This window comes from Pedobacter psychrodurus, from assembly GCF_032678585.1.
GTDB lineage: Bacteria > Bacteroidota > Bacteroidia > Sphingobacteriales > Sphingobacteriaceae > Pedobacter > Pedobacter psychrodurus_A.
In genome coordinates this window covers 1-53,474 of the sequence record NZ_JAVTSN010000049.1, presented here as the reverse complement: position 1 = coordinate 53,474, position 53,474 = coordinate 1, and the positions used below count along the sequence as shown (strand labels likewise).

The window sequence follows — 53,474 nt, the reverse complement described above, 5'->3', positions numbered from 1 at the left end:
TGGATTTTGGGTGAGGTTGGTATTCAGCAAAAGATCTGAAGCTGGGATGGGAAAGATTTTGTATTTCGCATCGGTTGAAGTTCCGTTCATCACATTCCCCTTCCAGTCCCACAGCAAAGCACCACCGGTAAACTTGCCAAAACGGATCAGATCGGTTCTGCGGTGTGCTTCCCAATACAGCTCCCGGCCACGCTCATCCAATAAAAAATTAAGGTTTAGCTGTCCCGCTGTAATGTTGCCAGAGGTATTTCCGTAGGCACGGGTACGCAGATCGTTAATCAGTTTTAATGCTTTTACGGCATCGCCCCCACTTCCACCACGTACGGTAGCCTCGGCATAATTGAGGTAAATTTCCCCCAAACGGATTAATGGAAAATCGGTATCCACAAAGGTACTGTTCGAACCTACTGCACCCGTTGAAGTGATATTTTTAAATTTTGCAGAAAGGTAACCTTCTGTAAAAATAGTCGGATGTGTAATGGTTAAAGTTTGTCCTTTGGTATAAAATATGGCCCTCTTATCGGTCCCGCCTGATGGGTCTGCAAATTTCGAGGTTACAAAAGCGGTGGTCATCCTGTTTCCGGCCCAACCGCCCGATGCAATTCCAAATTCGTTTGCAGCATCCATCGCCCCACCAACTCCGGCATGGATTATAAATGTCATGTCGCCATAACTTCTCGAGCTGTTCCCGTCTGTGGCAATGGGCATAATAATTTCTTGTCTGTATTTATTGTTATCGGCTAGAAAAAGCTGTGGATAACTGCTATGCAAAGCAAATTTGCCCGAGTTCAATATCTCGTTGGTATAAGTTAGGCACTCGGTATATTTTGCCTGGCCAATGTACACTTCGGCATTTAAATATAGGCGGCTTAACAATGCCCATGCTGCCGCACGGTCTGCCCTTGCATACTCATTGGCTCCCGGGTCGGCCAGGGCAGGAAGGATCGCTTTTAATTCTCCTTCTATGTAAGTGAACAGTTCTGCTCTTTTAATCTGGCGTGGAAGATAGGCACCAGGTTTATCGGCCTCAGTTACGAAGGGAACATTTGCATACAGATCCATCGCACACAAATAATAATATGCCCTTAAAAAACGGGCTTCAGCCTGATAGCGGGTTACATCTGTTTTTAAATTACCATCTAAACCTGGCAATTTATCATTTACCGATCTGATGTATTCGTTACAATAGCTGATATTGATAAAAAGCCTTTGGTACATTAATTTAACGTAAGAGTTCTGATCAGACCAAATATGGCCGTGGTATTCTACCAAACCTCCATCGCCCCAGGCATTAATACACTCATCGGTAGTGGCCTCCTGTGCTGCCCAGTATTCTCTTAAAAATGCCGTTGTACCCTCATCAGGTGCTGATATTTCTGGCAATCCCGATTCTCCCCGCTGCCCGGTCAAAGAAAGCGTGGAATAAAGTTTCGCCAAAAACTGTTTATACGATTCGGGACTATCAAAAACAGTTGCCGACGAAATGATCTTTGGATCTTTAGGCGTAGCATCCAGATCTTTTTTACAAGAACTGATCAGCAGCATTACTGAGACTGTGGCCAGTGATAATATTTTATATGATTTCATGATTTTGCTTGCTAGTGGTTAAAAATTACAGTTTAGGCCCAGTTGAAAGATCCTGGCCCTTGGGAAAAAGTTGTTATCAAGTCCGCCACTGATCTCCGGATCCAAACCTTTGTACTGTGTAATCACAAAAGCATTCTGAACCCCGGCATTTAGACGGATTTTTAACTTATTTTTAAGGTAAGCCGGCAGTGTATAACCTAAAGCGATGTTATCCATACGGAAATAAGATGCCTTTTGAATGTAATAGTCTGATAAAACCGTCTGTTGAGCGGTAGTAAACTGTGTATCTTCTGCAGCCTTGGTTTGATTCGATAAATAACCCAGCGAAGAATATAAACCACGGTAGGTACTGCCTGCAGCAACGTTATTGTAATTGTAGTTCCCTAAACTTAAACGTCCGGAGAAACTGAAATCCCATTTCTTGTAGCTTAACCTCGAATTAATACCCATCTGAACCGTTGGATCTGGTTTTTTGTAGATATACTGATCGGCACTGTTAATGATATTATCACCATTACGGTCTACATAGGTATCTTCAACAGGCTTGCCGTTGGCATCATAAACCTGCTGGTAAACAAAGAAAGAATTGATCGGCGAACCTACTTTTTGCGCCTGGATGGTTCCGGAAGTCGTACCTGCAATACCGCCAAGCTGAATAATGTAGTTCGGATCGTCGTTCAAAGCCAAACGGGTAATTTTATTTTTATTGTAGCTGATGTTATAGCCAAGCTGCCAGTTAAGGTCTTTTTGATCGACCACCACCGCATTCAGGCTAAACTCTGCACCGCGGTTTTCCATACTGCCAATATTGGTTAAAACCGTTGCAGAGAAATTGGTACCTACCGGAACATTTACAATACTTAAAAGATCTTTGGTTTTACGGTAATACACATCTAGTGATCCTGTTAAGCGGTTATTGAACAAACCATAATCAAGGCCGATATTCGTGGTAGTGGTCGACTCCCATTTGATATTTGCATCGTAACCATCCGGACGTAAGGTATAAAAAAAGTTATCGCCGAACTGGTATCTCGAGGTTTGATCACTGATGGTGTATTTCGCGAGGTAAGGATAGTTGTTGCCATTGTTCAGATCTTGCTGTCCGGTAACGCCATAACCTATTCTCAGCTTCAGATCAGAAAGTGTATTGTTATCTTTAAGAAATGCCTCTTCTTTTATTTTCCAGGTTAAGGCCCCGGCAGGGAACAATCCCCAACGCTGCTCTGGTGAGAAACGCGAGGTGGCATCATCACGTAAGGTAAAAGTTAACAGGTATTTGTTTTTGAAAGTATAGTTCAACCTTCCGAAGAACGATAGCAGATAATACTCGGTGATGTAATCGTTTGGTGGCTGGATGGATGTCATGGCCTGATCGGAAGATAAACTCGTTCCCTCCCTGTAAAAATGCGACCATGAATAGCCACCTGTAACGTTGATTACGCTCTCAATAGATTTAATGTCCTTATTGTAATTTAGATAGAAGTCTACCAATTGATTTTTTCTGTTTTCAGTATAATTGTTCAATCGTCCACCGGCAACAACTGGCGTGTAAACCCATTGGGTATTATCCAAAAGGTTGTTGTGCCCTACTGATTTTGCATAATCGTAACCAAGGTTCAAATTGGCATGCAGATCAGGAAAGAAATGAAGCTTATAATCGAACTGCGCATTACCAATACTTCTTTTTACGGTAGAAGTATTGTCGGTAAGATCTAGCATCGCCACCGGGTTTGCGGTAGCGAGCGTTACCGGAGGGCCATTTGGTGTATGGTCGCTTGTCCAGGTGGTGTAACCTCTCCATCTTGTATTACCATTAAAAACGGGTTGCGTAGGGTCATAATTAACGGCACTACCAATTGCACCCTGTTCTGCAAAATTATTGGTATTGTACAATCCTTTTAAATTCAGGTGGATATTCAGATGATTCTGGAACAAACTAGGATCCAGGCCCAAAGCAAGCGTTGTACGGCTAAAATTATATGTTTTCAGTACCCCATCGGCATTGTTATAACCCAGCGACAAACGATAAGGCAGGTTCTTCGCCGTACCCGAAACACTCAGGTTATGGTCTTGGGCAAACGCTTTCTGATAAATTTCATTTTGCCAGTCGGTATTTGCAGTGCCCAGCAAAGAAGTAATGGCTGTTGTACCGCCATAAACCTTGTTCACTACATCCCTAAATTCATCACCATTGTAATTATCTACCTGCTTCGGGAGAACTGAAAGTGAAGTAGTTAGTCCATAGTTTACCTGAAACTGCTTGGTACCACGTTTTGTGGTAATCAACATAACGCCATTTGAGGCCCTTGCGCCATAAATGGCAGTGGCAGAAGCATCTTTCAATACGGTAATGTTTTCTACATCGTTTGGATTGATCGTGGCCAGAATATTTGCCGAGCCGCCCATTGCTGTATTATCAACGGGAACATTATCAATCACAATTAAAGGATCGTTACTGGCATTTAACGATGCCCCTCCCCTTACCCTAATGGTGGAGGTATTACCCGGCGCCCCACTAATGGAAGTAATTACCACACCAGGCAGTTTACCCAGCACAGCATCCTGAATGGAATTTACAGCGCCCTTGTTAAAATCTTTAGCCGTAATTACACTTAATGCACCTGTAGCGTCGCTTTTTCTGATGGTCCCATAACCGATAACGGCCACATCATTTAAATTCTGCGAGGAAGGTACCAGTTGTAAATTAACGGTGCTGGTGCCGTTTACTGCTTTTTCGAGACTGTTGTAGCCAATGTAACTCACCACTAATGTTTGTGCCCCAGCCGGAACACCTGTTAATTTAAAATAGCCGTTAGCATCGGTCGCTGTTTTTAGTGTAGTACCTTTTAGCACAACAATTGCCGAAGGCAGTGGGAGGTTTTTTTCATCATTTATTTGCCCTGTGATGACGCTTGTTTGGGCAAAGCCCACGTGATACAGCAGTACAAAAAACAGCAGAAACCTGTTCCTTAAGGAGTAAATCTTTTCCATTAGCTCAATATTTATAATTTGGTTTATTGTGATCAATGCATTTGCTTAAATCACAAGTCAAAGAAAGGTGGCTGGAGTATAGGAAACAATTGATCAGACCCCTGATATAGAAAATATCAAGCTTCAATACCACACAAAAGGCTAATTAACAACAACTTAAAGCGAAAGTCAAACCTCCTAAATATAGAACAATTATGAAGTTGGAAGGGCGTTAAACCGCTTCAATTTCCATAATCCTATCTTCAAATTCATCGTTTTGAAGAATAGATTTGGTTTTAATGCGGTTTTTATACGAATAAATCGTGTTTACGGAATAGCCCAAAATTTTCGAAATTCTGTCGTTATCATGGATCCCCATTCTGATCAGGGCGAAGATGCGCAGTTCGGTGCTGAGCAGTTGCCCTTTGGGGATGAGGATCTGATCCTCCTCCTTAAAGAACGAATTGAATTTTGCTATAAATTCAGGGAAGAGGCGTAAGAATACCGTATCAAAGGTATTGAAGAGTTCTAAGCGCTCATTTTCCAGATTGAGGTTATGAACGGTTTTTAAAGCATCATCATAACGTTTACTGCTCAGTTTTTTATCGATAGATGTTTTAAAGTTTTCCAGTTTATCAATGTAAATGGAATTGATATTGAAATAGTAACTGATGTATTCGTTTTTGATGGTATTGGCAATACTGAGTTTTTTATTTACCTCTTCCAGCGTTTCATTCGTTTTCTGAAGGTTGCTGTTGGCGGCCTTGATGACCTCATCAGCCAGCCTAATTTTTTTCAACTGCCTAAAAATGATGACCGCAAAAATGACAACGAATATCACCAGCAAAGTAATGATAGATGAATAAATGTACAGCAGTTTTTTCTGGTGCTCGATCTGGTTGATCCACTGGGCTTCTATAATGGGCAAAATGCTGCTGATTTTAACCTGACGGTGTAACGCGCCATAAAAGGTCGCCTCGTCCATGGCCTGCTTAATATAAGCGTAGGCATTTTTAATGTCGCCTTTTTTAAAAAGAATATCAGCAAGTTTATAACTGGCTACGGTTTCTTTTGTAGCCGATTGAATATCAGAAATTGCCGCCTGGATTAACAGCTCCACCGATTTTTCCTGAGGACCGCGTATCTCGCAGATATAACTCAAACAACAGGCATTAACAGCATACTGATGTGGCGTTAAGCCCGGCATTTTTAACAGACTGGTATAAACCCTGCGGCCGTCGTCATAATTGCCTGTTCTCAGGTCCTGAAGTCCTTTCAGCTCCAGATAATTTACCGTACCGGGTTTAGCCAAAACCAAAGCAGAATCAATAGCACTGATTCCACGTGGATTATAAATTTCCCAGTAATCTATATTTCGGTTATAATCTGATAAGTCGAAATAACTTCTGGCTTTTAAAAAATAGTATCCTATCTTTTCATCCGGCGATAAAACCGCCACTTTGATGCTGTTGAGTACCTCAAGGGTTTCCTTAAATAAACCTGAAGAAAGCAACGTAAAACCCATTTTCATCCTCGCAGAGGCAATTAAAGCAGGATCTTTTAAAACAGATGCCGTTTGACTTAACCTTTTCGCATAACTGTAAGACGAATCATAACTAAAGGTTTTGTATTCTTCGTACAGCTCCTGATACACTAAAAAACGTGCCCTTAAATTACCAGCGGATAAGGATTTTGCCCTTAACGCGGCAATTCTCTCCTGCTTTTTCTCTATATAAACATCCTTTTTTTGAAGCACATTATTCAGTTCGTTTAAAAGACTATCGCTTTTAGACCGAGAAAATCCGCTTAAAGAAAAGCAAACAAGAAAGATTAGTAACAGATAGGGTTTGGCTAGTTTCATTAATCCTGAAGGGATAATTAAAAACTAAAGATATTAAATAATGATTAAACGGTTAACGATTTGTTTTCTTTAAGCTAAAAATATTTGAGGTTCAAAGCAAAGCAAGATGACATCCCATCATGAGTATTATTTTTTTTGGAAAGCAGGTGCAGCAGCCTTTAGGATAAAACAGTCCCGCTCGGTTCTCCCGACTTAAGCAAAGTGCGGGGCCGGATGAACCGAAGTTACACGAGTATTGCTTTTCGAAAAAAATGCTTTACCCTCTAACTTCAAGCATTCACCTATCGGCCCGCGTTACACCCATCGGTAGAAAAAAGAGGTATTTAGGCCAACTGCTGGTTGACAATATCGCCTTTGATTCACCCAATTAAGCCCTAAAATAGACCCTGGCCTTACCTATTGCTTACCCTTTAGGTAAGCAATAGGTAAGGAATAGGTAAGCAATAGGTAAGCAAAAGGTTAACATGGGGTTAACTTGGTACCTAGAAAGGATAGAATCTCCTATACGGTGTCTTATACTGGAATAAGTTTACGGTCAAAAGCGTGTTACTGTTAATTGTTTTCAGCTAATTTGATTTTACTGGATGTTGTTTACAAGATTCACTTATCGGTCGGTGTCTCACCGACCGATAGAAAAGTTGTGCTTAAGCGCCTAAGATGGTCCAAGTCCTCAATAGCTCATTTAATTTTTCACCCTGTTCTTTTCTTCGTCAGCACCAGATGATTCGTGTTTGGCCGGCGAAGAAAATGCCTTACCAAAACGGTAGCTGTAACTCAGCACAACCGCACGCGAATCTTGCTTATTTGTCCAGTTGGCCTCTGTTGCCGCCAGGTTATTAATTACACCATTATAAATCCGGTTTCTAAAAATATCATTAGCCGTCAACTTCAATGTACTTTTTGGCGAAAGTTTCTTCTGGAGTGCTGCACCAAATTCATTTACTGCTCCCACTAAAAACTGCACACTAGACAGCTTACTTTGGTAACGCATATTTACCTCGGCATTCCACGACGGACTGATTTTAAATTGCAGATTAGGGCTTGCCCTGAAGTAAGTTCCATTGGTAACCAAAAAACCGGTATAGAAATCAGTTTTAGAAATGATTTTGCCAAATTCGGTATAAGCATTCAGTTTAACCCATTTGGTGAGATCAATCTCTGCATTAACCGAAACATTAGCTACTCTTGTTTTGCCTACGTTGGCTGGTCTGCTGTAGTAGGTGCCATCTACAATCTCGATCGTTTCGTTCACCTCATCTTTAACCCAGCTATAACCAAAGGTGGTGGTAATTTTGTTTTTAAAAGTATGCGACAGTTCTATACTCTGCGTAAATGAAGGTTTTAGAAAGGGATTACCTACATAATAGGTAAACTTATCCAGCGGCGAGAAAAAGGGATTAAGGTCCTGATAATACGGGCGGTCGATTCTTCTTCCATAGTTTAAGCCCAGCTGATTGTTCCCTGCAGTATCCAGCTTATAAGAGAAATAAAGCGTTGGGAACAAGCTGTTGTATGTTCTTTTAAAACTGGAGTCGGGTTTGATCAGATTACCGAGCTGATGACCGTTAGAAACCGTGTTTTCATACCTCAATCCTACCTGGAGCGAAAAACGTTTGCCTTCTCTACTCATATTCAGGTAAACTGCATTAATATTTTCTTCATACAAAAAGTGATTGCTCTTTTCGTAATCGGCATTGGTTTTCCCGTTTGCAGTATTAAAGTAATCGGCAATATTATCCGTTTTGGTGTAGGCGGTTTTAGCACCTGCATCCAGTTTCCATTTGTTTTCAAGTGGATGCGAATAATCCACTTTTGCTGTATAGATATCAATATCCGAAGGCAAGTTGCCTGTTAAAATATCCTGATACTTCAATGTTCCGCTGGGCAGGTAACTGAAATTGTAATAGGTTTGATCGGTATTGTTGCGGTACAGCAAATAATCGGCATCAAAGGTCAATTCCCGTCCGGCCTGGTTAAATTTATGTCTGTAATTTAAGTTTACCCCTGCATTTTGATATTTAATCTGGTCGATATTTTCGGCCCTGATCACCGAATCCAATTGCATTGAGGCATTAGATAAATTACTGGTATTGTTGTTCACCTGTTTAGAAATCCGGTCCATTCCGGTTAACACAACACCCCAGGTGGTTTTCTCCGAAGCATAATAATCAAGCCCCGTTTTTAAATTAAAAGTATTGCCATGCCTGCGGAAATAAGAATTCTGATTGAAGTAGGATTTGGCATTACCATCGTCATTTTTATATTTCCGGTTCAGGTCGAGATCGGTAAAACTATTGTTCAGATTGTAACTTAGGTTTCCGAAAACATTAATTTTATCCTTGCGGTAGTTAAAATTAAAACTATTGTTCGATCTGCTTAACTCCCCCTGGTTCAAGCTCAGATTAATCCCACCGTTAAAACCAGCGGTTTTGGTTTTCTTGGTTTTGATATTGATTACCCCGCCATTTCCCGCAGCGTCATATTTGGCAGGCGGATTGGTCATCAGCTCAATCTGATCAAGCGAAGAAGAAGGTAGCGAACGCAGGTAGTTTTCCAGGTCGGCGCCAGATAAATAAGTTGGTTTATCATCAATGAAAATAGCCACGCCATTCTTGCCTTTAAGCGAGATTGCCCCGTTTTGGTCTACACTTACCCCGGGCGATTTGCTCAGCACATCCAAAGCAGTGGTTCCTGCATTGGAAATCAAGGCATCAACGTTAACCACCGTACGGTCTATCTTTCGTTCCACAAAAGCCTTTTGCCCCGAAATATTTACCTCTTTTAAATTGGTTGTTCCGGTTTTGATCTTCAGCTCAGCTAAATTAATAATAGCACGATTGGCGGTTAAAACCAGGGTATCGGTTTGATAAATAGGCGAACCTAACACCGATACCTTGATGAGGTATTTTCCGTAAACGAGCTTATCGAAACTAAACGATCCGTCTTTTTCGGTGAAGGTTGTTTTTAACAAAACCGAATCTTTAAGCAAGGCTGCCGTAGCATACTCGATATTTTTTCCTTCGGCATCCACTACACGGCCATAAATTCTGGATGGAAGTTGTTGGGCTTGAGCAAAATTAAGGGCAATATTTATCCATACAGCTAAAAAAGCGATGATTTTAAATTTCATGATGTGCGTGGGATTAGCGCTTTTAGAATTTAGTTTTTATTGTTTTCGATCAGGAAGTTATACATCAGAGCATGTTTATCGCTCTTCAAAAACTTTTGTCTGTACTTTTTCTGAACGTCACCATTTTGTTTAACACCATTTACAATCAACTCATCTTTGTTGAGCTTATACGATAATTTATTGGTGCTGCTGATGATACCGTCTTTCATCAATTGATTATTGATTTCGTTAGTATAATCATGGCCATCACCATTGGTAACCGTCTTTGAAGTAACGGTACGCTGAGAGCCAGTTTTAGTACTTGATTTTTCGTTGTATACTGGTGGTGTTGGAGGCGTTGGTGGAGTTACCTGAACTGGTGGTACAGGTGGAACTGCAGGCACTGCCGGTACGGCAACTGATGCCCTTGGCGCTCTCGGCGCTCTTGGTGGGCGTGGCGGACGGGGTGCTCTAGGTGGGCGGCCTCCTTTACCCTCATTATCATCCTTTGCCCATTTATCAGCTTCCTTTGCCCACCTGGCATCTTCCTTGGCCCATTTTTCGTCTTCGGCAGCTAATTTTGCATCCTCTTTGGCAAATTTCTCGTCTGCTTTTCTTAACTGTTCATCAGCAATTCTTGCTTTTGCATCTTCTTTCCTCATCCTGGCGTCTTCTCTTGCCTTAACGATATCACCTTCAATGGCTTTTTTATCAGCAGCCCTGGCATTTACATCTTCATCTGTTTCGTTTTTTTTACGCTTCTCATCTAACTGTTTCAATTGCTTGTCCATTTTCGCATTGATCTCCTTTTCTATTAGATCTGCTGATTTGCCTTCGGCAGTTTTAGTTCTTTTGGTGCTATCCTGTTTGGTCTGTACTAAATTGGACAACTCTTTGTTGGTAACTGTTTTTGCATTGCCCACGCTTTTAAAGGCGGCAGTACAAAGCACTACCGATACCAGGGCGATGGTTAATATTGTTTTTTCCATTTTGTTTAAAGTTGAATTGGTGTTGAATAACATCCTGCTCGCTCTGTGCAGCAGGCTACCTTTCTTACCCGTAATCGCCATGGCATAAGCAGGTGCACGCTGCTTATATTCCTGACACACAATAAGGGCTTGAACATAGTTTTTGCGATCGTTTACACATTCGATGGCCAAATCATCGCAGCAATTCTCGCGTTCTGTTTTTATTAATTGTGATACCCAAAGTACCGCTGGGTTAAAGAAGAAAACGATTTCGATAAAACTCTGTAACAGGTTTACCAGATAATCTTTCCGTTTGATGTGCGCAAGTTCATGCGACAGTATAGCCTCAACTTCGACATTGGAAAGGCCGTTGAGCAAACCTAAGGGAATCAGGATCAACGGTTTTAAATGCCCTACCACCATGGGTGCCTGTGCAATTCCGGATTGCATGATTTTAACAGGCTGATTTAATCCCATCTTGCTTGCAAGTTCAGCTGATTTTTCATCCCATTTTTTACCTGCAGCATAAGTTTTATGATTACGCAAATGATGTATACCATTTAAGCCAACCATTAGCTGGATACTTTTTCCACAGATGATCAGAAACCAGATCAATACAATCTGATAAGCATAGGCATTCCAGATGGCAAGCACTTTATTCAGTCCTGAATACATATCGTTTTGAACGCTTGTAATTGTAGGTTGCTTTGCATCTCCGTTTGGGAGGTTAATAACGATCTGATTTAAAGTAGAATCGACAGATTTTTGCAGTTCTCTATAAAAAGTAAAGCTTATTGCCACAACAAACATCCCCAAACAAATGGTAAGTAGGTTATAGCGCACTTTTGCACTTGTTTTGCGCGTAGTAAACATCACCAAACCGGCAAAGAGAGACAAGATTACCCCCAGCCACAAAGAATGGAACAAGGTGGCACCCAGGGCATGCAGCCAGTTTTCGGGCAAAAGCTTAATTAATTTAAATTCCATTGTTGTGGTTCTGTTAGGAGCTGTTGTTATCAATTATTCCATGCTATCCAATAGCCGCTTAATCTCTTCGATTTCCTGTTTAGATGTTTTCTCATTACCCAATAGTTGCATCATTAACTGCGAGGCCGAGCCTTTATATAAAGTATTCACGAAACGGTCTAACAACTGAACTTTGGTTTTCTCTTCTGCCTCAACCGGAATATAAATGTGTTTCATTTGGCTTTCATCACGTTTCAATATTCCCTTTTCGGTCAAAATTTGCATCTGCTTTAAAGTTGAGGTATAGTTCACCTCCTTTTGGCTGTTCAATTTATCGTTTACAAACCGAACTGTAGATGGACCGAATTCCCAAAGCACCTGAAGAATTTCTAATTCAGCTTTGGTTGGTTCAGGTAGATTATTTCCAGTTTGATTACTTTTCATAATTTAAAGGTACGACATTTATCGTACGTTGCAAGTATTAGGTTGTATATTTTTAATAAAAATTCTTAACTTATTGATATTAAGTAAATTAAAAATTATGAAAATAAACTAAGACTATGTTTTATAACGAGAAGTCAAGTATATTTATTAATCTAGCCGCGTCTGAAAATCAGAACTTTTAATAAAAAGATGTCTATTGACAACAATCATCAATCAACTTAATTTTTATCAATGGAAATAAGATAGCGCATCAGCAAATTTGGGAATAAATCTATCCCATGTCGCCTGTTTCTCTTTTAAGGTTACATTTTATCGCTCATAAGAATTAAGATGACAGATAAAATGAATAACATTTACGGATTGTTTATCAGATACCTGATATTAACAGTCATCTATCTCGTGCTGTTGATCATCTTTGGCGAGTATTATTTTTTATGAGCTTTAATATCGAAATCTTTAACCTTGATGGTTTTGCCAACCTATTATTATCACAGAGGGGGCTTTCCTACTGGGAAGAATCGGTATTTTTAATATTCTTGCCTTTTCTTATTACTATAGGTTTTATTATTCATTTTTGGATTTACGATACTTCATCATTAAGGCGCACTAGAAACTTTGCTTTTATAATTGGCTTGCTCCCTTTTACTTTCTTGCCTTTACTCCTAAACTTTCAAAATTTGAGCTTCTCACTGTTGTTGTCGGGCATTTCCATTATACTTTTACTTTCGTTATGGATTATTCTTTATCATATCAGGATGTTTCAGTTCAGTTACCTTTCACTTCACCTATTCATTGCCTGCTGTGTGATATTAACATTTACCTTTGTTTCACGGATTAATCGGGATGTGCAGAATTGTTTGAACAGTGCAAAAAGTATTGGCGATATTAAGGATTTAAACATTACACCGATAGATAGAGACGCTATTTTTATCGGTAATACAGCATCTTTTGAGCTTTATTACTCCCGAGGCCAACAAAAAAGCATCATTCGGCCTAAAATAAATTAAATAATAATTTCTTGAGCCAGTTATTAACATAGAACCATCCTATACAACCAGTAGTTTTGATATATTGACCACAATCAAAATTGAACTTGACAATTATCAATTTGTTTATTCGTCATAATGACGATTTTTATTGGATATTTGTCTATTAATCTCTATAAAATCACTCAAAAAATGTCTTTTCTAAAAAAACTTATTAAAAAAGCCGATCATTTTGTTTTTAATAAGGTCAGCAATCCTGCCTTCATTCCTGTGAAGACAGTTTTTCTATCCCGATATCTTTCTGCAAACAACTATACCCCTGATCGTGTTCTTATCCGGGAATAAATGAAGATTCATGCTTCACTACACAAACAATGCATCGGCACGCAGAAATTTCATTCAATTTATTGGATAAATGATGAGTCTGATTTAGGCACCGTGCACCCGCAGTTTATTTTTCCCATATAATTTGCATTTGTCTATCACTTATCCAGAGGTCTAAGTTTAGTCTGCTGAGAAGCTTAATTAACGCAACAAAAAGGTCCGGAAATCAGGTTCGATACCTGTTTACCAATCCCAAAGGGAATTACTCCCTTCAGGATTAAATATAAAATTTAAATGGAGGGATCTAAAATCTTGGTTATACTTGAGGATTTTGATTTAAGAATAAAAATCACCGAAATACTTACCATCGGAAAATACAATGTCAAATCTACTCATAGTGGCAAAGAAGCGATCGACATGATCAGGACAAACCCCGTTGACATTGTTATTTCCGGGGTAAATCTAGCCGAGATGGATGGTATCGGCGTTTTGCGTGTGGCTAATAAGTTTATGGAAACTGCAAGCACAAGTTTTATAATGGTATTGAACAATGACGAATACGATCTTGCCAGGAGAGCGATGGAACTGGGCGCTGAGGGCTACCTCATGACTCCCTTCGATGACGGTGAATTGCTTAATCATGTAGAGGTAAGGCTCAGAAAAAAAAGGTTTCAACATGAATTATTCTTAAAGCAACATGTTAAGTTAAGAAATATCCACAACAGTAACGATGAGTTATCTTGGTTGAGATCAAGATTTGAAGGAACGTTACCCAGGGCATTTAAGAAAAACCAGGTGCTTTATTACAGGGGAGAAAAAAGATCGCTCGGACTACATTACATTTTATCAGGAAAAATCAAAACCTACATAGCCGACGCAACGGGCCATGTACTAATTACAGGCATTTATGGCCCGCACGAGTATTTTGGGCTTCAAGGGACACTATTAGGCGCCGAAAACAGTGAGATTGCAGAGGCCATTGATAACACCGAAATACTTACCATCCCTCACGCTGATGTACAGAATTTAATTTCAGATTACCCCGAGCTGTTCGGTATTTTTGCGAAGGGCCTTGCACTTAAACTAAGAGGCCGCGATGAAAAGCTAATGGATATCGCCTATTACTCCGTGCGGAAAAGAATAGCAAAAGCAATAATCGAACTCACCAAACATAATCAAGGGTCTAATGAAAATTATCGCTTTATACTACCCAGGTATGATCTGGCCTGTTTAATCGGCATTGCAACCGAAACATTAAGCAGGGTATTGGGCGATTTTACGAAAGAGGGATTAATCGAAAAAGAGGGCAATAATATTATTGTTCTGGATATGGATGCGCTGAAAATGATGAAAAACTAGCGTTGAATCCCGCCTAGACAATAGGCTATCTATCATGCGATTACCCCTCAACTTATCCATGAGAAAGATCAAGATCAGGCTTGATCAAAATCAGCGGAAAATTAATTTTAAATATACAATTTAGTCACAGTCTATCTTAAGGAATTGGTACAATGCTAAGAAACTGATTTCTGCAGTTAGATTATAAATCGATTTAGTAGCATGAACATATCTTAAAACGCATTCCGTTGAAAACGGGTAGAATTTACCTTGAGAAGATTGAGACTTTGAACGCAACTTGTTTACAAATACTATACTCAACAAAAACCAAATCAATTGTTACCACTTAATAAGATCAACATGGAAGTAAGTTACATCAAATATTTTTTAAGGGTATTTCTTCCGCTTCTAGACCGAAAAAATGATAGGGCAGCGATCCGGTTTATGTTCAGACATACTGCTTTTTTCAGCATCAGTAAAGGGAAAAGACTTTTCGGCCCAAACCATCGGAGCACAGCGGGTAACCTTATCATCGTTGGGGATGGTTTGGTGAATGGTTATTTAAGAAATAATGAAGAAGAACATGCCAATATATGGCTTGGCACGAAAGGCAGTGTATACATCTATAATCATTCTAAAATGGATGATAACTTTAACCTCTTCGCAATAGAAGACGCCATTGTTTTCCTGATAGATCAATCTGAATTAAAAGAGGGTTGCGCCTGGTATCCTGTTCTTGATACTTTATTCAATGCCCACCTGCTTAGAAAAGCATTTTCTGATGTAAATAACAGAAATATATTGTTCAGACTTCAGCACACTGAAAACAGAATATCCTTATTCAGAAGAATGTATCCAGGGCTGTTTGACAGGATGCCTACTGATCTGCTGCTCTCCTATCTTGATATCAATTTAAATTTAACTTGTGGCCATGAACTCGAAATTGATGGTGTATTCAATAATAGCACATTTAACGATGTGTGAAAATAAATGGGCAGTATTCTTTTAACTATCTCGTTTACCGTACACTGCTACTTATTGATCAGCGCAATATCGTCTACAATAATATCTCCCGATGATGTTTTATCAAAAATAAAACGGATTTCTTTGAGATCGTTCAGCTCAAAATCGCTGTGGTTCCCTAAAGCTTTCGCCAGATCAAAATAGAAAAAATCGGGTACCGCCTCCGAGTTCGGGTAATCGCTGAGAAAATCAAACTTACTCAGATGTTTTGCTATTTGTGGCTGGAGAAGACTACAATTGCTCAGAGGAAAAGAAAAACGGTGGTTTTTACGGTCTGTAACCTCAATGGTGAAATCGATAGGTTTGACACTACCTGAAGTATTTTCCTTGCCTGCAGCCAGTGAAAAACTCAGCATCTTACCTGACAAAGCAAGCGGTGATGATAAAGTAAGGGAAAAGAAACTGGCCTGATGTTTAGGTTTTAAAGAATCCCAGCCAAGGTAAACAGCCTTAGAGACCTGCATGCCCCATAAAAATTTATTCTGTTGTTCCTTCCACTCGCGAAGGCCACTCGTGGTTATTTTACCACCTGGAACAGACATTGTGCCAACATCTATATCCTCATCAAAATCTGCCAATAAAGTTTTTTGTGCAGGTTCGAACTGGTTCATGTATATCTTTTTAGGTAACCAGTTTCTACCAAACCTTGTATCCATAAAAAGCGGTTTATAACCTGCCTTATTGTTTAGCGTTGTTTCCAGAAAACCGTTAATGTATACACTTAATATTTTCTGCTGTTCCCGCTCATCCATCAGTTGTTTTAGGTTAAACCGATTAATGCCCGGTCCTGAACCATCTTTTCGGCCCCAAACCGAATTAAACTGGCCATGATTGGCTGCACTTAAATAAAGTCCGGCTTTAAAACCATTAAAACTGGGCGAAAGCTGAATTCTTTTCATAGTAGCAAGTCCACCGTAGGTTTGCATATCCATATCAAGTGCCCCCTGGATCACAAAATAATTGATATCCTTTGCAACGGTTAAAGTTCCTCCAGGTTTATACTGGCCATCAACAGGCGCGATGGCAATAACGGCTCCAATATTGAAATTAAATTTGAATATCTCCCTTGCATCATCCGGATAATGGCTAAGCTTGTTAAATACTGCAGCATGCGTTACCGCCTCTCCGCCTCTCGAATGACCGACGATGGCAATCTTATCCATATCCAGCCTTTTATAAAAACTATTGCCCGGTGTATTGTTCCATTTGCGCAAAAGTTCGAGGTGTTTTAACAGTAGCCATGCCCTGGCCGCGTTCTCATTTTTTAATCCGCCACCAAATACATCCAGATCGGTAAGCGAAAGGTTAAGAAAATTCTCGTCTACCGAAACCACCATATATCCACGACTGGCCAATAACTCACCCAAAAAGGTATAACCCGGATCGGAAGCATGCTGAGCCAGGTGATTCCCATGAACGATTACCACAAGCGGCAAGGGTCCTTTTTTCTCTTTTGGATACCAAACCAGTCCATTCAGTGGAAGCGACTTCTGATCGAACCCAAAATACATCGTTCTGAGTTTTCCAGAAACGCCACTCCAGGAAGTGAGCAAACGAGAACCATCTATGCTAGTGGTTTTAATCTTTACCCCATCACCAAATTCTTTCCGCCATTTATCCTTACCATTTCCATAACTTAGAAAAATAGGTTTATACAGTCCTTTAAGTGATGGATCTGGCAGTTTAATGGCCTCAGGGAGCTTACCTTTTAGTTTATAGTTTACAACAGCGATTGGTTTGGTTCCCTGCCCCAAAAAAAGACACAGACCTAAAATTAACGCAAAAGAAGAAAGTACCAGTACCAGAAACCAAAAAATCCTTTTCAAATTTTTCAATGGAAACAGACTGCCTTTTTTCCATTGATAAAGACCGGTGAATATCAATATGGGCAATACAATTATTCCTGCAATCAGTACCCAGCCATAAGTGCCAGGAAGATGAAAAAAATAAAAAACAGCCAGATAACAAAAAATAATGGCAACCTGGTAAGCGGCAGGAATACGTGGCAGTAATTTTAACAACCACATGATCAAAACTGAAATCACAATACCACAGCCGATATAAAACAACAGATACCCTATAAGATATAAAATAGGTATATGCTGATAAAAATAAAGCACATGTATTACCGATAAAAACAGCACCACAAAGGCAACAATAAACTTACCTGCCCTGCTGGGCAATTTTTCTGCCGGGGAAAGAAATTCGACGATGCGTTTAAAAAAGGATTTGATTTTAGCAATTATAATCATAAGTCTTAATCGAATTTATTAATACAACAGGGATAAGATCCCAATACCAGCTGATTTTCAACAGGCACGGGATAATGTGCCTATTCAGCAAATTAATAAAAATTGATAATTAATTAAAAATTGTTGCCGCCTTAGGTATTTACAAAATGATATTGGCGAGACATTAAACATCTGATGTTTAAATAAAACATCGTATGTTTGTATCGTTAATCCAAAAACAATGAAACAGGAAAGCAAACTTTTCGAGCAGATATCAACCAAAATCAGGAATGATATTAAAGAGGGGAAATTTAAAGTGGGTGAGAAAATCCCTTCCGAGCCTGCATTAATGGAATTATACCGAGTTGGCCGTTCCACGATTAGAGAAGCAATAAAGTCGCTTACCTTATCTGGAATCCTTACCGTGCAACAAGGTTTTGGCACAAAGGTGAATGCCTTGCCTACTGAACCGATTGAGCAGCGTTTGCGTAATTCTGATTTTGATGAGATCAATCAGGTAAGGGCATTGCTCGAACAGGAAATTGTTAGACTGGCTACACAAAACCGAACTGAATCAGATCTGGAAAGCATTAATGATGCACTTGAAAACAGGAAACGGGCCATCGAGCAGGAATTAAGAACTGAATGTACAAATGCCGATATCGAATTTCACCTAGCCATTGCCCATGCCTCTGGGAACCGTGTACTGGCCGATCTATATGAAAGCTTTACGGTGATCATCCGCGATTTCTTTGCCAAAAGAGCACCATCAGGCATTACACACTTTGCCATGAGCCATCATTTGCACCAGGCATTGTTTGATGCTATAAGGGAGGGCAACACCGAAAGCGCCAAAGCAATAACCACAACCATATTGAACAATAATCACTAATATCATGTCAATTTTAACTTTTACTCTGATCCTAATCCTCGGTGCCTATCTTGCAGGGCTGGTTGGATCATTAACCGGCCTTGGTGGCGGAGTAGTCGTAATTCCATTGCTTACCCTTGTGTTCCATGTCGATATCCGTTATGCCATTGGTGCAGCTTTGCTGGCTTCTATTGCCAATTCATCAGGTGCTGCAAGTGCCTATATTAAAGAAGGGATTACAAATATCCGCCTGGGTATGTTTTTAGAGATCGCCACAACAGTAGGCGCTGTAATTGGGGCTTTAATTGCTGTTTATACTCCAACCAATACCATTGCCATTTTATTCGGCAGCGTTTTGCTCTTCTCGGCAGCCATGACTTTAAGGAAAAAGAATCAGGAAGCTTTAACTGAGGGCAGTAAACTTTCGGCAATATTGAAGCTGAACAGTAGCTACCCCACGCAAACAGGTAAAGTTGATTATAAACTCAAAAATGTTGGCGCAGGCCTTTCCATCATGACGGTAGCAGGCGTAATGTCGGGTTTACTGGGTATCGGTTCGGGTGCATTAAAAGTACTGGCGATGGATACAGCAATGAAAATCCCTTTTAAAGTAAGCACCACTACGAGTAATTTTATGATCGGTGTTACCGCAGCAGCCAGCGCTGTAGTTTATCTGCAACGTGGTTACATGGATCCGGGCATCGCATTCCCAGTAGTGCTTGGTGTATTGGGCGGGGCCTTTACCGGTGCAAAATTATTAACCCACATCAATCCAGCTACCCTAAGGATCATTTTCTGCATTGCCATCACATTCGTGGCTTTCGAAATGATCTATAACGGCTATCAACACAAATTTTAAATAGAAGACCATGAAAAATATCATCTCCACTCAGCTTATACAAGATCGCGACGTAGAAAAAATAGTTGGAAAATTATTAAGGTTTGGTGTAATTACCGCCAGTTTAGTTGTTTTATCGGGCGGCATACTTTTTTTAATCCAGAATGGTGTGCAAGGCCGTCCCGACTACCACATTTTTAAAGGTGAAGAAAATAACTACATCACTTTTAAAGGTATCTTTATGGGGCTTTTCACTTTCAAGCCTATGGCCATTATCCAGTTTGGGGTGCTGCTACTGATCATAACGCCTATAATGCGGATCGTGTTTTCGCTTTTTGCCTTTATACTGGAAAAGGATAAACTTTATGTGGTGATTACTTTGATTGTACTCGCGATTATATTGGGCAGCACTTTTGGTGGACTTAAAGTTTAGCTATTATCCTTAAAATCGTTTTTTTTTATACGATATACATGAAACTTTTTGTGCTTATATCATAAGTTCTATGTACATCGTATACTTATAGAAAGTTAATTTATCCAGCTTAATTATCCTTTCACCTGCTTAATTACGGCAATAATATCTTCCTCTCCGTATGCTGCAGAAGCAGCCTCAAATGTTTCTAATGCGGTTTTGGCCAAAGGTGAAGCAATCCCCTCAGCTTTAGCCAGGTTCAAATCTTTCACGATATGTTTAAGGGCAAAAGCAGCTTTGTAATTATTGGCAGTAATAGCGTCACCTTTAATTTTGGTAAATATATTCCCTATGGCCGCATTGTTAATCAATGCTAATAAATCCTCAGTTTTAATCCCCTGCTGATTGGCAAACAATACCGTTTCAGCCAAGCCCTGTGCATACAAAGCCAATAAGGAGTTGATAGCCAACTTTGCACTGTTACCAGCACCGTTTTCTCCAACAAGCATGGCAAGCTTACCCATTTTTTCGAGGACTGGTTTTACCTGATCAAAAGCAGTTTCTTCGCCACCAACCATAATCACCAACTGACCTGTTTCTGCCTGCTTCACACTTCCCGAAACTGGCGCATCCAAATATGCGCTTCCTCTTTCTTTACAAAATGTTGCCATTTCCTTTGAAATTGAGGGAGAAACTGTGCTCATATTAATAATAATCTTGCCTGAAATTTCAGCACTGAAAAGGCCATCTTCTCCTTTAAAAATCTGTTCGATGGCAGCATCATCAGAAATCATGACTATTACCACATCGGTAGCCACAATCAGGTCCCTCGGTGTTTCAGCAATTGAAGCCCCCATTTCTTTCAATGCAGCTTCTTTTTCCTTGCTCCTATTATAAACCGTTACCGCATAATCTGCTTTGATCAATTGTTCTGCCATGGGGATACCCATATTACCCAATCCTATCCACCCTATTTTTGTTGTATTCATTTCGTTGTTTTTATGATAAACAAATGTGCCAAAGAAAAAGCTTAAATTATTAAACAAGTGTAAAAATGATACCGTAAAATAATTATTTTAATGAGTCCACTGGATATACTAATATTTTTAGTAAATTAGCAACCTATCATACTCTTGATATCCCATTCAAAAATTACCTAACCATATGGCCAGCCCACTTAAAGACTTATATTCACCTGCATTTTACGATCGGTTAACCAACGCTTTGATGGTTACAGTTCCGGATTTTGACAAAGAAAAATTTATTAAAAGGATTTTCACTCCCGAATTTGAAACCAAAGAACTTAAAGAGCGGATGAAACATACCTCAAAGGTATTGCACGATTTTTTACCCAAAGATTATCATCAAACCGTTGAGCTGATCAAAAAAACGATAGGCCAATTAAGAATTCAGGGGATTGGAGAAGATGGCCTGGCTTATATGTTTCTACCTGATTACCTGGAAACGTACGGCCTCGATGATTTTGAAACCTCCGTAGAAGCGCTGGAATTTGTGACCCAGTTTGTAAGTTGCGAATTTGCCGTGCGTCCTTTCATTTTAAAGTACGAAAAGGAGATGATCTTAAAAATGCAGCAATGGTCGCTGCACGAAAGCCATAAAGTAAGAAGGCTCGCCAGCGAAGGTAGCCGGCCGCGATTGCCATGGGCCATGGGTATTCCTTTTCTAAAAAAAGACCCAACATCCATTCTACCTATACTCGAAAACCTCAAAACTGACCCCTCTGAATATGTAAGGCGGAGTGTGGCCAATAGTTTAAACGATATTGCTAAAGATCATCCCCAAGTGGTTTTAAATGTTGCCAAAAACTGGTCGGGCCTGGGCAGCGAAACAGATGCCATTATTAAACATGGCAGCCGGACTTTGCTTAAACAGGGGCATGCAGATATCTTAAAACATTACGGCTTAGATGATAAAGGTATTTTGTTAACAGATTTCAAAATCTTAACACCGGAAATCAAAATTGGTGAAAGTCTGGAATTCTCATTTTCTATTCTGAATGAAAATCTTACCGAGCAAAAAGTGAGATTGGAATATGCCATATACTATAAAAAGCAAAATGGCCAGAATACCAAAAAGGTGTATAAAATTTCGGAACGGATTTATCCGGCAGGTGCAACAGTAAATATCGTCCGTAAACAAAAATTTGTGTTGATTACCACACGAAAATTCCATTTAGGCGATCACCAGATTTCGATGATCATCAATGGGGCTGAAAAGGAAATCTCACATTTCGAATTAACTGCCTAATTTTGATATCAGTTCGTCGAGCAGGGCAATTTGCTTTTCATTAATATGCTTAATTGCATCACTATAGATAAACCATGCGGCTTTATCCACCTCGGTAAAACTCTGCTTTTTGCCTGATCGTGGTGGCCATTCGATTTCGAAGGTATTACTAACAATTGTTGAGGGATCAAAATCTCCTTCTAGAGCCCAGCACAAAACCTTTTTACCTCCTTTTTGTATAACAGGAGATAATTCAATAAAATCACCTGATAACGCTTTACCTGTCTCTTCTGAAAATTCTCTAATCGCTGCTGTTAAAGGTGCTTCATTTTCATTTAACTCTCCCTTGGGCACAGTCCAAAAACCAAGATCTTTTTTCGCGAAAAAAGGTCCGCCAGGATGTACAAGAAAAAATTCGAGATGCTGATCTTTTTTTCTGAAGAGTAAAATACCTGCGCTTTGTTTCATTGTAGAAAGATAGGGTTTGGTGAATAACGTCCTGCTGAACTTGTTTCAGCATCTTTCCATAGAAGGTCCTGAAACAAGTTCAGGATGACGGTAGTATTAGGAATAACAACAAATTACGTCTTGCTAAATAAAAAAAGCAGCCAATTTTTTAAGTTTGACTGCTCTATATAATCTGGTATGATAAGTTTTTTGAGGCGTTCTACAACAAGCCGTACAAACCATGGGCATAATTCCTTAATGAAGCGGATACCGTCTTCATCTTATCAGGAGATGGGCCTTTTACTTTATAGGCTTCCGGGTGAAGTTCTAAAGGTTGGTCGTTAACTTGTTCTACTGTGTTTCTATTGCTTAATGTAGCATGCTGTTCTTCGCTTAATTTTAAAGGTGCCATGATCTTGAAATTTATACTAGAACAACATGATTCACCAAAATAAGTTTGTCAATTGATGTTAATTTTTTAAAATTATTTTTCCAGGCTCGAAATCCAGTTCTCAGTTTCTGAAATTTTGACCGGAACAGCCGAAGCTACGATCTTAAGTAGCCCTCCTGCATTAATATCCTCTTGTGTGATGTAATTCTTATTAAATGGTTTTCCGTTTAGAAAAACAGCTTTGATATATTTGTTTTTCAAGCTGAAATTCTCCGTTTCGATGGTGAAAATTTTCCCTTTTGGGAGCTTATAGCTGAGTGATGGAAATAAAGGTACATTTAGATAATATACTGGCCAGCCCACGCAGGCAGGAGAAAAACCGCTTGCGGCAAACACATACCAGGCGCTCATCGCCCCGGCATCATCATCCATTGTACGGAGATAAGCATGGGGTTGATTTCTGTAAATCTTTCCGATATAACTGCCAATTCCACGACTGTTATCGTTAAAATAATTTTGAATAACCGTATCAGCAGCCAATTGATGCATCCAATATTGCGATTTATAACCTGATGTAGTTACATTGTACATTAACGGCACCTGAAGATCGGGTTCATTGGCATGGTTATATAAATCGCGTGCAAAAAACTCGTCAAGTTTTGCCAGATAAGATTCTTCACCTCCGTCAAGTTCAACCAAACCTTTAAAATCGTATGGAACAAACCAACGGTACTGCCAAATGGTTCCCTGATACAAACCGCGGGCCTGCATGCGGTCTACATCATTCTTGGTCATATCTTTAAAGTCCTTGTTCCAATATTTTTTATATTCCAGGGCTTTACTGAGATAAAAATCTGATTTTTCTTTATTCTTTAAAACTTTGAAGATTTCGGCCAATGCCCAATTGTCGTAACTCGATTCCAGTGCTTTATCTGGCGATTTATAATCCAGTCCATTAACTTCTTTCACCAATGAATCGGCAATTTTATTAAAATCGACAGGATAGCCCTTTCGGTATGCATCAAGCAATACCACAATAGCATGTTCAGAACGTACGGTATTAGAGGGTTCATTTTGCCCGGCATAATCTTTTTTACCTGAGTTATACAGATCGGCAATAGAACTGACCATTCCGGCATAGCGGTCTTGCTCAATTAAGGAAAGTAAGGGTAACTGCGTTCGGTAATTGTCCCAAATGGCCCAGCCATTATATCGGATTTCTTTATCCTTTTGGATTTCGCCTTTTGTATTGCGGTAGGTCCCATCCGTTTCAGAAATTACATAGGGCGACTGCATGGTGCGGTATAACAGTGAATAAAACAGTTTTGCGCTTTCCAGTTCGCCATTTACCGCAATTTTGGAAAGGTTTACATTCCAATCCGCCTTACTTTGTTCTTTTACCGTGTTAAAAAGATTTTTATTAATAGCGGCTTTTGCAGCTTCTACACTTACTGAAGAAAGAGCGATATTGATGCCCGTTGAAGTTACTTCTCCCTTTAACATAGCGATCATTTTATGATCGTCGATTACTTTCCAGGATACATTCTCGCCAATTTCCATATAATAGAACAGTTTGTATTTACCTGCTCCACAGGTTGTTTTTGAGGTAATCCATCCACTTACCACATTTCCGTTTACTTCATGTTCTTCAGCTACAAAAGCGCCATTGAAAGCGTAGCCTAAATCGAGGTAAAAACCTTTGGCCCCTTTTGGAAATTGATAGGCATGTTTTCCAGCCTTTCCCAACACCGTAAAACTGGCTTTGATTTTATTTTCAAAACCTACTTCATAATAGCCAGGACTGGCTTTTTCTGAAACTTTGATCAATTCTGATTGCGCAGGATCGGAACCTAAAAATGGTTTAATGAGAATATTCCCACCAGACCCCTGGCAGCCTACTCCTTCAAAACGGTTATGCGTGAAACCTTCAAATTTCTTGGCCAGATATTCGTAACCGGTATGGGTTTTAGGGTATGTTTGCGGACCAATGCTTAACATACTAAAAGGCGCGGATGCAGCTGGTGACATCTGCCCATGATCGGCAGAAGAACCTAAAAAAACATTTACCTGATCTACGGGTCTTGCCGTTTTGATAGAGAAAAGCTGTGGTTTTTGTTGTGCTAAAACGTTTAATGAAAGAAGCGGCAATAAGGCCAATAATTTAATGGAAAACTTCATTATGGGGTTTGTTTGTAAATCGGACTAAAATAACATTTTAAGATGAAGTAGATATTATGTGTTAGGTTCTTTACAAAAAAAGCAGTTTTTTACTGGCCGTCACCCTGAATTTATTTCAGGGTCTATTTAGCAGGAAAGATGCTGATCCCGAGGATTCGAGACAACATGACGACCATATCCACTTAACACACTACGACACAACATCTTAACAAAGACACCATTTAACTCAGTTTTTGAGCATAAAGTTTGATTTACATCAAAAAATAATCCAACATGATTCAATAAAAATTTTCAAAAAAAACGCATAAAAAAAGCCGTCCAAATATAAAATCTGGACGGCTATAAATAATTTTATTTTATTACTTGATGGTAACCGGAACTGAAATTTTATCCCAATCTAAAGAGAAACCACTTTTGGTAATTTTATAAACCAAACGCTCTTGTGTAGCTTTTAATGCTTTGGTTTTAACATCAACACGTAAAACATCTTTAGCTTCTTCGTATTTGTAAGCACCCCATTGTTTTGGTTCTTTGTTAAAAATAGCTGTCCAGGTTCCACTTTCTTTAGGGATTAGGAAGAAGCTATATTTTCCAGCTGCTAAAGCTTTACCTTCTACCATGATATCTTTATCCGTTTCGAAAGTGGTTGCCTCATTTGCACCTGCGCGCCATACTTTATCAAAAGCTTCTAAGCCGCCCCAGATTTTACGTCCTTTTACTGCAGGACTGCTGTAATTAATAGTAATGGTTGCACCCTTAACTTTTCCTGTGGCTGTTGCCGCAGGACTTGGCTTAGGCTGTGCGTCTTGTGCCATTGCACTTACAGAAATGGTAATTGCCGTAAATAGCAAAGCGATTGATTTAATCATCGTTTTCATAGTATTATATTTATCTGTTTTTGTTGTTTTTGATTTTACGAATTTATGGCTTTCGGTTGATAAAAACTATAATCCCAGTGTCTAAAAACGCTCGAATGTTTTTATTATTTCATTGGTGATTTTCTATTTTTTCTGTCCGACAAATCTGATCACTGAACCCTGTCCGTTGTGGAACAAGCCTTCGTTCAGTTCAATTTCTTTTTCTTCTAAAGTTATTATTTCGAAATCAGGAAAATCAGATTTGAGTTCATCTGTAGAAAACAGCATATCAATTTCTTTTGGTCCACCCACTTTTTCGTTCTTAGCCAGATAATCAAGGTGTTTCTTGCTGAAAGCTTCAAAAATAACCAATCCGCCTTTTCGTAAATATTTGCTCAATGTTTTATGATAGGACGACTTGATAGACGCTGGAAAATGTGCATAAATTAAAGCAATGGCATCAAACTGCTCAGCGCTATACTCCAAAGTTTCTAATGCACCAACCTGATAGTCGATGCTTACTTTATTATTTGATGCAAGTTGAAGTGCTTTATTTTTTCCTTCCTTGCTAATATCAAAAGCAGAAACCTGCCAGCCAAGTTTGGCTGCAAAAACAGCATTACGCCCTTCACCTTCTGCCGGAAAAAGGATTGATCCGGTATCAAGCTTTATTAACTGTTCTTTTAAATAATGATTTGGTTCTTCTCCGTAGGCAAACTCATCAGTACTATAGCGGTCGTTCCACCGATCAACCCAAACTTCGTTCATATTTAGCGCAATTTATTTTAAAACTAAGGTATAAATTTTAGGCTCCTGCTAAGAAAGCAAATATCTGTTGCAGGTAAAATTAAGATCCGCTCTTATTGCTAGCTTTTGGATTATAAAATAACATCCCGATTACCGAAAATATAATTACAGCAGCGGCACCGATTACATTGAGCCATAAAAAGGAAACAATATCAAACTCATACACGGCAATAACAGCAATTTCGGATAAGATTGCAGCAATAAACACCAAGGGTCCTTTTATCTTTTTAAAATAAAATGCCACGAGAAAAATCCCCAATATCGGACCGTAAAACAGCGAACCCAGTACATTAACGGCTTCTATCAACGAGCCCATTTGTGTAGCAAACATGGCAACAGCTATCGAAAAAATGCCCCATGCCAAAGTATGCAAACGGCTATATTTTAGCTCAGTTTCATCGTCTACTTCTCTCTTCCCAAAAATGAGGTGTACATCTTTTAACGAACAGGCGGCCAACGAATTTAACGCCGCAGAAATAGAACCCCAACTCGCTAAAAATATCACAGCGAAAAGCAACCCGATCATTCCAACCGGAAGGGTGTTTTTTACAAAGTATAAAAAGATATAATTGGTATCTGTTTTTTCAGCGTTATAGTTTGCCTTATTGATTGCCTCTTCTACCCTACCGTGCAGTTCTTTTACCTGCTTTTGAGTAGATTTAAAATTCTCAATCGAAGCGTTTAATAATGGTGAACGATGTTCCTTTTCAACCAGGATAATTTTTGATTGTTGATTAAACTTCTGCGCTAAAGCATTATGCTCTTTTTCAAATTTTGCGGCCTGCTTTGGCTGTGTTTCTTTTAAATATTGATAGGAACGCTCATTGAAATAAATCGGTGAAGGTTTTAGGGAGAAAAAAGCAAACAGTAACGCACCGATTAATAGAATCGCAAATTGCATCGGGATTTTAACCAATCCGTTTAACAACAATCCCATTTTCGCATTGGTATTGTCTTTTGCGGTAATGTATCTTCCAACCTGACTTTGGTCTGTTCCGAAATAAGAAAGTGCTAGAAAAAAGCCGCCTATCAAACCACTCCAGATGTTGTATTTATCCTTCCAATCGAATTCGGTGGTAATTACATTCAACTTTCCTGATTTTCCGGCCAAATATAGGGCATCTTTAAAACCTATACCGTTGGGCATGTTTTGCACCAAAAGATAACCGGCAAAGGCCATGGTACCCAGTATAATCAAAAACTGCAGTTTTTGTGTATGCGCAATGGCTTTTGCCCCGCCTACATAGGTATATATCAACAGGATTCCACCGGTTAGGATATTGGTTAAATAAATATTCCAGTTTAAAACACTCGATAGGATAATACTCGGTGCATAAATGCTGATTCCTGTGGATAATCCACGGGAAAACAAAAACAACAGAGACGTTAAAACCCTTGTTTTTTTATCGAAACGGTTTTCAAGGTATTCGTAGGCGGTATAAACATTCAGTCTTTGAAAAATCGGAATGAAAGTAATACAGATCACAATCATCGCCAATGGCAGACCAAAATAATACTGCACGAAACGCATCCCGTCGGTATAGGCCTGCCCTGGAGCTGATAAAAAAGTAATAGCACTGGCCTGCGTAGCCATAATCCCCAGTAATACAATATACCAGGGCATTTTATTATCAGCCTTTAAATAAGAGGCATTGCTTTTTTGCCCACGACCGATAAAAACACCATAGGTGACCACAGCGAGCAAGGTAAATATCAATACAGCCCAATCGATATTACTCATGCCCAGAATTTAGTAAACAGATAATAAAATACAATCTGAAATACCAGTGCCAAAGCGAGTAGTACATACCAGGTATTCCAGTTTTTGAATTGATTTTTCATCACTTCCCTGCTGATAAAAAATTAAAGAACAGCCTGGCTGCGCCAACATTTCCGGCAGGTAATTGTCTGAAAAAGGCTAAAGGGGTATAAATAAAATTCCCTTTGCCATATTTCGCATAAAGTGTTGATCCTTGAAGCGGTTCTTCACCGGTATCGTGCATTTCGAAAAGCGGCTCGTATTTGGCATCCCATTGATCAGGAAAATAAGCACCGCGTTCTTGTACCCAACCTTTAAAATCTTCGGAAGTAATTTTATTCGGATAGTTCAGCAATTTATGCTCTGGTTTTAAGAATTTAACTTCTGCATTTTCTTCAGTTACCCTCTTGCCTCCGATAGAGAATGGATAAATCCCAAAGTCCTGTAATGCCATATCCTGCGTGGTATTGTACTGCATCACAATGGTGCCCCCATTTTCTACATAACCGCGTAATGCTGTTTGCCAGTTTTTAATTCTTTTTTCGGTATTGATTACCCGTACGCCGGTTACCACGGCATCATAGCTGGCTAATTTTGTTGCGTTTAGAATATCTGCCTCAGTTAATACATCCACCTGTAAACCTGCCTGTCTTAAAAACTCAGGAATCAGATCTCCCGCACCTTCGATGTAGCCAATTTTTTTCGCCAGTACTTTTACATCGCCCTTGATCAACCAGGTGGTGGCCGAAACAAAATATTGCAAAGTTGGCAAATGAGGGTATTGAATCAACACCTGTCCTCTCGAAAACTCATTTGCTTCTGATGAAAAAACGGCTTCCAATTTATTCTGACTTGTTTTAATTTTAGCTAAGTCCTCAACCGGGATCAGAAAATTCATGGTATTGATTGTATTCTCGGCTAAGTTGATACCCTGAAAAGTTTTTACAATCTGGTTGCCAATTTTAAAACTCACTTTACCATAATTGATATTTTTATTTGCCTTTAAGCGAAGGCTAACGTTCAAGGCTTCTTTTTCTTTGGCGAAATAAACCGGTTCGGTAAAACTTAAATCAAGCGCCGGGATAATCCGCAGGCCCTCTACAACATCACCTTTAACCGGGTCTAGCTTTTTATAGGATAAAGGTAATTTGATCTCAAATTTCTCATTTTCTATTTTTAATGACAATAACACATTAAGCGGCGATTGCATTTCCGGCAATCCGATCAAGGTATCGTTGGCTACACTAAAGGTTGCCGCATCTTTGGCCGGTTTGGCCAACCAATAAGGCTCTGTTGGCGCAGCATTGGCAGGAATCTGTATTTTCCGTTCAATGGTAATCAACGAATCGTTATCGAGCTTTCGGTTTAAGTTGTCCGTTTGGTTTAACCAATTTACACTTTCTACTGTTACCGGGGTGGCCGACCTCGAAATTAAGTTTAAACGAAAGTTATAACTGTTACCCGCAATGGCTTCCGGCTGGTTGGTTACTACCTCACCCATAAAACCTGCGCAACTTAAAATAATTTGATCGATAGCAGCAAGTTTGTCTTTTCTCAGATCTACATCCTGTAGTTCGGCAATTTTCTTTCTCAGCATCAACAGTCCGTGAAGGCTTTTATCAGGTTGATTGTAATTGAATGACAACAATACAATATCGATCAGTTCATCAATATCGCCTATGCCCTTATCAGACCAGTTAAGGCTTAAACCGTCGAATAAAGTTCTTTTTGCAGGATCGCCTAAAACTGGTGTAAAATATTCAGACCGTACGCCAGCCACCGACTGTGTTCCTGCGCCCTGACTCTTGTGTAAACTTCTGCTCAATCCGGCCAACTCGCCATACCCCATTCCCAATTGTGCATCGTATTGACCCACAGTTGCTTTTAACTGGTTTTCGGCAGTAGTATTTACTGAACCGAACCTAAAGGTATTCCATAACAATCTTTTTGGCTGCCAAACCGAAACATATTTAAGTTGGTTAGGAAACATATTTTTATCGGCAGCTGCTTTAAAAGCTTTCTCGGCCACCACAGCAGAAGCCGCATGTTGCCCATGACCTGCGGCGGCAGTAGGCGGAAAACGGCAGATGATTACATCAGGTCTGAATTTTCTAATTACCCAAACCACATCAGCGGTAATGCTATCGGCATCCCATTGTTTAAAGGTGTCGTTGGTATTTTTAGAGAAACCAAAATCAATTGCTCTGGTGAAAAACTGTTGCGCACCATCCAATCTGCGGGCCTCTAAAAGTTCGTGTGTTCTGATCAACCCTAAAGCAGCACCTTGTTCGGTGCCCAAAAGGTTCTGTCCACCATCACCTCTGGTTAATGAAAGATAAGCCGTTTCAACATTCTGTTCGTTAATCAACCAGGATAATAAACCTGTATTTTCATCATCGGGATGTGCGGCTAAGTATAAAACCTTTGGCAGGTGTCTTAAGGTTTTGAGTTCTCTATAAATCTCTGAAGATTTTGCAGGACGCACCTGTTGAGCGGCGCAGAAAATCATAGGAAAGCATAATATGAATATTGCAGTTAATCTTTTAAACATAGTATTTGTTTTGCAGGTCAAATATGCTTAAAAAGCTTTTAATTAACGCCTCGGAAACGAAAAAGGTACAATTTAGTTTAGTCTTAAGTCCGGAGTCAATAGTCTTTAGTCTAAAGCTTGAAGACAAAAGATAGCCACGCCATTTCTCAGGCTGAGCGTAGCCGAAGACCTCACACAGTTCTTACGAAAAATCCTACCACTGGTCTGTGTTCCCACAGACCACTCATTTGTATCATACCAGATAATATTTTTTCATTCTATGGGGATACAGAACGAGGAAAGGTTCGACACTCAAACCGGTTAACCGATTAAAAAATTAACCAGTTAACCAAAAAAAAACGTTTTCATTCATATTTTATCTACCTCACCATCTTTCGATATTTTTATACTTAATATTGCAGCATTAAATTTTACCTATGAATGGCATGGTGCTCATCATTGATGATGAAAAGAAAATTTGCAGTTTACTTTCCAGAATTATAGAACTTGAGGGTTTTAAAACCCTACAGGCCAATACCGGAAAAGATGGGATTAAATTGCTTAAGAGTAATGATGTAAGTATTGTAATCAGCGATGTTAAGCTACCCGACGTTAACGGTGTTGCGCTGGTTAAGGATATTAAAGCCATAAAACCTTATATAGAAATCATCAACCTTACTGCTTACGGAACCATTGCAGATGGCGTTTTGGCCATTAAAAACGGTGCATTCGATTATCTGGTAAAAGGTGATGATAACGACAAAATTATCCCGCTTTTATACAAGGCGATGGATAAATCAAATTTGCAGCGCAGGGTTTCTGATCTGGAAAATAAAATCGCTAAGAAACATAGCTTCGAAACCATTATCGGTCAATCAAAAGCATTAAAAGAAGCAATTGATCTGGCCAAAAAAGTAAGCGCAACCGATACGACCGTTTTATTATTGGGTGAAACCGGAACCGGAAAAGAAGTTTTCGCACAGTCTATCCATTACGAAAGTCCGAGAGGAGCAAAACCCTTTGTGGCTTTAAACTGCAGCGGCTTTAGCCCCGACTTGCTGGAAAGCGAACTGTTCGGGTATAAGGCTGGGGCTTTTACCGGAGCGAATAAAGATAAAAAAGGCTTGTTAGAAGAAGCCAACGGAGGCACTTTGCTGTTGGACGAAATTGGTGAGATGAATCTTGATTTACAGGCAAAACTCTTACGCGTATTGGAAAGTCAGACCTTTATAAAGGTGGGTGATACTTTAACCCAACAGGTAAATGTCAGGATTTTAGCAGCTACCAATAAAGATTTAAAAGCTGATGCAGCCTCTGGGAAATTCCGGTCAGATCTTTACTACCGCCTTTCGGTTTTTAACATCATCCTACCGCCACTCCGTGAACGAAAAGCCGACATTCCTGCATTGGCAAAACACTACCTAAAGGAATTTGCAGATAAGGTAAACCGTTCTACACCAAAAATGGATGATAAAATTCTGTCGATATTAGCCGATCATAGCTGGAAAGGAAATATCCGTGAGCTTAAAAATGTAATTGAACGTTTGGTTATTTTATCTGATGGTGACACCTTGAGTGCAACTGCCCTCCCTCCTGAATTTTTCGAATTTGCGCCGATAGAAAATGATTATAACCTGCAACAGATTGAAAAACAGCATATCCAAAAAGTGCTCATTCACACCAAAGGCAATAAAACAGAAACTTCGAGGCTCCTGGGTATCGGCTTAACTACCCTTTATCGTAAAATAGAGGAGTATCAGATTAAGGAGATATAGAAGGGCTACAGTCTGGAAGGTAGAGGGTTAAAAGGTTTTAGGTTTAAATATTGAAAAGTTTTGGACGTATAATCTTTCTCGTGCTGTCAGATGTTACCATCTGACAGAAAAGCTTTTTTGTTGGAAAGTTGGAAGCTTTAAACCTTGCAAACCAACCCAGCAGGTTAAAATTTAGCTGGAACTATTTCTAATGAGAAAGCAGGATTTTCATCTTTGCATCCGTCTCAGGTCTCATATCTAAAATCTCAGGCCTCAAATCTCCTTAAGCGCCAAACCTAATCCACTTATCGCCCTCATGGCCAAAAATGAAAGAACCAGGGTGCAACATTTCGGCAATATCTTCTACAAGTGCAACTGCGTTTTCGGCAGTTTTTTCGCGGTTCACATCATCATTCAATAAAATAATGCGGTTGTTTTGTACGGCCTGCCAATCGGTATCTAGTACCGCAGGAACCTCTCTCATTAAATCAGTCAGGGTTTTGCCCGGTTGGTAATAAATGATAAAAACAGCGCTCAGAATATCAGTTTCTACCATTCCGCCAGCTACCGAAATTTCTTCTGATAAAAGATATACCGGGTTATTCCCTGTATCCAGGCAAGCTACAGGCATTTTATCCATAAATTTAATCTTGTGCTCTACTAGATCTAAACGTTCCTGTAATTCTTCTTGTTTAGCAGCATCAAGGCCAATAAATAAATCGTTTAAAAAAGACATCTGCATTAAATTTATTAATTTGTGCAAAAATAACATTCCTGATCGCATGCGAGGCTCATTTAAGTATATATTTTGGATTTTTTGTGTCACATTATTTTTTTCATGCAAGGAAAATGCTGGTCATCAGGACAAAAAAGTCTTCAATATCAATCTCGATCAGGGCTTAACTTCAATTGACCCTGCTTTTGCACGCAACCAAAATGCCATCTGGATGACCAACCAAATTTTTAATGGTCTGGTACAGATCGATTCTTCGTTACAAACCGTTCCCTGTATTGCCAAAAGCTGGCAGGTTTCTGAGGATGCGCTCATCTACACTTTTAATCTGCGAAATGATGTTTACTTTCACGACGACCCGATTTTTATAAATGGAAAGGGAAGAAAAGTTGTTGCCCGCGATTTTGTATATAGTTTTTATCGTTTGATCGACCCAAAAGTAGCCTCTTCAGGAGGATGGATTTTTAGCGACAAGGTAAAAGATGAACATAATTTTATTGCGCTCAATGATTCTACCTTCCAGATCAAACTGGTGCGTCCTTTCCCTCCTTTCATGAGTTTGCTCACCACCCAATATTGTTCTGTGGTACCTAAGGAAGTAGTAGACCAATATGGAAAGGATTTCAGAAGTCACCCCATAGGTACAGGTCCATTCAAATTTAAATATTGGAAAGAAGGCGAGATCCTGGTTCTGCTAAAAAATGAACATTATTTTGAAAAAGACGCTAAAGGGCTAGCCCTACCCTATCTCGATGCCGTAAAAGCCAGCTTCATTACCGATAAACAAAGTGGGTTTATGAGTTTCCTAAAAAAAGACCTGGACTTCTATTACAATGTAGATGGCAGTTACCGTGACGACATCCTTACCAAAAGCGGAAAGATGACCTCAAAATACAAAGGGAAATTTACGTTAACCAAAAGCCCATATCTATGCACAGAATACGTTGGAATATTGGTCGACACAAACCTTTCGATTGTTAAAAATTCGCCTTTACGGTTAAAAAAAATCCGACAAGCGATAAACTACGCCATCGATCGTGATCGCCTGATCAAATATTTAAGAAACGGGATTGGCGTTGCCGCTACATCTGGTTTCATCCCGAAGGGAATGCCTGGCTTTGATAGCCTGGCTGTTCGTGGATATGCTTATAATCCGAAACTGGCCGCTAAACTTTTGGAGGAAGCTGGTTTCCCTGAAGGCAAGGGCATGGCAGAAGTAACGCTAAACACCACCACTACCTATAAGGATCTGATTGAGTTTATACAGGGGGAGCTTACTGCAATTGGCATTAAAACCAAAATTGATGTAAGTCCGAGTGCCAGTTTAAGGGATTTAATGTCGAAAAACAATGTCAACTTCTTCCGTGGTTCGTGGCTGGCAGATTATGGTGACGGAGAAAATTTCCTATCAATGTTTTACTCCAAAAATAAAGTGCCATACGGACCAAATTATACCGCATTTTACAATAAGGACTTCGATCAGCTTTTTGAGAAAAGCTATTACGAAACCGATAAGGAGAAACGGTTTGAATTGTACCGTAAAATGGATCAGATGGTGATGGATTACGCTCCTGTTGTCCCATTATTCTACGATCAATCAGTTGTGATGCTGCAGAATAATATTTCTGGTTACTCCTTTAATCCATTAAGTTTAATGACTTTAAAACGGATTAAAAAGAAGTAATCCATCTTTGAGTTTATTTTTTATCCATCAGTTTCCTTTTAAGAAAATCAGCCGTTGCTTCGCTCACCTTTAAACCATTTGAAAACTTCATCCAATGGTGGGTATCATCCGGGATCGCCAAAAACTCAAAATCAAACTTCTTATCTTCAAAACGTTTGGCCAGATCAACACTCTGGCTAAAGGCAACATTCCGGTCATCATCAGCATGGATAATCAGCGTTGGAGAAGTCCATGTGCCAACATAATTCACAGGTGACGATTCATCCGCTATCTTTGCCGCGAGTTGGGCATCTGGAGCGGGCTTCTTGCCTTCGGCATCTAAATTAGTGAACCTGTTGTTTACCCCATGAATATCAACCCCTGCAGCAAATAGTTTAGAATCTTTGCCAAGCGCCAGTGCAGTTAAATATCCGCCATAAGAGCCGCCATAAATCCCTATTTTTTCTTTGTTAATATTTTCTTGTTTGGCAAGCCATTCGCCAGCGGCCTTGATATCCTGATATTCAGACGCACCTTGGGCACCTGCATTAACCGGCTTATGAAACTCGTAACCATAACCAATCCCTAAGCGGTAATTTACGGATAAAACAGTAAAACCCAGGTTCACCAGATATTGATTTAAAGCATAATCGATAGAATAATAGTCCATCGGGTTCCAGCCTAAAAACATCTGCCTTTGTGGCCCACCATGCACATAAACAATTGCAGGACGTTTTTTAATGACTTTTCTGGGAGAGAACAATTGGGCATAAACCATTTTTCCATCGGGAGCTTTAAAACTGACATGTTTAGGCACAACCATATCCTTGATTGGAAAATCCTGAGGAATAAGCGATTCGCTAATCAGGTTTACTGTTTTTTTACCACCGATGATCGCTGGCAAGAGCGGTCTTTCGGCAGTAGCACTCAAACAGAAAAAGCTTTGGTTGTCGCCAGCAATTACCGGATAAGCCTCTATTCCTTTTCCAGCGCTTAAAACCTGCATATTTGCCTGATCAACCGAAACTTTATAAATATGCCTTCTGTCCAGATCATCTTCATCATTACCAGTATTGGCTGCAAAAACCAATATTTTTTTATCACTGCTCAGCTTAACGTTTTCTACGGAAAAATTTCCAGGTGTAAGCAACAAACGTTTCGAGCCATCTGCATTTATGGAGTACAGATGTGGCCATCCGTCTTCATAAGAGGTAAAAATAATTTTGCCATCCCCCCATAACAGATTTGCCCCACCATCAACCGAAGGAAAAGAACCCCTCAGTGTTTCGGGAGCTTTCCAGATCTGTTTTCCTGCACCGGTATTGACGTTAACCGCCCAGATGGCCCAGGGCTGATGCTTTTTTGTCAAAATGGAATCTGTTTCACCACCCGTTCCTGGCGTCCTGATAAATGCGATATCATTTCCATCGGGCGACCATACAGGTGTACCATCTTTAGAAAAAGAAGGCAATAACCATTTGATGGGTGTTTGCTGATTGGTATAAATCCCTAAAAAAGCATGATCTGTACGATTGGAAATAAAAGCAATTTTCTTTCCGTCTGGCGACCATTTATAAGCGCCGTTAATCCCTTTGGCATAAAATAAGCTTTTCGCAGCTGATGTACCATCCAGTGAGGCGATCATCACCTGGCCGGCCTTAGCAAAAAGCACCTGGCTGCTATTGGGCGAAATTACCGGATTATCACCTTCACCGATCTGAACCACTTTTCCACCTTCAAAAGGAATGCTGTACACCTCAACTTTTGGCGCAATTGGAGAAGAGTTTGCATTAACCGGACCGCCATCGCGCCCACCATGATCTCCACCTCGCACAAATGCAATCCATTTACCATCGGGAGAAATAGACAGGCTGCTTAGCTCTTGCCCATCATCCTCAATATAATCTGTAATTTTTACGGCTTTATAATCTGGGGCTTGCGCGGTATAAATGTTTCTTTTCCCTTGTTCATTTGCCGCCCAGGCAATTTTAGCACCAACAGGTGAGGCCACCAGTTGGGTTGGAAAGGGATACGACAAAACCGATTTTAAACTAAAAGACTGTGCGAATATATTGGCGGTAGAAAGTAAAATAATGAGGATAAATAGTGGTTTTTTCATTCCTTCGGATTTTGAGATAAATTATAAAAAAAAGCCCTAACCATGAGATGATTAGGGCTTGGAAAACTATTTTTTATAAGATTGTTACTGATCCCACCACAATTTGGTTGTTCTTAACACATCTGCCGGAACATTTGCTCCATTTTTACTTCTCTCGCCCTGTGGATAATCTAAGCGGCGGATAAAATCCGGAAGCGCCTTGTTAACTGGCAGGGTGAAATCTTTGTACATATAATCGAAACGGCGGGCATCATTCCAGGCTTCAGGATTTAAGTAGGTTGCGATATACTTTTCTTTAAAAACCAGGTCTTTTGTCAATGCCGCAGCACCAACATTAACTACAGGGTTGGCCAGATAAGCATCTCTTGCAGTAGTTGAAACCGTTAATTTGTCCATATTGGCACTAATGCCAGCCAAATAAGCCGCATAGGCTTTGGTTTTATCGGTATCGAAATAAGCTTCAGCTTCAATAAACTTCAGCTCAGCAAAAGTAACAATCAGTAGAGGAGCAGTATTGCTGGTCCATGGAGAATTACTTGAGATATAACACTCATCTTTGGTTGTGTTTGCTCCAGGCGCCCGGTTACCAGCACCATTTACGGTTCCGATATAAGTATTATTCACGGTTTTGTCGGTAATTTTTTCTAAACGCGGATCTACAACGCCAGAAAAAGTTGTGCCGTTCAAAGCATCGATCAACTGCTCAGAAAGCCATCCACCTAACGATTGCTGCGAGTTAGACAAAGCCACATTCGCCCATGGATTTCGCTCTTTAAAGGTAGCCATGCCTGCATCATCTCCATTTCCGGTAAAAGAATTGCTCAATGCTGTGATTACGGCAGTAGGGTTATACCCACTGGTTTTACTTACCTTGATCAATAACCTGGCTTTTAAAGCATAGGCCATTTTTAACCAGTTTGCCCTTTCGGTGGTCGATTTTCCATAAATCAAATCGCTGGTTGCCGCCAATTTAACTGTAGCATTGGTTTTAGCAAGTTCAACAATGGCTTCATCTAAAAGTGCGATGGCTTGTGTGTAAACTTCCTGCTGTTTATCATATTTAGGATTTAGGTTATTAATGTTAAAGGCTTGCGAAAATGGAGCATCTCCCCATAAATCATTCACCAAACTCAGGTTATACGCAATAATGACATCGGCAACGCCTTTGTATTCGCTCGAACCTTGCGCTACGGCCAGTTTTTTCATTTCGTTAGCGTCAGCCATCGCAAAATAAAGGGCATCCCAGGTAGCGGTAAAATCAATGGCCTGATAGGTATCACCAGCACCATTTGCTGCTGGGTTGGCGGTATATTGCACATATGGGGCAACTATACTTCCAATCAGGTAATTATTATTTCCAATCTTATAGGTTGATGTAGCCAACAGGGTACTGAGGGTGGGTACAGGCACCTGATTCGGATTATCAGATAACTTATCAAAATAATCGTCTTTACAACTTTGCAAACCTAGTATTGCAATTAAAGCTGCGCACAATGTAATTTTTATATTTTTTTGCATCGTAATTCTTTTTAAAAACCAACATTAAGGGTGAACATAATAGTGCGGGCAGATGGATAGGTAAATCCGGCTGAGCCATCATTATTGCTACCCGAATCGTAAGAACTCGATTCCGGATCCACACCATAATATTTCGTCCACAACCATAAATTATTTCCGGTAACAGACAGTGAAGCATTTTTGATCGATTTTGCTGGCAACCAGTTTTCCGGAAGATTATACGTTAAACTTGCCGAACGTAAACGTACCCATGAAGCATCACTTACAAAAGGCTCAGAAACGTTACGGTAATAGATGCGGTAATATCCTTCACCGTAATCAACACCATCCGGACCTAATTTTTGCCCCATATAAACGGGCTTAGTGTTCGGTTGTCCATTGGCCAATACACCATCAAATACTTTCACTGTTCTTCTATCAACGGTATAATCAGGTAATCCGAAAGCCGAATAAAAATCTTCTAACCAATTGTATTTTTCAAAACCTAAACGGGCATCAAACAATACGTTTAAGCTGAAGTTTTTGTACCTGAAAGTATTGCCCATTCCAATGATATAGTTAGGCTGAGAGTTACCCAATAATTTTTGTTTTCCGCCAGAAATGCTTGGGAATCCGTTTGCACCAATGAGCAAGGGCAGATTTTTATCAAGAACGATTGGATCTTCTGGCGTAGTTCCATAATAACGGTTAAAATAACTGCCATAAATATTGCCATAAGGTTGTCCCTGAATCAGTTTCATGGTTACACCTGCATTGCCATAACCTCTTGCCGCACCATATACAATTTCAGATATTCCGTTAGGCATACTCAGTACCATATTTCTATTGGCAGAAAGGTTCACATTTACATCCCATTTAAAATCTTTTGACACAATGGGTTTACCATTCAGCACCAATTCTACACCCCTGTTGCGGATGTCGCCGGCATTGATCGATTTGGTTACATAACCTACCGCCGAAGAGATCTGTGTTTGGATGATCTGATCCTTGCTTAATGAGTAATAGTAGGTAAAATCGAAGCCTAAACGGTTTTTAAAGAACGACATCTCTAAACCAGCTTCATAGGTATTGGTAAACTCGGGACGAAGATCGGGATTACCCAGGTTTGGGGCAATGGTTAAACCGCCTGTTCCTGTTGGTAATGAGGTATAAGGCGAATATCCAGTAAATGTAGAATATTCTGAGGCGTCTTTTCCGATCCTGGCATAGGATAAACGCAACTTGGCCTGACTGATCACGGCAGGCAATTTAAACTGATCAGAGAACACATAACTTAAACTTGCTGAAGGATAGAAAAACGACCTGCTTGCCTTCGGCAGCGTTGAAGTGATGTCATTTCTCCCAGTTAGGGTTAAGAAAAGGTAGTTTTTGTAATCAAAGGTCGCTTCTCCAAAATAACCGATCAGTCTTTTTTGTTTAAGGGTCTGCGTTGGCGTAAGCACACCTGCATTAGCTAAATTAAAGAAATCGTACACACCAAGGATACTGCCTAAAGTACCAATTTCTTTCGACTTACGATCGTAAAGTTCTTGTCCGAGTCTTAAAGTTCCGGTAATATCATCTGTTAGTTTAGAGGTTAAGGTGGCGACAAAAGTACTGTTGATAGTTCTAAATTTGGTGTTGTACTCACCATAAAACCCCTGCGCATTATCATACATGGCTTCATTAAAATACATTGGGCCACGGGCTGTACGCACACGGTTATCGTTATACGTATCGATCCCTAAACGATAAGAAAAATTAAGCCATTTGGCAGGATCATAACTTAGGCTTGTTCCACCAATAAAACGGTTAACATCACCTTTAAACCTATTGTTTGCCGTACCCCAGATCGGGTTATTGGTACCAAAGTATTTTTGTGAACCATCTGCGTTCTGATAATCTGCTACATCATAACGTGGCGACCAATATGCCAAACTTTCGCCAAAACGATCTGCACTATAGCTATATCCGCCCGAGTTGGTGAAATTCATATTTACAGAGGCCTTAAATTTTGGACTAATGATAAAATCCGTATTTAAGCGCCCCGAGAAGTTTTTGTTATCGGTATTCGGCATCATTCCTTTTTGGTAAAGTTGCGAAATCGAAGAGAAAAATTTAATTGCTTCACTTCCGCCTGTAACTGACAATGAGTTTTTAATCTGCTGGCCAGTACCAAAAGCACGGTCGTAGTTATTGAACAGTTGATCAGGATGTGTAGGATCGATCAGCTTCGCTTCCGCAATGGTTGGTCCCCATGCCGGACCGATACCGCCTGGAGGATTGGTATAAACACCTAAAACACCTTGAGTATATTCTGTCTGCACATCTGGCGATTTCAACACCTGGTCAAAGCCATAACTACTGTTAAAATTAACACTAACGCCATTCTGCTTGCCTCTTTTTGTGGTAATGACCACCACACCATTTGCTCCCCTCAATCCATAAAGCGCAGTAGCGGCACCTCCTTTTAAAATATTGATGGTTTCGATATCTTCCGGATTAATGTCTGAAGCCCTATTGGTTACTCCTCTTGCACCAAATGCACTTCCGTCGGGATTAGCCCCAACAGTAGAGGTTGAGTTATCGATCTGCACCCCATCAATCACATATAAGGGATCGCCAGAAATATTGGGATCAATAGAGTTAACTCCCCTGATCCGGATACTAGCGCCCTGACCTGGCCCGCCACCGGTACTTGAGATAGTGGCACCAGCAATTTTACCTTGTAACGCATTAAGCAAGTTAGGCTGGTGGTTATAATTAAGATCTTCGGATTTTACAGATTGTGCGGCATATCCTAGTGATTTGGCCTGACGGGTAATTCCTAAAGCTGTTGAGATGGTTACCTCCTGAAGTTCCTGGGCATCTGAAGCCAGAACCGCATTAACGGTTATTTTATTACCCACCGTAATTTCTTGTGTTTTATATCCTAAAAGGCTAATGATAAGCACTGCATTGGGTGATGGTACCTGAATGGTAAAACTGCCATTCCCATCGGTAGAGGTACCTGTTGTAGTACCCTTAATTTTTACACTTGCACCCGGCAAGGGGCCTCCATCGTCAGTGGAGGTTATTTTCCCTGTTATTGTTTTTACCTGGGCCAACGCTGAAAGGCCAGTGAGTAAAATACACAGAAAAAAAAGTGAAGTAAAGATTTTTCTCATATCTCAATTATTTAGGTTAAGGATTTGTTAGTTATCGCAATATAAGATTTTTACAAACAAGAACACGCACAAAACACGACCAATCAAGCTAAATTTCGTACAATTGTTGATACAAAAAGCCTTCTAACCGCAAAAACACGCAAAATTCAAGATTAAAAACGCAAAACACTCAAGAATATCAAGTTCTAAAGCAAAAACAAGTAGCTCACCAACTTACTTATTGTACATTTTACACTATAACCAAACAGCAACCCCATCTTAAACACAAAAGTCTTTCCGAATTACCGGAAAGACTAATATTATATATTTAGACTGAGTTTTTATTGCTGAACGCCACCGCCCATGCCTCCACCTTGTTGCTGTTGATCTTGCTTCACATCGTCATTTTTGATTTTTTTCTTCTCGGTAAACTTAAGCTTACCGAAAGAATAGCTAAAGTTAACACCGAATGAACGTAGAGGATAATAAATATTAGCACTTTGGTAAATCGTACTTGTTGCATTTATCGCATTGTTTACTGTTTTTATATGTAAATCTTTCGTGAACGGATTTAGAACGTTAAGACCAATACTACCCTTTTTCTTCAAAATATCTTTCTTGATAGATCCCCCATAGATATAGAATGGATCTGTTGAACCTTGATAGGTACGCCTTTTCGAGGTGATCACATTAAAAAGCTCAAAATTGTAGCCTTTGCCAAAACCATAAGCAGAGCGTATAAACCAGTTGAAATTAAAATATGTACCTGTATTGATATTGGTTTGGGTATTAGTTACTGAATAAGTATTTCCAGCAAAATTTGTCATCAGTGTCCATTTCGGTTTAATGTTGTACGATGCGAAAAGATTGAAGCCATAGGTTTCTGCTGTACCAACATTGATATATGAGGTTAAGGTTTTGTCAACCAATTTATTTGTTGTCGTATTTAACTCTTTAAATGAAGAAATAGAACTTTCGATAACCCCACCTGTACGGCGGTAAAAAACTGATGCGTTGATAACAGAACCCTTGATAAATGTTGAATATCCAAGCTCTAGATTATCACTTAACTCCGGGCTTAACTGCGGATTTCCCTGTTGAACATTAAACAAATCACTTGTATTTCTGAATGGGTTTAAATAAGATTGAGTAGGCCTCTGCACCCTGCGGTTATAGCTCAATTTAAGCGTTGTACTACCTTTTAGGGTTCTGGATACAATTACACTGGGAAACAGATTGAAGTAATCATTTTTTTGAATTCCACTGTTTTGGGTATTGAAATCTATTTGAGTGTATTCGGCTCTTAAACCACCCTTAACTTGTATTTTCTTGGCTAAATTGAAGCTGATTACACCATAACCTGCTCCAACATTTTGGTTATATTCGAAATCTTGTGCAGAAACATCAAACTGGCTTTTAATATCTCTGAAAATACCTTTAGCCCCAACCTCTAAAACTACAGCCTTACTAAATGGATAAGTGTAATCGGTTTGAGCTGTGTATTCATTATTCTTACCTGTATTATTACTAATCAGCGTTTGCCCAGTTATAGCACCATCAGGAATGTAAGTATTACTAAAACTTGTTGGGGTACGACCTGTTGAAAGCTGTGCAGAAATTGAAAACTCCTCTCCTTCCTTTTTACTGGTTTTACGGTAATCTACATTCCAATCCATATTATTAAACGTCATATCCATATCGCTAATATTGGTTGCTGCCAAATTATTGATAATATATTTAGATGAACCTGGACCACCATTAGAAAAGTTATTTAGTTTAACTGTTGTACTAATGTTATTGTAAGCATTAAAGTCATAATCTAAACCTAAACTTCCATTGTAACCATTGCGACTCCATTTAGAAACACCATCCTGTACTCTGTTGTCGGTAGTTCCATCCTTGTTTATAGTATTGGTTACAAACGATGTTCTTGAATCTTGGGCGTAAGCCAAGTTTGTACCTAAACTGGTATTTACACTCAAACGACCAGTTTTTGCGGTTAGATTAAATGCTCCATTATTTTGACGCGTTCCTGCCGCTGCACTAACACTTCCCGAAACGCCTTGAGCACTAGATTTTTTTGTGATAATATTAATAATACCGCCAGAACCTTCCGCATCGTATTTAGCAGATGGGCTTGTAATTACCTCTACACTCTTAATTTGTTCAGCAGGAATCATCTTTAATGCATCAGCTACGCTACTTGCCATCGTACCAGATGGTTTACCATTAATTAAAACCCTTACTGCTGCACCACGAAGTTGAATGTTTCCCGTAGGATCTACTGAAAGCATTGGTACTTTTCGCATTACATCTGTAGCATCGCCACCTGCATTTGTACCATCAGCTTCTGCATTGTAAACCATTCTATCGATTTTATTTTCAATAACCGCTTTTGTTCCTTCAATCTGAACATCGGCCAAAGTATTTTCCGATCCTGAGATATAAATGGTCCCGATATTGTTATCGGGTTTAGATGGCGTTGTGGTCACCAGAACAGATTTTGTTTTGTAACCCATAAAACCGATCATCAGTTTATAAGAATCCGGTGATACGTTTTGCAAGCTTAGTTTACCTTTTTCGTCAGTTACACCACCGTTTACGGATTTGTTGTCTTTAGCCGTAACCAACGATACAGTTGCGTAATCAATCGGTTTTTTGGTTAATGAATCGAGTATGGTGGCAGTGATACGTCCGGTAACAGTAGATTTTTTAGGGCCTCCACCAAAGCCGCCAGGAAACTGGGCATGCGCGGTGAAAAATATTCCAAGGATGAAAGTTAATAGTAAAAGTTTTTTCATGGTAAGAGTTAGTCTTTTGTAATTAGTCTACGCAAATTGCATTTTGTTACAAAGATACGCTATACTTTTTACGCTAACCCCTATCAATTGATCGGCAAACGACGTAGATTGATCGGTGAATGAAAAGTTCATTGGGTCATTAGTCAGTAGTTAGTTGGTTGATAGTCCAAGTTTAATTGTTTAAATCGGTTAATTGAAGCCAAACGCCTAAGCTCCCAACTTTTTAACCCGACTCAGGACTAAAGACTACAGACTTAGGACTATCTCCCTATCTCGAAATATTATTTGGCCTTGAATAAACCATCTGCATTACATTAATGTTCCGCATGGCAAATGCAGCTTCGCAATAGTTTAAATAATAATTCCATTTGCGGACAAAAGTCTCGTCGAATCCAAGAGCTTTAACCTTATCAAGGTTTTTATTAAATTCTATAAACCATAAATGCAAGGTCCGGGCATAATCTAAACCCATATCCTTTAAATCAACTAGTGTTAAATCGCCAGTTTCATTTATTGCTCTGTTCATGGCCGCTACCGAAGGCAAAAGCGAGCCCGGAAAGATGTGTTTCTGAATCCAGTCTACACCGTTTCTTAGTTTATCGTATCTGCAATCGGGCGAGGTAATTACCTGAAAGGCAAAAATCCCGTCAGGTTTTAAAAGATCCTGACATTTTTCGAAATACTTTTCCAGGTATTGGTGACCAACGGCCTCCAACATTTCGATGGAAACAATCTTATCAAAAGTACCTTCAATTTTACGGTAATCCTGAATGATGATGGAAACTTTATCTGCCAGGCCTTCCGCATTCACACGTTCTACGGCAAGTTTCTGTTGTTCTTTTGAAATGGTAACAGAGGTAACTTTACAGCCGTAATTTTTCGCTAGAAATATCGCATTACCGCCCCAGCCACTACCAATTTCCAATACATGATCGGTGGCTTTAATTTTTAGCTGTTTTGCCAACCGGTCGTATTTAGCATACTGAGATTCCTCTAAACTTAAATCTTCAGGGCTAAAATAACCACTCGAATAAGTCATGGTTTTATCCAGAAAAGTGGCAAAGAAATCGTTATTAAGATCGTAATGTGCTGAAATATTTTTTTGCGATCCGGCCAAAGTATTGGCTCTGCGCACATGATAAATCTTGTTTACCCATTTAAAAATATTTAAAGCAATAGATTTCACCTTACTTCCTGTGATGGAAGGTGCGTTTTCGATGTTAAGGATTACCCATTTAATTACATTGGTAATATTTGTAGTGTCCCATAAACCTGATGTATATCCCTCTCCAAAACCGATATCGCCATAAAGGGCTATCGATTTAAAAAAATCTGGATGATTAACCTGAATATGTGCTTCAATTTTATGCTCACCGTTTCCAAAAACTAAAGTTTCGCCACTTGGCAGTGAAAGTTCTAATTTCCCCAATGTCATTTTAGACAGTGCGTTAAGCACTACTCTTTCGAAAAAACCTGTTGATGTTCTGGTAGCGGTAAGCGTATTCATAATCTTTTGATCTATTTGATTTGTGGTTTATAGGGTTTATATACGTTACGTTGCAGTCCAGGGTTTTCAGCTTTTGGATGAAAAGGTATTTTTTTTATCCAGAGTTTAAAAGCCTGCCAATGGATCATACCCATAATCTGCAGCGGAATAAATGGTATAGAGAGAAAATACCGCAACATATTGGCGTTGGTTAATGGCTTTTTTTCTCCCTTTAAGGTACTGATAAAAAACAATTTACCATTTTTATCCAGATCATCAATTTTAATATCAAGTGTATCTGTTGGCACTTTAAGTTTAAAATCAAATGAATCGTCGTGATCAATAAATGGTGAAACATAAAAATATTTTGTCGTAATTTTTTTAAAGGTATCACCATCCAATTCATCTTTTCCAAAGAAAAAAAGTTTCATTTCGCGATACGTATTGCTGATTTCGGCCACGCAACAAACCGGATTATCCTGCCGATCGAAACAATAATAGAAGGAGACCGGATTAAAATTATAACCTAAAACATTAAGGTTGGTGAGCAGCTTAATTTTAAGCTGGGTTCCATCCACGCCATTTTCCTTTAAATAATCTTCTACGTGCTGACGGGTATTTTTGCTTTGATCGGGATTTTCCTTTGGCAACTGAAGATGCTCGGCATCTCTGAAAGAAAACAGGTTAAATTTATTCCTACTGAACCAACGCAATTTTTGACTGAGCAGATCCAACTCATCCAGATCGATATAGAACATATACACCCTGTACCAAAAGGAATGTTTTTTTGGTGCCAGGCGATGGTGCATCACCTTTGCGGTGTAGATGTTTGATGTGAGCTGCATTTCTTATTACAATTTACAAAATTTTATTGTTGATTTTTACCTTTACTCACTATCATTCTGAGTTATTGTCATTCTGAGCACAGCGAAGAATCTCTGCATTAAAACTACAATTTGATTACTACTCCATGGTCTGTGCCCCACAGGCCATTTAACTTATAATTTCGATCTGTGAGGACACAGACCGAGGAGAATAGATTCGTCATTTCGAACGGATCCGATAGCTATCGGGTGCAACGCAGTCGAGAACCACGAAGTGCTCAGCGAAGCTAATCTTAATGCAGTTTTTAAGCAGGGCTAAGTATTACGATTCCCAATCAAGTTGGGAATGACGCAAAACACTATAATCCTTTACACAACTCCACCGCACTTTTATACGCATCCTCATGGAAACCATATTTAAAATAACTTCCACAATAATATATAGGGCCTGTTTCGTTTAGTTTGTGCAATTGCTCCTGCGCCTGCATAGCCGGAACATCAAATAAAGGGTGATGGTAATCGATTTCTTTTACGATTTTTTCAGGGTTTAGGGAGTCTGTCGGGTTAATGGAAACAAAATAATTCTGCTTCTTAGAAACACCCTGTAAACTGTTCATCCAATAAATGGTACTTGGCAACACCTTTCCGCCCTGTTTTTCTACACGATAATTCCAACTGCTCCAGGCCAGTTTCGCTTTAGGCATTTGCTTTTCATCGGTATGTACTACAGCTTTGTTCAGTTGGTATTTAAATTTAGAAAGCAACTCGGTTTCGAGGGCGGTTTTATCTTTTACGATTTCGAAAGTCTGATCGGCATGGCTGGCCATAATTACCTTGTCGAATTCAAGTTTTTCTCCCCTTTGATTTTCTACTTCAACTTTGCCATTCTCCAAACGTTTTACAGAAACGATTTTATTGTTGATTTTAATCCTATCGCGAAAAGGAGCGATCAGTTTTTCGCGGTAAGCCTGACTTCCATTTTGCAAAGTATACCATTGATGTTGGGTATCTAATCCCAAAAAGCCATGATTTTTAAAAAAACGGATCAGGGTAATTGCAGGAAAATCGAGAATCTGTTCCATCGGTGCGCTCCATACCGCAGCACTCATCGGAATGAGGTATTGCCAGAGCATCTCATCACTATAACCAAATTCTTTAAAAAACCTGCCAATAGAATAATCCTGATACTCTGGTCTATCCAGAATTTCGATACTCTGCTTATTAAAACGGTTAATCTGCATCAACATTTTTAAATAAGAAATATTGAAAAGGTTTTTCCGCTGGGCAAAAAGATGATTCAAACTCGAGCCACTATATTCGAGCTTTTTAGGAAGAAACTGGACACTGAAAGACATGTCTGTTTTAATCACAGGCGCATCGATTTCTGCAAACATTTCGGTTAAATTCGGATACGTTTCGTAGTTAAAAACCATAAAACCGCTATCCAGGTAAATGGGCTTACCATCTTCTTCAAGCGTAATCGTATTGGTATGGCCACCAATATAATCGAGTTCTTCAAATAGGGTAATATCGTATTGATGTTGCAGTTTATGGGCACAACCCATGCCAGCTATTCCGGAGCCGATAATGGCAAGTTTATTCATAATGTAATATTGAAAATGGATGATGGATAATCTGGTTTGAAAAACGGAGAATGGCTAATGGACACTTTGCTGCCTTCATTATCCATCTTCCATTTTACATTATTTGTTCTTTTCAAACAAATAATGACACACCATCCACTCGTTACCTTTATTGTAATTAAACAGCTCGGCGCACGACATGTAAAACAACCGCCAATACACCCACCATTTTACGGCCTGATCTTTACCATAGGTACTTTCCAAAATGGGCATAATCTCCTTTTTATGTTTGTCCATATTGCTTAACCAGGCTTCAGATGTTTTGCCATAATTGGTTCCGTTTACCACCCAATGTTTGTCGATTCTAAGATCATCATTGAAATAGAAAAACAAGTGGTTAGAAGGCATAATGCCACCGGTAAAAAAGTATTTGCTCATCCAATCGGTTTCATCAATCACCTCAAATTTGTATGCTAAAGTTTTATGTGTAAAAATGTGCACAAACAATTTGCCATCTGGTTTCATAAACGAAGCTACCTTATTGAGCAAAAATTTATAGTTGCGCATGTGCTCAAACATCTCTACCGAAACCACCCTGTCAAATGTATCGGCAATGGTAAAAGTGTTCATATCTGCTGTTAAAACCGTTAGGTTCTGAATCCCCCTTTGTTTTGCGGTTTCATCGATAAAAATCTTCTGAGTTGCCGAGTTCGATACCACAGTAAAAGTACTTTCCGGGAATTTTGCCGACATATAAAGCGAAAGTGATCCCCAGCCACAGCCCAGTTCCAAAACATTCTGCCCATTCTGTAAATCGGCTCTTTTGCAGGTTAAGGCCAACATATCATCCTCTGAGGTATCAATATCCTTAACGCCGGGTTTCCAATAACCACTGCTGTATTTTAGGTTTTTGCCCAAGCAGTATTGAAAAAATTCGGTAGGCAATTCATAATGCTGCTCATTGGCATCGGCTGTATTTACCGCTATAGGCGACTGTTTAAGCTCCGAAACCAGGTCCATAAATTTTTCCTGTTGTAATTCTTCATCACCCAAGGTTTCATCATCTAAACGTTGTTTACATAATTTTCTAATGCCGATACGCAAGGCAGTATCCGGAAGTTTGTCGTTTTCTAAAAGTTTATCGTACCACATATAGTTTGAAGTTTGATGGTCGGAAGTCCGAAGTCGGAGGTCCGGTGTTGTTGTTCTATACGCAAAATGCCTAACGACAGTTTGTTTATTTTTGATTTTATAGCTTTATTGCCCTTAAAATTAATTGACAGCCAAACCTCGGTCTTTCGGTTTCCTGACTTCCCGACTATTTCTTTTTCCCCCAAGGGAAAAAAGCACTCGTTGTTTGTTGATATTTTTTATAAGCCACGGGTTTGCTCCTTAAATTCTGCTCTTCGTTGTTCGGAACGCCGGTAACTTTAGTTAATAAATATAAAATAATTACCGGACTGATGATGGCCAAACTACCCCATGGCGATGCCAGCGCGAAAATAAAATAGGCCATCCACGTTAACCATTCAAAGAAATAATTTGGGTGTCGGCTGTAATACCACAAACCGGTATCGCACACTCTGCCTTTATTGCTTGGATCTTTCTTAAATGCTGCTAACTGTCTATCTGCAATCATTTCGCCAAAAAAGGCAATTGCCCAAACCAAAGCACCCGCAAACTCTAAAAGAGAAATAGACTGCGAAGGATTTGCCGTAATAATAAAAAATGGAATGGCCAAAATCACGTTAGATATGGCCTGAAACTGGAAAAATACAAAGAAATTGCGGTTGGCTTTAACACCCCATTCTTTACGGAGCTGCTCATAGCGTCCTTCCTCTTCATCCAAATGACCAATAACGCGTTGCCAAAGGTGGGCACCCAATCGCAGTTCAGCAAGCAAAAACATCCCGCAGATTAAAATTTTCCGGGGATCAAAACCCTCCGACATAAAAAAAGTAATTAGCGTAATGACCGGAAAATTTAAAGCCCAGAACACGTCAACCACACCAGCGTTTTTGATTTTCTTTGCCCAGAGCCAAACCATGGCCATGATAAAAGAGCAGGCAATTAATGAAATGAGGGCGATGAAAAGTAGATGTTTGTAATCCATAAAAGGTTTAGGGTTTAGGGCATCAGGTTTAAGAAAAAGCATTCCGCTTTAGATTTTACCTTCAGCCTTACACCTTTTGCCTTCTACCTTTTTACCAGCAATTCTTTAACACCTTCGTCATCTTTTAGTTTGAATAAATGCACTAAAACATAAGCCAAGGTTGCTATACTACCTAAACATACGAACAAAATTGCAATAGAGATTTTAAGAATAATGCTTTTTTCTTTGTAAAACATCCACAGCGTGATAATGAAGATGTTAGCATAAAAATCCCACAAAGTAGCACGCATCCACGGAATGCTGCCCAGAAAATCCCATTCATCAAAGAGGTTGCTTTCTAACGAAGTGCTAATTACCTTATAACACATAAAAACCAGCAGTGCAGCGAAAATAATTTTAAGGAAGTTGATCATGAGATGGAAATTTCGTTTTTATAAACAGTTTGCCATATATACGGTAAGGTACGTAAAAAAGATTTTAGTACACTTAACCAATATTGCCCTTCGACTACGCTCAGGCTGACAAACTCCCATAAAATCATAGCGCGCTGCAGATAGCACCTAATACATTTTGGGTGACAAGCAATCCGTGTTTCCGTGGCGAAAAGAGATAAGCAACTATTTTAATGATATGGAAAGCAGTTTCCTGCTCGTTTCGGTGGCGACAGTCCTGCCATTCGCTTTACTTCACCCGATGAAGTATCGGGTTGCGTGCCCGCTGCTGTCAGGTTTAGCCAAGATAAAAGTGCAGGGAACAAAAATAAAAAAGAATCGCGCTCAAGGCTGCGCAAGAAACCGATATGTTTTAACTTAAATGGTCTGTGGAGACACAGACCATGGAATCATGTAGCAACCCTTTGACAAGACTCAGGGTGGCCATTAATAGACAAAGAAAAACTATAAAACTTTAGTCTTTAAAACTTATACTTTCCTGATCTTAATAATCCGCATCCAATGTAATACTTTCATTACCGGATAGGTTGGATCAAACTCCCACCATTTGCTTGCAAAATTTGGGCTGTTTGGTTTTTTATGGTGGTTGTTCTGAAAAAGCTCACCCATAAGTAAAAAATCCCAGGGCAATGAGTTTTTACTATGATCGTCGTTATCGTGGTTAGAATAGCCATATTTATGACCACACCAGTTTACAATTGCACCGTGTAAAGGTCCCATTAAAAAGTGGATTGGCAATAAAATAAACAACCACCAGTGATTGGCAAAAGCAACATAAAAACCAATATAAAACAACCCACATGCAATTCTCCAGGCCCATGAATTACCGATTTTATCTACAACAGGCCATTCGGGGTAGTTACCCTGAAAAGCTGGCTCCGGTTGTATCTTAAACTGAAGATAATTCATATACATGTTTTTTGTCGCAATCATCATCCCGAAAACGTCCTTAAAGAAATGTGGCGAGTGCGGATCTTTTTCAGTGTCGCTATAAGCATGGTGCATCCTGTGCAGAATGGCATATGCCCTTGGGTTTAAAAATGACGAACCCTGCGAAATCAGTAATACCAGATAGAAAAACCGTTCCCAGAATAACTCCATTTTAAACATCTTGTGCGATGAGTAACGGTGCAGAAAAAAGGTTTGGCTAAACAGGGATAAAAACCAATGGCAAAGAAAAAAGATAAGGATGATCATGTATAATGTGTATGCTTTATAAACGGAATTTGAGGGCGTTTAGTTTCTGAGATTGTAGAAAACTGCTTTAAATTAAGCGTTTAGACAAAAATAATCCTGTTCAAATGCAATAGAACAGGATTATTTTTTTAATTATTTATTATCTACCGAAATCGTCTTGAACACGTACGATATCGCTTTCGTCTGATGGGTTCGAAGCATCAGTATGTTGCCAGATTTCTGCCACAACACCCCAATCTTCCAAACCGATTAAACGATGACGTTCGCCCTGTTGCAATTTGATCTGGTCTTTTGGTCCATATGTTTTCACTTCACCTTCTTCATCAGTTTGGCTGGTTTTAATCCCAACGGTACCGGTTACCACTTGCCATATTTCAGCTCTACGGTGGTGATATTGCCACGAAAGACGTGTATTAGGTGCAACGATTAAAATTTTCGGACTTAATTTACCACCAATTTTAAGGTCTTCAACATTTAAACCATCAAAATACGTATCGGCAAATTGTTGTGCCTGTGCTTCATCTATTACAAAGAAACCACCCCAAGGACGGGTTTCATCGCGGTTTACTACATTAAAACCTTCAATTTTTAAACGTTGTGCTACGCTTTCGAATATTTCTTTTTTGTCGTTTGTCATTGATAAAATTTGTTTTCTAATGATTGTCCAGGTGCATAGGCATTATTAAATCGCCTATGTGGTTCTATAATTGCCGCAAAAATAAGCCTAATAAATTAAAAAAGTCCATTCGGGCCTTTTATTTTTTAAAGCCAGATGGATTAATCCCGACAAAACAGCATTCAGATGGATTTAACGAACAATAGCATTATCATTTATGTGATTCAAAAACTAAGCATTTGTATTTTACATGGGCTGATTTTCATTCAAAAAATAAATGCAAAAATTTACCACATCAACTCAGTGCAAGGATTTAAAGTCGTAGATTTTCCATACCAGCAAAAAA

Annotated in this window: 36 protein-coding genes; 8 read left to right on the top strand and 28 right to left on the bottom strand. The window is 39.5% G+C overall.

What is annotated here, in order from left to right:
• The 6 genes from R2S57_RS25035 to R2S57_RS25010 all read right to left on the bottom strand — a co-directional run.
• On the bottom strand, positions 1–1,587 hold a 1,587-nt coding region (locus R2S57_RS25035; protein WP_316847655.1), incomplete at its 3' end, for a RagB/SusD family nutrient uptake outer membrane protein.
• An 18-nt stretch (positions 1,588–1,605) separates the two neighbouring features.
• Positions 1,606–4,578, bottom strand: coding sequence for a SusC/RagA family TonB-linked outer membrane protein (locus tag R2S57_RS25030; protein WP_316847654.1), 2,973 nt, complete (start codon positions 4,576–4,578; stop codon positions 1,606–1,608).
• A 211-nt stretch (positions 4,579–4,789) separates the two neighbouring features.
• Positions 4,790–6,418: a DUF6377 domain-containing protein gene (locus R2S57_RS25025; RefSeq protein WP_316847653.1), complete on the bottom strand. Its 1,629-nt coding sequence runs from the start codon at positions 6,416–6,418 to the stop codon at positions 4,790–4,792.
• 682 nt (positions 6,419–7,100) lie between these two features.
• Positions 7,101–9,548 (bottom strand): TonB-dependent receptor domain-containing protein, encoded by a 2,448-nt coding sequence (locus R2S57_RS25020; RefSeq protein ID WP_316847652.1) that lies wholly within the window; start codon positions 9,546–9,548, stop codon positions 7,101–7,103.
• A 29-nt stretch (positions 9,549–9,577) separates the two neighbouring features.
• Positions 9,578–11,482 (bottom strand): M56 family metallopeptidase, encoded by a 1,905-nt coding sequence (locus tag R2S57_RS25015; protein ID WP_316847651.1) that lies wholly within the window; start codon positions 11,480–11,482, stop codon positions 9,578–9,580.
• Between the two features lie 33 nt (positions 11,483–11,515).
• On the bottom strand, positions 11,516–11,905 hold the full coding sequence (locus R2S57_RS25010; protein WP_316847650.1) for a BlaI/MecI/CopY family transcriptional regulator: 390 nt from the start codon (positions 11,903–11,905) through the stop codon (positions 11,516–11,518).
• 1,604 nt (positions 11,906–13,509) lie between these two features.
• Between R2S57_RS25010 and R2S57_RS25005 the strand changes: the two genes are divergently transcribed.
• Together R2S57_RS25005 and R2S57_RS25000 are read left to right on the top strand one after the other, a co-directional pair.
• Positions 13,510–14,574 carry a response regulator gene (locus R2S57_RS25005; RefSeq protein ID WP_316847649.1) on the top strand — a complete coding sequence of 355 codons (1,065 nt, stop codon included), beginning with the start codon at positions 13,510–13,512 and terminating at the stop codon, positions 14,572–14,574.
• Between the two features lie 339 nt (positions 14,575–14,913).
• On the top strand, positions 14,914–15,537 hold the full coding sequence (locus tag R2S57_RS25000) for a hypothetical protein (RefSeq protein ID WP_316847648.1): 624 nt from the start codon (positions 14,914–14,916) through the stop codon (positions 15,535–15,537).
• A gap of 47 nt (positions 15,538–15,584) precedes the next feature.
• On the opposite strand, the gene R2S57_RS24995 is transcribed toward R2S57_RS25000, so the two are convergent.
• Positions 15,585–17,828 (bottom strand): chlorophyllase/cutinase-like alpha/beta fold protein, encoded by a 2,244-nt coding sequence (locus R2S57_RS24995; protein WP_316847647.1) that lies wholly within the window; start codon positions 17,826–17,828, stop codon positions 15,585–15,587.
• Positions 17,829–18,048: 220 nt separating this feature from the next.
• Between R2S57_RS24995 and R2S57_RS24990 the strand changes: the two genes are divergently transcribed.
• From R2S57_RS24990 to R2S57_RS24980, 3 genes are read left to right on the top strand one after another with little or no spacing between them, the layout of a single operon-like run.
• Positions 18,049–18,699, top strand: a complete 651-nt coding sequence (locus R2S57_RS24990) for a FadR/GntR family transcriptional regulator (RefSeq protein WP_316847646.1) — start codon at positions 18,049–18,051, stop codon at positions 18,697–18,699.
• 4 nt (positions 18,700–18,703) lie between these two features.
• A complete protein-coding gene (locus R2S57_RS24985) occupies positions 18,704–19,537 on the top strand; it encodes a sulfite exporter TauE/SafE family protein (RefSeq protein WP_316847645.1) in 834 nt (277 codons plus the stop codon).
• Positions 19,538–19,547: 10 nt separating this feature from the next.
• The gene (locus tag R2S57_RS24980; RefSeq protein ID WP_316847644.1) at positions 19,548–19,949 is read left to right on the top strand and encodes a DUF1634 domain-containing protein; all 402 of its coding nucleotides are present in this window, start codon (positions 19,548–19,550) and stop codon (positions 19,947–19,949) included.
• 113 nt (positions 19,950–20,062) lie between these two features.
• Here R2S57_RS24980 and R2S57_RS24975 read toward each other — a convergent pair whose 3' ends face one another.
• Positions 20,063–20,917: an NAD(P)-dependent oxidoreductase gene (locus R2S57_RS24975; protein ID WP_316847643.1), complete on the bottom strand. Its 855-nt coding sequence runs from the start codon at positions 20,915–20,917 to the stop codon at positions 20,063–20,065.
• Positions 20,918–21,092: 175 nt separating this feature from the next.
• Here R2S57_RS24975 and R2S57_RS24970 point away from each other — a divergent pair, with 175 nt between their 5' ends.
• Positions 21,093–22,196, top strand: a complete 1,104-nt coding sequence (locus tag R2S57_RS24970) for a DNA alkylation repair protein (protein ID WP_316847642.1) — start codon at positions 21,093–21,095, stop codon at positions 22,194–22,196.
• Here the strand turns inward: R2S57_RS24970 and R2S57_RS24965 are convergent.
• The 7 genes from R2S57_RS24965 to R2S57_RS24935 form a co-directional block, all read right to left on the bottom strand.
• Positions 22,185–22,643, bottom strand: coding sequence for an NUDIX domain-containing protein (locus R2S57_RS24965; protein WP_316847641.1), 459 nt, complete (start codon positions 22,641–22,643; stop codon positions 22,185–22,187). The genes R2S57_RS24970 and R2S57_RS24965 overlap by 12 nt on opposite strands.
• A 199-nt stretch (positions 22,644–22,842) precedes the next feature.
• Positions 22,843–23,034: a hypothetical protein gene (locus tag R2S57_RS24960; RefSeq protein WP_316847640.1), complete on the bottom strand. Its 192-nt coding sequence runs from the start codon at positions 23,032–23,034 to the stop codon at positions 22,843–22,845.
• Positions 23,035–23,106: 72 nt separating this feature from the next.
• The gene (locus R2S57_RS24955) at positions 23,107–25,191 is read right to left on the bottom strand and encodes a glycoside hydrolase domain-containing protein (RefSeq protein ID WP_316847639.1); all 2,085 of its coding nucleotides are present in this window, start codon (positions 25,189–25,191) and stop codon (positions 23,107–23,109) included.
• A gap of 359 nt (positions 25,192–25,550) precedes the next feature.
• Positions 25,551–26,069: a DUF2911 domain-containing protein gene (locus R2S57_RS24950; RefSeq protein WP_316847638.1), complete on the bottom strand. Its 519-nt coding sequence runs from the start codon at positions 26,067–26,069 to the stop codon at positions 25,551–25,553.
• 123 nt (positions 26,070–26,192) lie between these two features.
• Complete coding sequence (locus R2S57_RS24945) at positions 26,193–26,816, bottom strand: class I SAM-dependent methyltransferase (protein ID WP_316847637.1); 624 nt, start codon at positions 26,814–26,816, stop codon at positions 26,193–26,195.
• A 79-nt stretch (positions 26,817–26,895) separates the two neighbouring features.
• Positions 26,896–28,596: a sodium:solute symporter gene (locus R2S57_RS24940; RefSeq protein ID WP_316847636.1), complete on the bottom strand. Its 1,701-nt coding sequence runs from the start codon at positions 28,594–28,596 to the stop codon at positions 26,896–26,898.
• Positions 28,597–28,696: 100 nt separating this feature from the next.
• The gene (locus tag R2S57_RS24935; protein ID WP_316847635.1) at positions 28,697–31,123 is read right to left on the bottom strand and encodes a PIG-L family deacetylase; all 2,427 of its coding nucleotides are present in this window, start codon (positions 31,121–31,123) and stop codon (positions 28,697–28,699) included.
• A 458-nt stretch (positions 31,124–31,581) separates the two neighbouring features.
• On the opposite strand from R2S57_RS24935, the gene R2S57_RS24930 reads away from it, so the two are divergent.
• Positions 31,582–32,919 (top strand): sigma-54 dependent transcriptional regulator, encoded by a 1,338-nt coding sequence (locus R2S57_RS24930; RefSeq protein WP_316847634.1) that lies wholly within the window; start codon positions 31,582–31,584, stop codon positions 32,917–32,919.
• Between the two features lie 262 nt (positions 32,920–33,181).
• Here R2S57_RS24930 and R2S57_RS24925 read toward each other — a convergent pair whose 3' ends face one another.
• On the bottom strand, positions 33,182–33,634 hold the full coding sequence (locus tag R2S57_RS24925) for a hypothetical protein (protein WP_316847633.1): 453 nt from the start codon (positions 33,632–33,634) through the stop codon (positions 33,182–33,184).
• 211 nt (positions 33,635–33,845) lie between these two features.
• Here R2S57_RS24925 and R2S57_RS24920 point away from each other — a divergent pair, with 211 nt between their 5' ends.
• On the top strand, positions 33,846–35,315 hold the full coding sequence (locus tag R2S57_RS24920; protein ID WP_316847632.1) for an ABC transporter substrate-binding protein: 1,470 nt from the start codon (positions 33,846–33,848) through the stop codon (positions 35,313–35,315).
• A gap of 13 nt (positions 35,316–35,328) precedes the next feature.
• On the opposite strand, the gene R2S57_RS24915 is transcribed toward R2S57_RS24920, so the two are convergent.
• From R2S57_RS24915 to R2S57_RS24860, 12 genes are all read right to left on the bottom strand, one after another.
• Entirely contained in the window at positions 35,329–37,413 is a 2,085-nt protein-coding gene (locus tag R2S57_RS24915; RefSeq protein ID WP_316847631.1) for a S9 family peptidase, read from the bottom strand.
• An 84-nt stretch (positions 37,414–37,497) separates the two neighbouring features.
• The gene (locus tag R2S57_RS24910; protein WP_316847630.1) at positions 37,498–38,931 is read right to left on the bottom strand and encodes a SusD/RagB family nutrient-binding outer membrane lipoprotein; all 1,434 of its coding nucleotides are present in this window, start codon (positions 38,929–38,931) and stop codon (positions 37,498–37,500) included.
• 11 nt (positions 38,932–38,942) lie between these two features.
• Positions 38,943–42,077, bottom strand: a complete 3,135-nt coding sequence (locus tag R2S57_RS24905; RefSeq protein WP_316847629.1) for a SusC/RagA family TonB-linked outer membrane protein — start codon at positions 42,075–42,077, stop codon at positions 38,943–38,945.
• A 320-nt stretch (positions 42,078–42,397) separates the two neighbouring features.
• The gene (locus R2S57_RS24900) at positions 42,398–44,857 is read right to left on the bottom strand and encodes a TonB-dependent receptor domain-containing protein (RefSeq protein ID WP_316847628.1); all 2,460 of its coding nucleotides are present in this window, start codon (positions 44,855–44,857) and stop codon (positions 42,398–42,400) included.
• Between the two features lie 268 nt (positions 44,858–45,125).
• Positions 45,126–46,364 carry a cyclopropane-fatty-acyl-phospholipid synthase family protein gene (locus R2S57_RS24895; RefSeq protein ID WP_316847627.1) on the bottom strand — a complete coding sequence of 413 codons (1,239 nt, stop codon included), beginning with the start codon at positions 46,362–46,364 and terminating at the stop codon, positions 45,126–45,128.
• Between the two features lie 11 nt (positions 46,365–46,375).
• Positions 46,376–47,188 carry a DUF1365 domain-containing protein gene (locus R2S57_RS24890; protein WP_316847626.1) on the bottom strand — a complete coding sequence of 271 codons (813 nt, stop codon included), beginning with the start codon at positions 47,186–47,188 and terminating at the stop codon, positions 46,376–46,378.
• Between the two features lie 338 nt (positions 47,189–47,526).
• Positions 47,527–48,771 (bottom strand): NAD(P)/FAD-dependent oxidoreductase, encoded by a 1,245-nt coding sequence (locus tag R2S57_RS24885; RefSeq protein ID WP_316847625.1) that lies wholly within the window; start codon positions 48,769–48,771, stop codon positions 47,527–47,529.
• 99 nt (positions 48,772–48,870) lie between these two features.
• Positions 48,871–49,902, bottom strand: a complete 1,032-nt coding sequence (locus R2S57_RS24880) for an SAM-dependent methyltransferase (protein WP_316847624.1) — start codon at positions 49,900–49,902, stop codon at positions 48,871–48,873.
• Between the two features lie 166 nt (positions 49,903–50,068).
• Positions 50,069–50,905: a DUF1295 domain-containing protein gene (locus R2S57_RS24875; protein ID WP_316847623.1), complete on the bottom strand. Its 837-nt coding sequence runs from the start codon at positions 50,903–50,905 to the stop codon at positions 50,069–50,071.
• Between the two features lie 41 nt (positions 50,906–50,946).
• Positions 50,947–51,276 carry a DUF1475 family protein gene (locus R2S57_RS24870; RefSeq protein WP_316847622.1) on the bottom strand — a complete coding sequence of 110 codons (330 nt, stop codon included), beginning with the start codon at positions 51,274–51,276 and terminating at the stop codon, positions 50,947–50,949.
• A gap of 507 nt (positions 51,277–51,783) precedes the next feature.
• The gene (locus tag R2S57_RS24865; RefSeq protein ID WP_316847621.1) at positions 51,784–52,512 is read right to left on the bottom strand and encodes an acyl-CoA desaturase; all 729 of its coding nucleotides are present in this window, start codon (positions 52,510–52,512) and stop codon (positions 51,784–51,786) included.
• Between the two features lie 139 nt (positions 52,513–52,651).
• Positions 52,652–53,149 (bottom strand): phosphoheptose isomerase, encoded by a 498-nt coding sequence (locus R2S57_RS24860; protein WP_316847620.1) that lies wholly within the window; start codon positions 53,147–53,149, stop codon positions 52,652–52,654.
• Between the last annotated feature and the right edge of the window lie 325 nt (positions 53,150–53,474).

Excerpts from the sequence above, each read along its gene's own strand:
- R2S57_RS24990 (WP_316847646.1), top strand. The coding sequence starts at position 18,049 with ATGAAACAGGAAAGCAAACTTTTCGAGCAGATATCAACCAAAATCAGG.
- R2S57_RS25015 (WP_316847651.1), bottom strand. The coding sequence starts at position 11,482 with ATGGAATTTAAATTAATTAAGCTTTTGCCCGAAAACTGGCTGCATGCC.
- R2S57_RS24935 (WP_316847635.1), bottom strand. The coding sequence starts at position 31,123 with ATGATTTTCTGCGCCGCTCAACAGGTGCGTCCTGCAAAATCTTCAGAG.
- R2S57_RS25025 (WP_316847653.1), bottom strand. The coding sequence starts at position 6,418 with ATGAAACTAGCCAAACCCTATCTGTTACTAATCTTTCTTGTTTGCTTT.
- R2S57_RS24975 (WP_316847643.1), bottom strand. The coding sequence starts at position 20,917 with ATGAATACAACAAAAATAGGGTGGATAGGATTGGGTAATATGGGTATC.
- R2S57_RS25005 (WP_316847649.1), top strand. The coding sequence starts at position 13,510 with ATGGAGGGATCTAAAATCTTGGTTATACTTGAGGATTTTGATTTAAGA.
- R2S57_RS24995 (WP_316847647.1), bottom strand. The coding sequence starts at position 17,828 with ATGATTATAATTGCTAAAATCAAATCCTTTTTTAAACGCATCGTCGAA.
- R2S57_RS24965 (WP_316847641.1), bottom strand. The coding sequence starts at position 22,643 with ATGAAACAAAGCGCAGGTATTTTACTCTTCAGAAAAAAAGATCAGCAT.
- R2S57_RS24945 (WP_316847637.1), bottom strand. The coding sequence starts at position 26,816 with ATGAACGAAGTTTGGGTTGATCGGTGGAACGACCGCTATAGTACTGAT.
- R2S57_RS24865 (WP_316847621.1), bottom strand. The coding sequence starts at position 52,512 with ATGATCATCCTTATCTTTTTTCTTTGCCATTGGTTTTTATCCCTGTTT.
- R2S57_RS24900 (WP_316847628.1), bottom strand. The coding sequence starts at position 44,857 with ATGAAAAAACTTTTACTATTAACTTTCATCCTTGGAATATTTTTCACC.
- R2S57_RS24905 (WP_316847629.1), bottom strand. The coding sequence starts at position 42,077 with ATGAGAAAAATCTTTACTTCACTTTTTTTTCTGTGTATTTTACTCACT.
- R2S57_RS24880 (WP_316847624.1), bottom strand. The coding sequence starts at position 49,902 with ATGTGGTACGATAAACTTTTAGAAAACGACAAACTTCCGGATACTGCC.
- R2S57_RS24860 (WP_316847620.1), bottom strand. The coding sequence starts at position 53,149 with ATGACAAACGACAAAAAAGAAATATTCGAAAGCGTAGCACAACGTTTA.
- R2S57_RS24940 (WP_316847636.1), bottom strand. The coding sequence starts at position 28,596 with ATGAGTAATATCGATTGGGCTGTATTGATATTTACCTTGCTCGCTGTG.
- R2S57_RS24870 (WP_316847622.1), bottom strand. The coding sequence starts at position 51,276 with ATGATCAACTTCCTTAAAATTATTTTCGCTGCACTGCTGGTTTTTATG.
- R2S57_RS24895 (WP_316847627.1), bottom strand. The coding sequence starts at position 46,364 with ATGAATACGCTTACCGCTACCAGAACATCAACAGGTTTTTTCGAAAGA.
- R2S57_RS24875 (WP_316847623.1), bottom strand. The coding sequence starts at position 50,905 with ATGCTTTTTCTTAAACCTGATGCCCTAAACCCTAAACCTTTTATGGAT.
- R2S57_RS25020 (WP_316847652.1), bottom strand. The coding sequence starts at position 9,548 with ATGAAATTTAAAATCATCGCTTTTTTAGCTGTATGGATAAATATTGCC.
- R2S57_RS25030 (WP_316847654.1), bottom strand. The coding sequence starts at position 4,578 with ATGGAAAAGATTTACTCCTTAAGGAACAGGTTTCTGCTGTTTTTTGTA.
- R2S57_RS24890 (WP_316847626.1), bottom strand. The coding sequence starts at position 47,188 with ATGCAGCTCACATCAAACATCTACACCGCAAAGGTGATGCACCATCGC.
- R2S57_RS25010 (WP_316847650.1), bottom strand. The coding sequence starts at position 11,905 with ATGAAAAGTAATCAAACTGGAAATAATCTACCTGAACCAACCAAAGCT.
- R2S57_RS24925 (WP_316847633.1), bottom strand. The coding sequence starts at position 33,634 with ATGTCTTTTTTAAACGATTTATTTATTGGCCTTGATGCTGCTAAACAA.
- R2S57_RS24985 (WP_316847645.1), top strand. The coding sequence starts at position 18,704 with ATGTCAATTTTAACTTTTACTCTGATCCTAATCCTCGGTGCCTATCTT.
- R2S57_RS24955 (WP_316847639.1), bottom strand. The coding sequence starts at position 25,191 with ATGAAGTTTTCCATTAAATTATTGGCCTTATTGCCGCTTCTTTCATTA.
- R2S57_RS24970 (WP_316847642.1), top strand. The coding sequence starts at position 21,093 with ATGGCCAGCCCACTTAAAGACTTATATTCACCTGCATTTTACGATCGG.
- R2S57_RS24960 (WP_316847640.1), bottom strand. The coding sequence starts at position 23,034 with ATGGCACCTTTAAAATTAAGCGAAGAACAGCATGCTACATTAAGCAAT.
- R2S57_RS24910 (WP_316847630.1), bottom strand. The coding sequence starts at position 38,931 with ATGCAAAAAAATATAAAAATTACATTGTGCGCAGCTTTAATTGCAATA.
- R2S57_RS24950 (WP_316847638.1), bottom strand. The coding sequence starts at position 26,069 with ATGAAAACGATGATTAAATCAATCGCTTTGCTATTTACGGCAATTACC.
- R2S57_RS24980 (WP_316847644.1), top strand. The coding sequence starts at position 19,548 with ATGAAAAATATCATCTCCACTCAGCTTATACAAGATCGCGACGTAGAA.
- R2S57_RS25000 (WP_316847648.1), top strand. The coding sequence starts at position 14,914 with ATGGAAGTAAGTTACATCAAATATTTTTTAAGGGTATTTCTTCCGCTT.
- R2S57_RS24915 (WP_316847631.1), bottom strand. The coding sequence starts at position 37,413 with ATGAAAAAACCACTATTTATCCTCATTATTTTACTTTCTACCGCCAAT.
- R2S57_RS24920 (WP_316847632.1), top strand. The coding sequence starts at position 33,846 with ATGACCAACCAAATTTTTAATGGTCTGGTACAGATCGATTCTTCGTTA.
- R2S57_RS24885 (WP_316847625.1), bottom strand. The coding sequence starts at position 48,771 with ATGAATAAACTTGCCATTATCGGCTCCGGAATAGCTGGCATGGGTTGT.
- R2S57_RS24930 (WP_316847634.1), top strand. The coding sequence starts at position 31,582 with ATGAATGGCATGGTGCTCATCATTGATGATGAAAAGAAAATTTGCAGT.